The following is a 57,671-nucleotide window of genomic DNA, read 5'->3' on the forward strand; positions in this document are numbered from 1 at the left end:
GGGGCTGGACGCCAAGCTGGCCAGCCTGACCTTCGAGCGCGAGACCCTGCCGGCCGGCCAGGCCGCCCCCGCCGCGCGCTGACCTGACGAACCCGTCCCGGCCGCGAACTACGCCGGGACGGCCCTTCGGGAAGGCTTCGTTCGGGGCCTGTGAAAAGACACAGGTGCTTCGGCCGGCGGGGAAGGTCATGTGCGCTACGCCCGTCATGGATGAACCGGCCCGTGCGCTCAACAGCCTTTGCTAAACCGTTCGCGCGCTTGTGGTCGGCCGGCCAGACGGAGGCGGCGGCGCCCTCCGCGCCGACGGCGCCGCTGTATGACCTCGGCGGCCTTTGTTCGCGGCCTCGCGCCAGGAACGAAGCGGCGATCCGCGCTCTTTGCTCCAGCGTCAACCTTGGCGACGGCACGGCCCTGTGCCGCGCGCTTGGGCGCTACAAGATGTTTGTCGACGTCAACGACGCCGGCCTGTCGCCGCATCTCATGCTCGACGGCTATTGGGAGATGTGGCTGACCGAGGCCCTGGCGGCCACCTTGCGTCCAGGCATGGTCTTCGCCGACGTCGGCGCCAATCTCGGCTACTTCACCCTGCTGGCCGCCGATCTGGTCGGGTCGCAGGGGCGCGTGCACGCCTTCGAGCCCAATCCGCCGATCGCCGGCCGGCTGCGGCGCAGCGTTCAGGTCAACGGCTTCGCCGAGCGGGTGTCGCTGCATGAATGCGGGCTGTCTGACGTCGAGGGCGGCGAGGCGTTTCTGGCCGTTCCCGAGGGCGAGCCGAAGAACGCCCATATCACTCAGGCGGACGCGCCGACCGCTGTCCGGATTCCGACGCGCCGTTTCGACCGCATCGAGGGGTTGGAGCGGGCCGACGTGGTCAAGATCGACGCCGAGGGCGCCGAGGAGGCCATCTGGCGGGGCATGGAGGGCGTGCTGTCGGCGCGCCGGTCGATGACGGTATTCCTGGAGTTCGCCCCGGTCAGGTACGCCTCGCCGAGGGGGTTCCTCGACCTCATCGCCGCATTCGGCTTCTCGCTCAACCTGCTCGACCCGGAGCGGGGCGTTCGGCCGGCCGGCGTCAAGGACATCCTGGCCGCTCCGCCCCACGAGGACCGGATGCTGGTGCTGCGCCGATGAACCGGCGCGCGCGCCGGGCGGCCCTAGGCCGCGGCCCGCTGACGGGCGTGATGGACCTCGATGGCCTCGTCGACGGTGTCGTAGAAGGCGATGCGGCCGGCGTGCAGGACGGCGCCTCGTCGGCAATATTCGCGCAGGGTCTCGGCGCTGTGCGAGACCATGACCAGGGCGCCGGTGCGGCGCCGGTGGACCAGCGCCTCATGGCATCGGGCCCGGAACCGCTCGTCGCCGGCCCCGGTGACCTCGTCGACGAGATAGCAGTCGAAATCGACGGCCAGCGAGATGCCGAAGGCCAGCCGCGCGCGCATCCCGGCGGAATAGGTTTTCACCGGCTGGTGAAAGTATTCTTCGAGGCGGGCGAAATCCTCGACAAAGTCGAGCAGCGGCTGGGCCGGCCGGCGATAGATGCGCGCGATGAAGCGGGCGTTGTCGGCGCCGGTCAGGCTGGATTGGAAGCAACTCGTATAGCCGATCGGCCAGGACACGGTTCCGGCCCGGCGGACCCGGCCGCCGCTGGGATGTTCGACGCCGGCGATCAGCCGCAGCAGGGTGGACTTGCCCGCGCCATTGGCGCCGCACACGCCAAGGGCGTCGCCGGACGGCAGGGTGAAGCTGGTCGGCTCCAGGACCTGCTTCCGGAGTTGGCGGCCGTGATAGATCTTGCTGACTTCGTCAAATTTTATCATCGAGAAATTCCATCCGTGACGAATGAATTCTACGTTCGTGCAGAAGAATTGCAATATGAATTTGGATTTTCACTGCAATGTTGCTGAATTGTACATGAGGTATATTGTTTTCATATCCTGTCGTCTGGCGGCGGGGCGGCGGTGATGTCCGAGCGCACGGATGCGTCGAGCGTCGGACTCGACGGTTTCAACCTCGCCCTGCCGAAGGGCACCGGCGTCGCCACCTACGCCCGCACCCTGAGCCACGCCCTGAGAGGCATGGGGCGGTCGGTCGATGTGCTCTATGGCCTGAACGTGCCGAAACGTGCGCGGCCGGCCCTGCGCGAGACGCTGTTCTTCGCGGCGCTGGGCGAAGGGCGCACGGGCGGCGAGCCGCCGGACAAGAAGAGCCTCCTGCGCGAAGCCCTGTTGGCGCCATGGCCCCGCACCCTGTTGGAGGTGCCGATACGGGGGCAGGTGGTGACCGACGCCATGGCCGAGCGGTTGCCGGCCTATGACCGGCTGTTCACCCTGCCCAGCCTGTTCCATGTCGCCCGACGTTATTTCCGCCGCTATGGCGAGTTCATGACGGTGCGGGTTCCGCGGCCGCCGGCGATCATGCATTGGACCTATCCGCTGCCGCTGCGGCTGGCGGGCGCGCGCAACGTCTACACCCTGCACGACCTCGTTCCCTTGCGCCTGCCGTTCACCAGCCTGGACGACCGGCGCTACTACTATCGGCTGGTCCGGCGCTGCGTCGCCGAGGCCGACCACATCTGCACGGTGTCCGAGACCTCGCGGCGCGACATCCTGGCCACGCTGGGCGGCGATCCCGAGCGGATCACCAACACCTATCAGGCCGTCCGGCCGCCTGCGGACGCCGCGCCCGAGCCCAGGGTCCTGGCCAGCCGGCTGCGCGGCCTGTTCGGTCTCAAGCCCGGCCGCTACTTCCTGTTCTTCGGGGCGATCGAGCCCAAGAAGAACCTCGGCCGCCTGATCGAAGCCTATCTGGCCGCCGAACTGGCCGACCCGCTGGTGATCGCCGGGCCCCGGGCGTGGAAATCGGAGGAGGAGCTGCGGCTGCTCGGCGGCGCGCATGGCGAGAAGCTGCTGGAGCGCGGCCGCATCCGCCTGCTGGAATATGTGCCCGCCGCCCAGCTCGCCGCCCTGGTCCGCGGGGCCAAGGCGGTGCTGTTCCCGTCTCTGTACGAAGGCTTCGGCCTGCCCGCCGTCGAAGCCATGGCGCTCGGCGCGCCGGTGATGACTTCGACCGCCGGGGCCTCGCCGGAGATCGTCGGCGACGCTGCCCTGCTGGTCGACCCCTACAATGTGGGCGGCATGATCCAGGCCCTGCGCCGGCTGGATGACGACGAAGGGTTGCGGGCGGCTCTGGCCGCCGCCGGCCCGCGCCGGGCCGAGCGCTTCGGCATGGCCCCCTATCAGTCGCGGCTCGAAGCCCTGCACCGCCGCGTCCTGGACGCGCCTCGCCCCGTTCCCCGCCGTTCGCCACTGGAGCTGTCCCTTGAACCTGGCTGAGTCCTCCTATCGCCTGCAACGCTTTCAACGCCTGCGTCCGGCGGCCTGCGTCCTGGCCCTGGCGGCGCTGGGCGGCTGCGCCGCCTTGCCGTCCAGCGGCCCGACCGCCGCCGCCGTGACCGCGGCCGGGCGCGGCGCGCCTGGCGTTCCGGGCTTCCAGATCGTCGAACTGACGCCGGAGGCCGTCGCGCGCCTGCAGGTCGCGAGCGCCCCGGCCGCCGGGCTGTCCAGCCTGCCCAAGGCCGCGGCCGGCGCCGACGTCATCTTGCCGGGCGATACGCTGCAGGTGTCGATCTTCGAGGTCGGAGCGTCGCTGTTCTCGACGCGCCCGAGCCTGGCGTTCGAAGGGGCGGGCGCGCCCTCGGCGGCGGGGGCGTCGTTGCCGCCGGTCGCGGTCGGCCGCGACGGCGGGGTCAGCCTGCCCTATGTCGGCCGGATCGTGGCGGCGGGGCTGACGCCGGACGCGGTCGCGGCCAGGATCCAGGCCGCCCTGGTCGGCAAGTCCCAGGCGCCGCAGGTGATGGTGACGGTGCGGGAGAAGCTGTCCGCCGCCGTGGTCATGGGCGACGTCAGGAAGCCCGGGCGGGTGCCCCTGACCGTCGCCGGCGAGCGGGTCCTCGACGCCGTCGCCCTGGCGGGCGGGACGTTGAACCCGGCGCAGGACGAATGGGTGCACGTTCGGCGCGGCGGCGCGGAGGCGACGGCGTCGCTGGCGTCGCTCAGCGCCGGCTCGGACGACGACATCGTCCTGTCGCCCGACGACCGGGTCGAGCTGATCTATCGGCCGCGGACGTTCTCGGTGTTCGGCGCGGCAGGCAAGGTGTCGGAGTACCCGTTCCAGAGCCCGCGCCTCAGCCTGGCGGAGGCCGTGGCGCGCGCCGGCGGCCCGGCCGAGCAGCAGGCCGACCCCTCGGCGGTGTTCGTGTTCCGCTACGACCGCGTCGGTCCCGGTTTCGCGCCGGCCGCCGACGCCCGGCCGGTGGCCTATCGCCTCGACCTCACCCAGGCGCGCAGCTATTTCGTGGCCCAGTCCTTCGAGATGGCGCCGCGCGACGTGGTCTACGTGGCCAACGCCCAGTCGAACCAGCCGGCCAAGCTGCTGCAGATCCTCAACCTGTTCTTCCAGCCGTTCTATACGGTCAAGGTCTTGAGCCAGAACTGACCAGCCGCTCCGGGGTCGTTCGCGCCGGCGCGATCAGCGGCGCGAAGGTTCCGACGGGCTCGCGGTTGAAGGCGAGGCCGTCGAGGTCGCCGAGGGTCACCGCTTCGAGGAAGTCGGCGCGGGCGGCGGCGTCCTCCCGGCCGCACAGGAAGAACCCGGCCAGCCCGACGGCGATGGTCCGCATGTCGAGCCCCGCCGCGCCGTCGGCGAGGTCCTCGACGTCGTCGGAGGTCAGATGCGCGTGCAGGACCGGCTGGTCGTCGACCGCCGCCGGCGCGTCGATCGTCACCCACTTGAACTCGCCCGGGCCCAGGCGTCCCTCGACCACGGCGCCGGCGACCTCGAGCCGGTAGCGGCCGCTGCGTCCGGGCAGGCCGCGCAGCCGCCAGTAGGCGCGCAAGGGCGGATGGCGGGCCGGCAGTCCGATTTCCAGCAGGCCGCCCTGCGGCTTGGTCCAGCAACCCCAGTCCTCCGGTCCCCACCAGCCGTCGCCGACCCGGAAGCTTTCGGCCGAGCGCAGACCGGGCCAGAGCTTCGTCTCGACGTTGCGGACCATCGGGAAATAGGCGCCGAGCCGGGCCGCGGGCGGGAGGGGCGGGGCGGCGATGGCCGGCGAGGCGGCCCACCGCCGGGCATGGCCGGCGATCTGGCCGGCGATGTCGCGCCAGGCGCGGGGGGTGAAGCCGTCGGCGATCCTGCGTTCGCAGGCGGCCCGATGGTCGTGGTCGAAGATCAGGCCCTCGAGGGCCTCGGCCAGCCGGGACGGCGACCCGGCCTCGAAATAGACCGCGAACTCGCCGCCGGCCTCGGGCAGGGACGAGGCGTCGGAGATCACCGGGACCTTGCCGTGGCAGAGGGATTCGGTGACCGGCAGCCCCCAGCCCTCGTAGAGGCTGGGATAGAGCGTGAACAGGCAGTCGCGGTAGAGCCGGCCCAGTTCCGCGTCCGAAAGGCCCGACAGCATGACCACGTGGTCGCGCAGCGCGGCGTTGGCGGCCAGGCGGGCGTGGACGGCGTCGTTCAGCCAGCCCTGGGCCCCGACGCAGACCAGCCTGGGGACCCGCCTTGGGCCGTGCGCCTTGAGCAGCCGGGTCCAGGCGTCGAACGCGCAGACATGGTCCTTGCGCGATTCGATCGTCGAGACGAACAGCACGAACGGCGAGCGGCCCAGCCCCCAGCGCTCCGGGCCGGCCGACGCGGCGGCGGTCGCCGGCGTCCTGCGCGGTTCGGCGTCGAGACGGACCACGGCGATCTTCTCGTCGTCGACAGGGTGGTCGAGGAAGTCGGCGACGATCTTCAGGTCGCGGCGGGTGGCCTCGGAGTTCACCAGGAAGAAGTCGGCGTGCTCGAAGACCCCGATCGTCCAGGAGACGAAGTCCTGGGTCAGCTCGCGGGTGCAATGCTCCGGGGCCATCACCGGGATCAGGTCGTGCACGAACGGCGTGTAGCGGATGCCGAAGCGCCGCTTGGCTTGGCGGACCATCAGGAAATAGTTCCGCAGCCACCAGGAGGTGCCGAGATTGATGAGGAACGCGCCGGGCGGGAACGCCATCGGCTCGGCCAGGTCGAGCGCCAGCCGAAGCCGGGCCAGGCCGGCGAGCCAGTCCGGCGCGGCGCGGTCGCCGTCCGCAAGGCTGAGGCGGCACAGGCGCAGAAACAGGCTCGGGGCGATCTCCAGCCAGTCGTCGCGACGGTCCAGGAAGCAGCAGATCTTGACGGCGCGGCCGGCGCGCTCCTCCAGCGCGGCCGAGATGGTTTCGATCTGCACGCGCTGGATGCCGGTCGGCAGGCGGGCGTTCTGGAAATAGGCGATCAGGTCCGAGACGTCGAAGACCAGCGCCGGGTCGAGCGGATCGGCGGGGGCTTCGCGCTCGGCGGCCAGGCGTTCGATTTCGGAGAGGACGGCGTCGGCGGCGGCGAGCCGTTGGCGCGCGGCGGGCTCCAGCGGATCGCCGTCGTCGCGCAGCACCGCGACCAGCCGCCGGATGTCGGCCTGGATGCGCCGGGCCGCGACGGCCGCTTCGACTTCGGCGTCCGTTTCGGTCTCGACCGCGCCGACGGCCTCGGCGAGCAGGCGCAGGTCGGTCTCGCCGGAGCGGGCCGCCAATTGGCGCAGCTCGTCTGACGCGTCGCCGTGACCCGGTTGCAACTGCAAGGCCCGCAGATAGCTGCGGCCGGCGCCGGCCCGGTTTCCCTGAAGCTTTCGCAGGTGGCCGAGGTGGAGGTGCGGTTCCGCCGAGGCGGGGTCGAGCTCCTCGGCGCGCCGATAGGCCAGTTCCGCCTCGGTGAAGGCGCCGCTTTCCTTGAGCGCGTGGCCGAGCTGGATCCAGATGTGGACGAGGCCCGGATCGAGGGCGAGCGCCTGCCGATAGCAGACCGCCGCCGCCGCCCAGGCCCGGTCGTCGCGGGCGCGGTCGCCCTCGGTCAGATGGCGGCGCACGACGCCGGTCACCGGCACGCCGGCCGAACGTCGCAGCTTGAGCGGCGGGAACAGGGGCGGGCGTTCGCTCATGAGGCGTGCTCGCGGACGCCGGCCAGGATCAGCCAGCCGATGGCGTAGGCCAGGGCCAGGGCGAAGAACACCGTGGCGACGATCTTGAGGCGCTGGGGATAGAGGGCCTTGACCGGCAGGTTGGGTTCGACCACCCGCACCACGAACAGCTGCTGTTTGAGGGCCTCGGTGCGCGCCTGCTCCAGCCCGACGACGGCGGCCTCGTAGCGTTTGGCGGCGAGCTGCTGGCGGGTGCGCAGGCCCTCGAAGGCGCCGAGGTCGCCGGCGATCGCCCCGCGCGCGCCGGCCATGCGCGACTGGGCCGCCCCGACCTGGGCCTCCAGCGCCTTGACCTGCGCGGCCAGGGCCACGCGCTGGGGACTGTCGGGGGCGACCGAGGCGCTCATGCTCGACAGCTGGGCGCGGGCCTGGGCGAGCTGTTGCTGCAGGCTGGCGGTCAGGCCGATCTGCGCCGCGCCGTTGCGCTCGGGGTCGAGGTCGCGGCGGTCCTGGCGGAAATCGGTCAGCGTGCCCTGGGCCCTGGCCATGCCCGCCTCGGCCTCGCGCAGCTGGGCCTTGGCCACGCCCAGGGTGTTCTCCAGGGCGCGCTGGTTGAAGGTGTTGACCCGGGCCTCGCCCAGCTCCAGCAGCTTGGCGGCCATGTCGCGGGCGTCCTGCGGCCGGAAGGCCCGCACGCTGAGCGCGGCGATGCCGGTGTCGCTGCCGATCGTCACCTTGACCTGACGGCGATAGTATTTGAGCACGCTCTCGGGCGGCGGCCGGTCGCCGTGCAGGCGGCTGACGAGGTCGATCTCCGGGCGCTGGTAGACGGCGGTCAGGTCCATCGACCGGCCAAGGGCCGCCACGGCGTCGTGCGAGATCAGGTAGTCGGCGACGCTGCGGGTCTCCGACAGGTCCGAAGACGGCGCGCTGAGGCCCAGGGCCTGGCCCAGGCCGGAGACGCCGCCGCCGCCGGGGGCGTTGGTCTTGATGATGAAATGGGCTTCCGACTGGTACTGGTCGGTGGCGAACAGGCCATAATAGGCTCCGGTCAGGGCGGTGGGCAGGACCACCGCCAGCAGGAAGGGTCGCCACGGCGCCAGCCACCTCCGCCAGGCCGGCGGTGCGGCGGCCTGGTCGCGGCCGGCCGGGGCCTTTTCGAGCGCGGGCGTCTCGACGGGAAGGAAGCCGTCCATCATCGCATCTCCAGTCGGGCGGAACCGGTCATCGTCAGCTCAGGTGCACGTGGCGGCGCACGATGCGCAGCGACAACAGGCCGGCGAAGGTCAGGATCAGGCACCAGCCGGCGATGTAGAGCGGGTCGAAATAGGGGCTCTCGACGCTCTCGAACTGGCCGGTGCGCAGCATTTCGAACATCTGGGTCATCGGCGACCAGGCCAGCCAGCCGCGATAGGGCTCGGGTATCCACTTGAGCATGAAGAAGGCGCCCGACAGCGGCATCAGGATGTAGGTCACGGGGTGCACGAACTTGGCGACGGCCTTGCTGACATAGGTGGCCGCGCAGACCGGCATCGACACCGCGAACGAGAACCATCCCATGGCGGCGATCGCCCCCAGCATGGTCAGCGGCCGCGCCGGCGGCTCGGCCATGCCGGCGGCCCAGGCCCCGGCCAACAGGACGCACAGGGTCGCCGTGGACGCCGCGCATTCGAGCAGGGCCCGCGCCAGCAGCATGTCGAAGATGGTGACCGTGCGGTGGTAGAGCAGCGGCTGGTTGGCCTCCAGCGTCGATTCCGCCCGGCTGATGATCGAGCGGAAGATGATGAACACGCAATAGCCCGTCAGGGTGAAGGGGACGGGGTTGATCTCGCCGTGGCTGCGCTGGCCGAAGTGGATGAGGGTCACCGAACCGGCCAGCAGCATCGGTTCGACGATCATCCACAGATAGCCGATGTTCTCGCGGCCGTAGCGGGTGTGCAGCTCCCGCATGATCAGCGCGCCGACGACGTGACGCTGGACGTCGAGGCCCCTGAACAGGGCGGTCCACCCGTCCTGGCCGGCCGGCCGGCGATCGAGCAGGCTCATGCACAGACCTCGTCGATGAAATCGAGCGCGGCGGCCAGGTGGTCGTCCCAGGTGGGCGGCCGCCAGCGCGCGATCCGGGCCAGCTGGGCCTGGCGGCGCGCCGAGCCGGGCGTCGCGTAGTCGGCCGCCGCCGCCGCCCAGGCTGCGCCGTCCAGCGGGTCGAGATAGTCCGGCGCGCCGCCGCCGGTCTCGCGCAGGGCCGGCAGGTCGCTGGCGATGACCGGCGCGCCCAGGGCCAGGGCTTCGGCCACCGGCAGCCCGTAGCCCTCGGCGAACGAGGGCAGCAGCACCGCGCGCGCGCCCCGGATCAGCTCGCGCAGCCGGGTGTCGGGAATGCAGCCCAGCTCGTGCACCACGCCGCGCAGCGTCGGCGCGCGGTCGAGCAGGTCGAAGACCATTTCGCTCTCCCAGCCCCGGCGTCCGACCAGCATCAGGTCGGGCGTGCGTTCAGGCCCCAGCGTCAGGGCCATCCGTCGCCACAGATGCAGCAGCAGCAGGTGGTTCTTGCGCGGTTCGATGGTGCCCAGCGCCACGAAATAGGGGCGGGCGCAGAGCACGTTGGCGTTGCGGATCGGCGGCGAGGTCGGGACGCCAAGGGGGGCGACCCGCACCGGCGTCGCGCGGCCGGCCGCGGCCAGCGCGGGGGCCAGGGCCTCGGCGGTGGCTTGCGAATTCACCAGGACGCCCGACGCCAGGGCGCTGGCGGCGGCGATCTTGCGGGCGTAGTCCCGCGCGCCGCCCGGCCGGGCGTATTCGGGATGCTCTAGGGGAATGAGATCGTGAACGAACGGGATGAACCGGGCGTTCCGCCGCCTCAGGATCGCGGCGATGGCGCGATGGCGCTCCAGCCCCCGCGCCGAGAGGTGCAGGTAGGCTCGCGGCCGGCCGGTCGCGGCGCGCGACGGCGATATGGGGCGCGGCGCGAGGCTGAGGCAGGCCGCCGCCGCCCGCCGCCAGCGTTGCGTCCTGGGCTCCGTCCAGCCCTCGTCCGTCCAGCGGGCGGCGGTCAACGCCAGGAACTCGCTTACGAGGCCGGTCGGCAGGCGCCCGTGCAGGCCGCAGGGGTGAAAGGCCGTGAACTGCAAGCGTTCAGGGGCCAGCCGCAGCAACCCTTCGGCGTAGGCCATCTCCACGCGGTCGACCCCGGTCGGGGTGGGATGGAGAACGCGCGACAGCAGGCGCGACAGGTCCAACACGATCTGCGGCCCGTCGGCCGCCGCCCCGGCGTCGGCGACGGGGGCGGCCGCGTCGATGCAGGCGGTGGCGCTCATTCGGCCGCCGCCAGGACAGGCGCGTCGGCCGTCGGCGCCGTCCTCAGGCGACGGGCCGGCTGGACGAACGGCGCGCTGGCGGCGATGCGCCCGGCGGCGGCCGCGACGAGGCGGCCTTCGCGGTCTTCGGCGTAGAAGCCTCCGCGCAGCAGGCTGCGCTCGGCCAGGACCCGGCGAAAGGCCTCGTAAAGGCTCGCCTGCGGCGGCGTCGGCGCGCCCCAGAACCCGGCGAGCGAGCCCTGGTGGGTCAGGCCCGGCAGGTCGTAGATCGCCCGGCCCAGGGTGATCACCGGCACGCCGGCGGCCAGGGCCAGGGTTCCGGTGGTGCTGTTCACCGTCGCCACGCCGCGCGCGGCGCGCACCAGCGGGTCGATGTCCGCCGTCTCGACATAGCGCACGCGTTCGCCGACGCCGAGCGCGCGGGCGTAGTCGCCGACGCGGCGTCTCCAGTCGATCAGCCCGTTGTCGAGGGGGTGGGCCTTGACCACCAGGTGCGTGTCGGCCGGCGCGTGGGCGGCGAACGAGGCGACGATCTCGGCCAGGGCCGGCTGCATGCCGTTGAAGTCGGAATGGGCGCGGAGCTGGTAGTCGGAATCCAGTTGCAGGGGCGTCAGAAAGAAGCCTTCCGGGCGAAGCGAGGCCAGGGCCTGCGTCGAACACCGCGCCGCGCCGCCGCGTCGGCAAAGATGGGCCAGCCAGCCGAACGCCTCGACCAGGGGAGGCCAGGGCCTGTGGGTGCGGTAGTGGGGGAAGGCCGCGCCGAGCAGCAGCACGAAGACGTAGTAGGCCAGGGTGTCGCGCACGCGTCGCGGCAGGCTGGACGGCAAGGGCGGAGCGTCTCCGATCGGCGGCGCGGCGTCGGCGGCCCGCAGCCACCAGGCCGGGTCCGAGGGCAGGGCCGAGAAGCCGTTGACGCCGCCCCGCTCCAGGGTGATCCAGTCGGGGCGCAGATAGCCCTCCTCGAACACATGGACGGCCACCCCCAGTCCGGCCGCCGCGGCGCGGGCCGTCCGGTGCAGGGGCCGGCAGTCGCCGAACAGGACGATGTCGGTGATGCTCCGCTCACGGATCAATCGGGCGAGGCGGGCGGGCCAGGCCTGGGCCGAGCCGCGATAGTTGAGCGCCCCCGGGGCGGGCCAGTCCCACTGGTCGCCGCCGTTGAAGTTCACCCGGTGGACGCCGCAGCCCCGGGCGGCCATGGCTTCGCCCAGGTCGAAGAAGAACCGGCCGGGCAGGCCCTGGAGGAACAGGATCTGCCGCACGCCCCGCATGTCAGACCGCCTGGAGGACATGCGCGGCCGCGCGGACGGACAGTCCCTGCAGCCGCCGCAGCGAAGGCAACAGGGCGGCCGGGGCCCGCGCGGGCGGCGCGGCCAGGCGTTCGATCGCGGTCTCGGGCGAACAGGCCGCGCCCGTCTGGGGATCGAAATAGCGCGGATAGAGGATCAGCGCGGCGGCGGCCAGTTCGGTCGCCGTCAGCCGGCGGCCGCGCCGGGGCGGCGGGGCGAGGTCGCGCGTCAGGCCCCAGCCCGCGAAGAACGGCTGGCCGTGGCAGACGACTTCGCGGCCGCGCAGCAGGGCCTCGAAGCCGGTCAACGACGTGGCGACATGGACGGCGTCGACGCCGGCCAGCAGGCGGGGCAGGTCGTCTCCCCGGACGATGCGGTCGGCATGGCGCAGCGCGTCGGCGTCGCGGACGCCGCCCTTGCGCAGCCCCGCCTCGACGTCGGGGTGCGGCCGATAGAGCAGGAGCGCGTCGGGTTCCAGCGCGCGCGCGCGGCGCAGCAGGTCGAGATCGCCGGTCACCCCGGCGCCGCCGAGCCGCAGGGACAGATCGCCCGCCACCTGGCCGGGAATGAGGACCGTGCGGCGGCCGTCCGTCGTCGGCGGCGGGGCGGTCCCGGACAGATTGTACTTGGTCAGCCCGAGCGTCACGACGCGGCGGACCAGCCGTTCGGCCCTGGCGGTCAGGGTCGCGTCGAAGCGGGTCTCGCTCAGCAGCCGCTCGAGGTCGCTGGGGCGGCCGGGGTCGAAATGCAGGCCGCCGCGATCGACGGTGATGGACAGGGGCGGCCGGCACTCCGCGCCCAGTCCGCGCGAACGCAGAAAGCCGTCCTCGACGCGGATCAGCGGGAGACCGGCCGCGCGGGCCAGGCTGTGAAGAGCGGCGGGCTCGCGCGAGGCCCAGGTCGCGATCGCGCCGCCGCGCCGCCGCGCGACGTCGATGGCGCGCCGTGCCGAGCGGGGGAAGTCGGGCGGAGCCGCGCCCGCGGGGGTCAGCATGGCGGCGACGGCCGCGCGCTTCCAGCCCGCGACGCCGACGCAGGCGGCCGCTGGGGCGTCGTCGGTCGCCTCGCGCCCCGTCGCGGATATGGCGGCGTTCACGAACGCAGACGGACGAGGGCGGTTGGGCTGCATGGCGGCAGTTGCTGTGCCAGAAGCGCCGTTTCATCGGCCCTGTGGGAAGCCACAGGCCCGCGACACCTATGGTGAACGCGAAGGGCGGGGAGGTTCACGGCTCGAACGGCGCCGGCTGAGGCGACGGAAAATCGGGCGACCGGCGCGGGGCGGGCGGCGACGTCCTGATCCCCGGTTCAAGCCCGAAGCGACGCCGGTAGTTGCGGTGGAAGACGCCGTAGTGGCCGAAGCCGCACTGGATGGCCACCGCTTCCGGAGCCAAGCCGGGATTGTCGCGCAACAGCCGGTGGGCGGCGTCCAGCCGGACCGCGTGCAGCGCAGTGTAGAACGCCGCGCCCCGGACGATCAGGAAGGCGCGGTGAAGGTCGGCGATCCGGACGCCGATCATCTGGGCCAGGGCCTTCTCCGACAACCGCTTGGGCAGGGCGGCGAGAACCATGCGCTCGACCGTTTCGACCAGGTCCTGGTCGTTGGCCGCCTCGGAGGACTCAGACATGTCGCGGCGTTGCGGCGGTCTGACTTGCGGGGCAGGTCCTGGTCTGGGTCATCGCGCTCCCGTTTCCCGCTGTCGGCGCCGTTAGTCTCGACCTGTGCAAGTCGATGGCGCCGGTCCTTGATGTTTCGACGATCCCGCCGCCGTTCGTCGCGATCCCGGCCCAAGGCGAGAGATCGACGAAGAGACTGTTCGCGCCGTCGAATATTCGAAGAGCGCGGCGGCGTTCGGGGGGCCGCATCCGCGCTCCTTCGCGTGTCTTCCTGTCATTAGGACAAAAATGCGGCGGAGCTTGTGACACGCTGAAGTGTGAAGTTTTTAAGTCGTGGCGCGCAACCTCGGCGCGCGCGTCAGCCGGCGGTCTGGCCGACGAGGCCGAGATAGGCCGACGTCAGGCGCCGGCCATAGGCGGCCGGCGAAAACGTCGCCGCGCGCGTCCGGCCGGCCTCGCGCAGCCGGCCGCACAGGGCGTCGTCGCTCGCGAGGGCGGCGATGGCCGCCGCCATGGCGACGATGTCGTGGGGATCGACGGTCAAGGCCCCGTCGGCGGCGACCTCCGCCAAGGCGCCGCGATCGGAGGTCAGCAGGGGAACGCCCGCCGCCATGGCTTCGACGGCCGGCAGGCCGAACCCCTCGGCGAGCGAGGGAAACAGCGCCGCCCTGGCCTGACATATCAGCGCCGCCAGCGCGGGGCGGTCCAGCCAGGGCAGGCGCAGGACGCCCGGCGCGTCCAGGGCCCGGGCGAGGCCGCCGGCCCGCCAGCCGTCCGGGCCGGCGACGACGAGCGGGCGGCTCGCGCCGCTCAGCCGGTGGGCGGCCACCAGGCGTTCAAGGTTCTTGCGCGGCTCGACCGAGCCCCAGAACAGGAAGTAGCCGCCGGGGACCAGCCCCGACGGAAGCGGTCCCCCGACCGCCGCCGACGCCGCGGGGGGCTGGGGAGGGGCCTGGTAGGTGTTGATCACGAAATCGCCGGGGACGCCGAGCCGGCGCACCAGGGCCTCGCGGCTGTCTTCCGAGACGGTGAAGATGCGGTCGGCGGCCTCGGCCACGCGCGCCAGCAACCGCCGGTGGCGACCGCTGTCGACGCCGGTCAGCTCCGGCCGGTCGAGCGGAATGGCGTCGTGGATCGTGTAGACGTTGCGCGCGCCCAGCAGGCGCAGCGGCAACGGATAGCTCCAGTGCATCACGGCGGGGGGATCGTCGCAGCGCACGGGCAGCAGGCGGCCGTAAACGTTGAAATGGACCTGGGCCTCCCGGAACAGGTCCTCGCCGGTCCACAGCCGCCCGTCTGGCCCGGTCTCGTCTCGCAGCAGGCGCGGGGCGCGACGGCCGGCGGCGATCCATCGGGACGCCCGCCCTCGATCCGTTTCGGTGTCGCGCACCGGCTCGATCCGCGCGCCGAGCGTCCGCAGGGTCTCGGACAGGACCTGCGCGTAGACGGCCACGCCGGTGGCCCCGCCGGGCCGCCGCCGCCGGGCGTCGACGCCGATCCGCCAGCCGTTCAGCGGCGCGGCTCCAGGGGCGGGGAACCGGGTGGACATGAAAGGTTCTTGCTTCTCGCTGTCGCGGACGGCGCGGGTTGCTTGTCATTGTTGGACGAGATGAGCAATGGGCGGGCGACGCGGGTGAAGATCACGGTCTATCGCGAATGCGGAGCGCGCGCGTCCATGGGCGTCCGGTCACGGCCGGGCCTGCGGCCGTGAGCGCCGCGGCCGAGCGTCCGGCGTCGCCCGAGGTTTCGCCCGAGGCGGATCTGCGGACGCGGCTGGCCGCCGTCGCCCGCGCGCACGGGTTCGCCGGCGCGGTCTACATGCATGTGGGACACGTCCTGGACGGGGCGGCCGACCCGTCGTTCGCGCCGGCCCCCCGCCGGTTGGCGGCGACCGGCGGCTTCGACGGCGAACGCTATCTTCGCCGGGACTATCTGCGGCACGATCCGCTGGCGGCGCGGGCCGCGACCGAATTCACCCCGTTCGCCTGGACGCTTTCTTCCCTGGACCGGGGCTCGCCCGCCCGGGCGCGGGTGCTGGCCGCCTTCGCGGCGTGGGGCGTCGAGGCCGGGGTCGTGGCGCCGGTCCAGGACCACGCCCTGGGGCCGGCGTTCCTGAATCTGCACCGGCGCGAGGCCGACAGCGCCGCGCGAGCCGACGAGGGGGCGCTGCTGTTGGAGGCCGCGCGCCTTCACGCCGCCGTCCGCGCCGCGCCGGCCGCCTTCGGCGAGACCACCCGGCCCGACCGGCTCAGCGCCCGCGAGATGCAGGTGCTGCGCCTGGCCGCGATGGGCCGCACCGAACAGGAGACCGCCGCCGCCCTGGCGCTCAGCCGGCGCGGGGTGCAGTTCCATCTGGCCCGCGCCGTCGACAAGCTGGCCGCCGCCAACAAGACCGCAGCGGTGGCCAGGGCGGTCAGCGCCGGCCTCATCGCGATCTAGGCGGCGGTGAAGCCGGAAGGCTGGCTCCTGGTCGCTGCGGCCGGCGGTCTCGCCGGGCTGGCGGCGGCCCTGGCGGCCCGCAGGCTGTCGGAGGACGCCGCCGCGCCGCCGCTGTGGTGCGTCGCCGCGTTCGAGGCCGGGCTCGCCGTGTGGGCCGCGGCCGTGGCCGGGCCTTCGGACAGCGCCGTCTCGATCCTGCTCGCGACCGCCCTGCTGGCGCTGGCGCTGGTCGACGTGGCCGTCCTGCGGCTGCCCGACGTCGTCACCCTGCCGCTGGCGCTCGCCGGGATCGGTCTCGCCGTCCTGCGCGGGCGAGATGTCCTCGACCACGTCGCCGGCGCGGTCGCGGGATACGCCGCGCTGGCGGCGCTGGCGGCGGGGTTCCGCGCCGTGCGCGGGAAGGACGGCCTGGGGCTTGGCGACGCCAAGCTGCTGGCGGCGGCGGGCGGATGGCTGGGATGGCGGGCGCTGCCGATGACGGTGCTGCTGGCCTGCGTCGTCGCCTTCGCCTGGGCGGCGGTCCGCGCCCTGCGGCACGGGCGTCCGGCCTTCGACCGGCCCTTGCCCTTCGGCGCGCCGCTGGCGCTGGGTTTCTGGCTGATCTGGCTGTACGGGACGCCCTAACGGGACCTCAGTCCGTCGCCCGCACCCAGAACGGCCGATGCGCGTTCCCGGTCAGCTCGACCACCGCCGAGCGGTCGAGCGCGCCGCCGCCGGGCGCGCGGGCGGTCACATGCACGGTGACGACGCGCCCGACGTAGGACTCCGTCGCGGTGTCGAGCTTGGCGCGCTGTCCCGCCAGTTCGCGGGCCCTGATGATCGCGTCAGGGCCTTCGGCGCCGGTTTCGGTCATGGCGGCCAGGGCGAGGGGCGAGGCCGCCTGCGGCATGAAGGCGCCGTTGCCAGGAAACACGGTCAGGACCGGGGCGAGGCGATCGAGCAGGGCCGGGGTCATGCCCTTGACGGCGGCCAGTTCGCCGACCGTGACGAACAGGGCTCCGCGAGGCCGCACGTCGTCCGCGGCATAGTCGAGCAGGGTGGCGTTGTGGTCCCGGCTGAAGCCGTCCTGCCAGCTCAGCAGGCTGTCGGTGAGAGCGTCCAGCCGGGGGCCCGCGACGCCGGCGGCCTGCAACAGCCGGCGGGCCTGCGTCGGCTGCAGGCGGTTGAGGGGGACCTTCCCGCGCTCGTCCTCGATGACGATGGTCGTCTGCACGCCGTCGATCTCGACATCGCGAGGACGGCCGCCGATCGCCCAGCGGCGTGCATCCGACGCGCCCAGCCCGGCGATGGCGGTGGCGAGGGCGCCGTCGGCGGCGGCTTCGAGCCGCGCGCGCTGCATCTGCGCCTGGGCGCCGGCCGTCGCGCCCTGGTCGGCGGCGAGCACGGTGTAGGCCATCAGGGCGAACAGCAGCAGGGCGGTCAGGGCCGCCACTAGCGCGAACCCTCCGTCACGGGCGGCCGCTCCCCGGGTCATGGCTCGAACTTGGGGGCCTTGGGCGCGATCGAGCGGATCTTGCGCTTCAGCTCGTCGGTCACGGTCTCGGCCTCTTCCTGGTTGCGGACGACCTTGGGCGTGAGCAGGATCAGCAGCTCGGTGCGCTGGCGGCTGTTGTCGCGGTTGCCGGCCAGCGCTCCGAGCACGGGCACGGCGCTGAGGATCGGCACCCCACCGCGCATCTTGGTGTTGTTGTCGCTGATCAGGCCGCCCAGGGCGATGGTCTCGCCGTCGCGCGCGGCGATCGAGGTGGCGACCTTGCGCTTGGAGATCACCGGCGAATTGAGCGGGTTGTTGAGCGCGGCGCCGTTGACGTTGCTGACCTCCTGCGAGATGTCGAGCAGGACCAGCCCGCCGCCGTTGACGCGCGGCGTGACCTTGAGGATCACCCCGGTGTCGCGATAGTCGATCGAGCTGACGATCGGCGCGCCGCCGCCGGTGGTGCTGACCGCCGTGCCCGTCGAGATCGGCACCTGGTCGCCGACCTGCAGCGAGGCGGTCTGGTTGTTCAACACCAGCAGGTTGGGCGAGGACAGCACCTCCAGGTGGGTGACGCCGGACAGGGCGTTCAGGGTGGCGGCGATGCCGCCGGCGCTGTTGAAGATGGTGTAGTTGAAGCCTGGGAAAACCTGGGCGGGCGTCGGCGTCGGCCCCTTGCCCTGGATCAGGGAGACCTGGTCGCGGTGGTGCTGGAAGAACCACTGCACCCCGTACTGCAGCTTGTCGTTCAGGGTCACCTCGGTGATGGTCGCCTCGATGATCACCTGCAGGGGCGGGATGTCCAGCCGGCGCAGCGCGTCCTCGATCAGGGCGAATTCCCGGGGGGTGGCGTAGGCGACCACGGCGTTGTTGGTCTCGTCGCTGGTGATCACCAGCCCGTCGGCCGAGCCGCCGGCGCGCATGCCCTGGGGCGCGGGTGCGGGCGACTGGCCAGGCAGGGTCTGGCCGGACGGCGGCTGGGCGGCGGCCCCGAGCGGCTGCAGGCCGGTCGGACCGCGGTTGCCGGACGGCGTGTCCGCGAACGGCGGCTTCTGGTCGCTGTCCGCGCCGCCCGCCGCGCCGCCGAAGGCGCTGATCAGCACCTTGGCCAGGTCGCTCGATCGACCGTTCTGCACGCGATAGACATAGAGCCGCCGCTCGCTGGACTGGCCCTCGCGGTCGAGCACCTCGACCCAGCGGCGAACGTCGTCCAGGTACTGGGCGCGCTGCGATATGGCGATCACCCCGTTCAGCCGGTCCATGGCGATCAGGCGGACCAGGCCGGCGGCGGTGGAGCCGGGGGCGTTGATCAGCTTCTCCAGCTCCGGGGCGATCAGGCGGGCGTCGGTGTTCTTGGGAATGAACAGGGCGAAGCTCATGCCCTTCAGCCAGTCCATGTCGAACTGCTGGGCGATGTCTCGCGCCGAACGGCGCTGGCCGGCGGCGCCCGACAGCACCATCACGCCCGACGCCGGGTCGGCGGTGGCGACCACGCCAGGCAGGATCGGGTCGATCAGCTTCTTCAGCTCGACCGGATTGGCGTAGCGCAGCTTGAGCGTCTCGTTGCCGAAGCCGGGCTGGTCCGGCCCGACGGCCGGGGCCTGGGCGCGGGCCTGATCCAGGGGCGCCACCACATAGACGCCGTTGCGCAGCTGCAGCGCCAGTCCGGCCGTCTTCAGGGCATCCTCGGCCAGGGCCAGGACGTCGGCCTTGGCCACCGGCTGCGGCGTGACCAGGGTGACGGAGCCGTGCGCGGCCGGATCGACGGCGTAGGGCAGTCCGAGGATGGCGCCCAGCACGGCGGCGGCGAAATCCTTCACCTCGACGCCGGGGAAGTTGAGCGTCACCGGGCCGGGGCGCGGCCGGGGAGGCGACGCCGCTGGCGGCGGCGAGGGCCAGGTCTCGGCTCCCGGCAGGATGGTCGCCCCCGCGCGGCTGTCCGGGGCCATCGGGCCTGGGCGGCCGGCGTCGGCCGGCGGGGCCTGGGCGGCCGCCTGGACCGGAGCGAACAGGCCGCCGGCCAGCAGCGCGATCGGGAGCACGGCTCGATGGACGTCGCGTCGGCTCACGGCTGCGCCTCCGGATTCGGCTTGCCGGGGCTGGCGCCGGCGGGGGGAGAGGAGGTTCCGCCGACCGGAATGGCGACGCGGCCGCCCGGCCCGGCGAACACCGCCCCGCGGGGCGTGACCAGGACCAGCCGCCAGCCTTGCACGCTTTGACCGGGGCGAAGCACGTGGCTGGCCCCGGCGGGGTCGCGCACCACGGCGCTGGCCGAACGGCCGCCCACGGCCACGCCCAGGACCTGGACATGGGTGGCGAGCGTGGTCCCGGCGGCGCCGGAGGTCTCGCCCGGGGCCCGGTCGGGCGCGAAGATCGGCGTGCGCAGGATGGCCGGATACTCAGGCACGGGCGTGGCCACCGGCGCGCGGGAGCGCCGGGGCGCGACGGCGGAATCCGCCGGCAGCTCGGTGCGGCCCGGCAGGGCGAGCTGGGCGGCCAGGCCGCCCAGTAGGACGATCAGGGCGAGGATCGGCGGCCATTCGCCGCTACCGGGCCGGCGCAGGATGGAAGAGCGCAGAGACCTGAAGGCGGACATCCAGCGGCGCGGAGCGGCCGGACTGGAGGGCGCGGTCGGCTCCAAGCGAGACGTACTCGACGACGACATAGGGCGACTCGTTCTCCAGGCGCCGGATGCTCGCATCCAACTGGGTGAGGTTGATCTGGGCGTCGGCGCGGACGCTGATCCAGCCGGCCGGGATGTCGGTCTGGACCTGTTGGACGGCGCTGACCGCGCCGCCGGCCTCGGTCAGGCTGGCCGCCAGCCGGCGCTTGAGGGCGTCGGCGGCCAGCCCTTCGGACGGAGCGGTGATGCGGTAGACGGCGCTGGACTGACGCGCGGCCTGGGCCTCGGTCCGCAGGACCGGAATGGCGGCCAGCAGCCTCTGGCCGTTGCGATAGCGGGTCAGCAGCTGTTCGCGCCGCTCGGCGCGGGCCTTGAAGCCGCCGATCAGCGGGGCGGCCACGCCCAGCCACGCCGCCGCGACCGCGCCGATCAGCAGGCCCACGGCGACCAGCTTGCGCTCTCGCGGCGCCAGCGGCCTCATCGCGCCCGCCTCGCAGCGCGCGGAACGGCGGCGTCGGCCATGACGTCGAACGGCTCCTGTCCCGTCGCGGTCTTGGTCGGCATGTCCGACAGCAGCGAGCGCGCCTCGGCCAGGGCCGGCCCGCGCAGGGCGGCCGTCAGGTCGAAGCCCGGCTGCTTGAAGCCGACCAGGCGGACCGCCCGGCCGTTCCATTCCAGCCGCTGCACCCATTGGCCCGAAGGCAGGGCGCGGGTGACGGCGTCGAGGATGCGCAGCGGCTCGTGCGCCGAGCGTTTGGTCAGCAACGCCAGCCGCGCGGCGCGCTCGGCCTCGACGTCCTTGCGCAGCTTGGTCGCCAGGCCGACGGCCGGCTGCTGGGCGTCGACGAGGCGCTGCAACTGGCCGACGTCGTCGATGTCGCGGGCGACCAGCAGCCCCAGGTTGGCGGCGGCGAGCGCGCCGCAGGCTGCCCAGAGATAGGCGCGCCGCCGATCGACCGGCCCGCCGCCGTCCTCGTCGCGGATCGCGCGCATGAAGTCGAACCGCAGGTCCAGGCCGTCGACCCCGCCGCCGACCCCGATCCGCTCGACCTTCAGGCCGGCGGCGGAGGCCTGGGCCAGCAGCGCCCTGCAGCGTTCGCGGGCGATGACGCCGAGGCGGACGCGCTGACGGGGCCCCTCGGCGGGGCGATCCAGCGGCTGGATGTCGACATAGACCTGTTCGGCGGCGAAGGGGGTGTAGCGATCGACGTTCAGCGCCACCAGGCGGCGCAGATCGGGGGGCGACAGCCTGGGCAGGTCGAGGTCGTGGACCAGGGCCGCGCCGGGCGGAAGCAGGAGGTCGACCGGTCCGCCCGGCCGTCGCCCGCTTGCGGGCGCGGCTTCCGGCGCGCCGGCCCGCCATATCCGGATCGCGCCGTCCGCCTCCATTCGGGCCAGCCTTCGCGCCCCGCGCGGCGAGCGGCGCAGGGCCGGGGGAACGAGGTCGGCCAGCTCGCGGCCCCACCAGGCGAAGCCCAGGCGGATCCAGCGGGCGATGACGCCCAGGTCGGCGTTGAGGATCTGCTGCGGGGTCATCGGCCGCGACACCCGCCGGTTTCCGGCGACAACAGGCATTCGGTGTCGATGTCCGCCGCCGGGTGGACGAGCAGGTCGGGCCAGCGGCGACGGTCGCCCTCCGGGAGGGTCAGGCGGATGCGGATCAGCTGGGGCGTGGTGATCTGGCGGCTCCATTGCGGGCGCCAGGCCGGACGGCCGCCGTCCGTGGCGCCGTAATAGGCGAGGTCCAGGCTCTGGACGCCGCTCAGCAGCACCTCGCGGTCGGTGAAGCGCTTGCGGTCGACGGCCACGTCGCTGACCGATTCCAGGACGAGGTCGCCGCGGGCGTCGACGGACAGCCGGCGGCGGCGCAGCGGGCCGGGGCCCCGGCCCGGAGCCGGCGGGGACAGGAAGAACAGGCTCGTCGCCTGGCCGTCGAAGTCGGGCCGGGGCGGGCGGCTGTAAAGGGTCACCGGCGCGGCGCGGCGGACATAGTCGGCGAGCCTGGCCTGGGCCGCCTCGACCGCCTCGCCGCCGGCGGTGTCGCGGTCGATCCGACTCCAGGCCGCGCCCCGGCCGCCCAGGCCGGCGACGATCATCAGGCTGATGAGGCCAAGGATGGTCAGGCTGGCGAGAAGCTCGACCAGCGTGAAGCCGTCCTGCCGTCGGGGCACCCCTGCCTTCATGGTCAGACCGGCGGCGCGAGCCGGCGGCTCCTGAGCGTGACGAGGGGCGGTCCGCCCCTGGCGTCGCGCACCGAGACGGCGACGCAGTAGAGCGCGCCGAGGGCGCTGTCGCCGGCCTCCAGCGCGCAGGGCTGCATGTCGACCCGCCAGAGGTCGGGCCCGTCGCGGCCTTCGGCCGCGCCGGCGGTCAGCGGGATCGAGTAGCCGACGGCGGCCATCTGCGAGCGGGCGACCATCAGAGCGTAACGGCGGGCTTCGACCATTTGCCGCCGGTTGGCGCTGTCGGCGGTGACCTGGAAGCCGGCGGCGAGGATCATCGACACGATGGCGGCGGCGATCAGGGCCTCGATGAACACCGAGCCGCTCTGGCCGCTCATGACGTCGTCCTCGCCAGGCCGCTGGCCGGGTCCACCTCGAAGCGCGCGGTGAGCCGGCCGTTGGACAGGGACAGCCGTCCTCCTGAGGAGGACCCGTCCGGGTAGAAGCTGAGCGCCGCGCCGGTCGGGGCCATCGACAGGCCCGTGGTCAGGGCCCGCACCGGCCCAGGCGTCCAGCCGTAGTTGCGGCCCTGCGGCGAGACCACCAGCTGCACGCGGCGGCCGGTGACGAGCGCCTGGGCGCGGGCCATGCGCAGGTCGGCCCTGACGCCGACGGCGGCCTGGCCGAAGGCGGCGCTGGCCGCGCCTTGGCGCAGGACCGGGAAGGCGATGGCCCCGATGGCGGCCAGGATGGTCATGGTGACCAGCGCCTCGACGAGGGTGGTTCCGGCCTCTCGTCCGCCGTCGGGACGGGGCGGTTCACCAGTTGCCGACATCGCGGGCCTCGTTCGCGCCGCCCTCGGCCTTGTCCGAGCCGAGGGTGTAGACGTCGACGTCGCCGTGCTGGCCGGGGTTGCGGTAGAGGTAGGCTTGGCCCCAGGGGTCCTTCAGCGCGGCCGCCTTCTGCAGGTAGGGACCGTTCCAGCCGGCGTCGGCTGGGGCGGCCGCGACCAGGACGTTCAGGCCTTCCTCCTGGGTCGGATAGCGGCCGACGTCGAGGCGGTAGAGCTCCAGCGCGGCGGTGATGTTCTGGATCTGGACCTTGGCGGTCTGCGAGCGGGAGGAGCCGAGATACTTCAGCACCTGCGGGGCGACGATGGCCGCCAGCAGGCCCATGATCGCCAGCACCACCAGCAGCTCCAGCAGGGTGAACCCCGCCTCGCGGTCGCCGGGGCGGGCCGGCCGCCGCCGCGCGGCACGCCGGATCTGGAACATCGCCCGGACGGGCGGTCGTTGCGTGCGCTGGGTCATGACGGTGGGAGAGCCAGATCGTTGAAGCCGAGGATGGCGGACATGATCGAGGCGATGACGCCGGCCACGGCCGCGCCCATCACGATGGTGATCGCCGGGGTTAGGATGGAGATCAGCCGTTGCAGGACCGTGCGGACCTCGCGGTCGAGGACGTCGGCCAGCCGGCCCAGCATCAGGCCGAGCTGGGCGGTCTCTTCCCCCGTGCGCAGGAAGCTGATGGCCATGCCGGGGAACAGGCCGGTCGCCGCCAGCGGTCCGGCGAGGCCGCCGCCTTCCTTGAGGCCGACGGCGACGCGGCCGACGGCGGCGGCCATGTGGGTGTTGGCCAGCGAGCGCTGGGCGATGCCGAGGGCGGCGGGCAGCGGCACGCCGCCCTCGACCAGGCTGCCGAGCACCCGGGCGAAGCGCGCCGTTTCGGCCGCCTTGATCAGGCCGCCGACCTGCGGCGCCGACAGCAGGCGGCGGTCCAGCGCCTGACGCACGCCGGGGCGCTTGAACCAGCGCCAGAGCCCGACGCCGGCCACGACGGCGGCGAGCAGGCCGAAGACGCCGTATTCGCGCACCGCCCGGCTGGCGGCGAGCACCATGCGGGTGGCGAAGGGCAGCCTGGATTGCTGGTCGGAGAACAGGCCCTCGAACTGGGGCACCACGAACAGCATCATCATCAGGATCACCGCTGCGGCGAGCCCGATCAGCATGACGGGATAGACCATCGACGAGGCGATGGTCTGGCGCAGCGCCGCCGCCCGGTCGAGGGTTTCGGCCAGCCGCGCCAGCTGGACGTCCAGCCGGCCGTTGGCCTCGCCGGCCTCGGCCATGGCCGAGGCCATCGGCGGGAACAGCCCGCGCGCCTCGGCCACGGCGCGCGACAGGGGCGCGCCTTCCTTGACCCGCTTCAGGATTTCGCCGAGGGCGGCCTTGAGCGTCGGGTCGACGGTGTTGGCGGCGCAGGTCGACAGGGCGCGGTCGAGGGACAGGCCGGCGCCGAGCAGCACCGCCAACTCGCCGACGGCGTTGACCATGGCCCGCTGCACCGCGCCGCCGGACCGCGGCTTGGGCGCCGCCGCGGCGGCGGTCCTGGCGGTCTCCACCGGGATGAGGCCCAGGCGGCGCAGGCGCTCCAGCGCCTCGTCCTGGTCGGCGGCGTCGAGCACCCCCGAGCGCATTTCGCCCGAGGCAGTGGCGGCGCGGTAGGTGAAGCTGGGCACGCCTCAGTCCTCCCGGGTCACGCGCAGGACTTCGTCGAGCGTGGTCACGCCGGCGCGCGCCTTGGCCACGCCGTGCTGGAGCATGGTGCGCATGCCCTGGGCGACGGCGGCCCGCTCGATCTCGCGGGCCTCGGCGCGGGCGAGCATCAGGCGGCCGGCGTCCTCTCCCATCGGCAACAGTTCGACGATGGCGGCCCGGCCCTTGAAGCCCGTCCGTCCGCAGGCGGAACAGCCGACCGGGCGCCAGAACTCGACGATCTCGCCCGGCGCGGGCCGCAGGCCGGCCAGGGCCAGCTCGGTCGGCGCGGCCGGATGCGGCTCGCGGCATTCGGGACACAGGCGGCGGACCAGCCGCTGGGCCAGGACGGCGTTAAGCGTCGATGTCAGCAGGAACGGCTCCATGCCCATGTCCAGCAGGCGCGTCACCGCCGCCGCCGCGCTGTTGGTGTGCAGGGTGGACAGGATGGTGTGTCCGGTCAGGGCCGCCTGGACGGCGATCTGGGCGGTCTCCAGGTCGCGAATCTCGCCGACCATCATCACGTCGGGGTCCTGGCGCAGGAACGAGCGCAGGGCGGCGGCGAAGGTCAGGCCGATCTGGGGACTGACCTGGGTCTGGCTGACGCCGGGCAGGCGGTACTCGATGGGGTCCTCGACCGTCAGGATCTTGCGGTCGGCGGTGTTGAGCGCCGACAGCGCCGTATAAAGCGTGGTGGTCTTGCCGCTGCCGGTCGGGCCGGTGACCAGCACGATGCCGTGCGGGCGGTTCAGGATTTCCAGGAAGGCCGGAAGGATCGCGTCGTCGAAGCCCAGGGTGTCGAAGTCGAGCGACAGGTGCGAACGGTCGAGCAGGCGCAGGACCACGCTTTCGCCGTGGATGGTGGGCGAGGTCGCCACCCGTAGGTCGATTTCGTGGCCGCGCACGGCCAGCCGCATGCGCCCGTCTTGCGGCAGGCGGCGCTCGGCGATGTTGAGGTTGGCCAGCACCTTGATGCGCGAAACGAAGGCGGCCTTGAGGTGGGGCGACAGCAACTCCTGGTCCTTGAGGGCGCCGTCGACGCGGAAGCGGATCTTCAGGCCGTCCTCGGACGGCTCGACATGGATGTCTGAGGCGCGCTGTTCGGCGGCGCGGGCGATCAGGCCGTTCACCGCCCGCACCACCGGGGCGTCGCTGGCCAGGTCCTTCAGCCGCTCCAGGTCGCCCTCGTCGGCCTCGTCCTGGCCGTCGGGACCGGCCTCCGGCGCGGCGGCGCCGTAGAGCCGGTCGAGCGCGGCCTCGACGTCGCCGGCGCGGGCCGCCAGGGGAACGACCGGCGTCTCCAGGGCGTAGGCGAGGGCGGCGGCCGGGTAGGGGTCGAGCGGGTCGACGAAGGCGACCTCGACGCCGGTCTCGCCGGCGCGCAACGGTACCGCCTTGGCCTCGCGCAGGAAGCGCGGCGAGACGGCGGCCTCGAGCGGGGCGGCCGGATAGTCGTCGGGGCCGGCGAGGCGCAGGCCGGCGGCCTCGGCCAGGGTTTCGGCCAGGGCCTGTTCGGACACCAGGCCGAGGCGGGTGAGCACCGCGTCCAGCCTCTCGCCGCTCTCCTCCTGCACCACCACGGCGCGCGCCAGCGTCTCCGCGGCGACCAGCCCGCGTTCGACGATGACCTGCCGCAAGGAAAGACGATATGCGTACACGGATAATGCCCACACGTCCCGGAGGCGATGCTCAAAGCGTCGCCGAACAGGTGATAAGCACTCGGCGGTGAGGAAATATACGGGGTAATCCCCAGGTCGGGCGGATAAATTTCCAAAAGATCATGACCTCACAAGGTCGTGTTCTTTATTCGCGTTCATCATGTCAGTTTCATTTAAATACAGAGATGAAAATATTCTGTTGTCGACGGCCGGTCGATCGCCTCGCCGACGGCCGTGATCGCGTTCAAGGCGCTGATCGGAAAGGCGGACCCGGCCGCTCGGGCGGACGCGGCGGGCGAGGGCGGCGGCTGGGTATGTGACGATATGATGTAAACGATGTGAATATATCGAATTGTATTTGTTTAATCGGCCATTGTGCGTTCTTAATAGATATCGTCACACAGTTTATACACACGATATCGGCTCATATTTTGAACATATACTGAAGTTGACTCCATAAATGCTCCAAGCGTATGAGGCTCATCGTCGCGGTCGGCGGCCGAGTATTGGCTGACGTTCGGCGGCCGGAACGCTTTCTCTTCGAGAAAGCTTCTGATCGTGCGTGTTGAGATGAAATATTCGGACGGCCGCGCGCCGTCCTCGATCGACTGATCCTGATATTCACTCACAGCCATCGAAGGGGCTTCCCCAACATGTCCAGCCTTAAACTTCGCGCTCTCGCGGGCGCCTGCGCGCTCATGGGCGCTTCGGCCCTGGCCGTCGCCGCCAATGCTCAAACCACCGTCTACGGCGCCGGCTCCTCGCTGCTGGCCCCGTACTGGGCCCAAGGCGCCAACTGCTACGCCTCGTCCTCGGGCGCCTATCTGGTGAAGGGCACGCCGGCCGCGTCGGTCACGGCTCCGGCCAACCCGCACGTCACCTGCTCGCCGAACACGACCCAGGCGATCAAGTTCGACGCCACGGGCTCGGGCGCCGGCGTCAGCGCCGTCTACGCGCACTCCACCGCGGTTCCGCTGCTCGGCTCGACCGACGCGGCCGGCACCACCCCGGTCTATCCGTCGATCCAATACGGCCTGTCGGACAACCCCCTGACCGCCGCCAACGTCTCGGTCTACAACAACGGCGGCACCATCGGCAGCGGCGCGACCGCCGTCACCCTGCAGGCCCCGGGCGTCGCCGTGACCACCCCCTGCACGGCCACCAACATCTCGGGCTGCCAGTTCCCCAACCCGGTCTCGCTGTACGGCGCCCTGGTGCAGTTCCCGGTGTCGGTCGACCCGGTGGCGATCACCTATAACGTCGCCGGCTCGACCAGCTCGATCAAGCTGGACACGGCCGCCTACTGCAAGATCTTCAACGGCCAGATCACCGACTGGAACGACGCGGCCATCACCGCCCTGAACGGCGGCTCGGTCACCGGCGGCTCCAGCCTGCCGATCAAGCTGGTCGGCCGTTCGGACAGCTCGGGCACCACCTCGATCTTCACCCGCCACCTGGCCGCGGTCTGCGGCGGCCTGGTCACCACCAACAACTACTCGGCCGGCACCACCACCCTGCCGGCGAGCATCATCAGCTCCTTCACCCTGGCCAGCGGCAGCAGCGGCGTCGCCACCCTGGTGAACTCCACGGCCGGCGCCATCGCCTATATCGGCCCGGACTATGTCAAGCCGGCGGTGAGCAACACCGGCGCCAACAGCTACAACCTGCCGGCCGCCACGTTGCAGAACGCCAATGGCGACTGGACCTCGCCGACGGCCGCCGCCGCCGCCATCTCCTTCGCCTCCATCGCTCCGCCGCAAAGCGACGCCAGCGGCAACTACGCCTCGGGCACCACCGCCAACGGCCTGCGCACCAACCCGCAGGACTGGGTGCAATCGACGGCGGCCACCGCCCCGATCGCCAAGCCCACGGCTGCGAACGCCTATCCGATCGTCGGCACCACCAACTTCGTCGGCTACACCTGCTACAGCACGCAGGGCTCGGTCAACGTTCTGAAGGGTTTCCTGAACTTCGGCGGCGGCAGTCAGGCCAACACCATCCTGTCGGATGCGGCCCTTGCGCAGCTCCCTTCGAACTGGCTGAACGCGATCAACAACACCTTCGTGCTCAACAACGGCGATGCGGCTTCGCTGAAGCTCTACTTCGCCCGCGCGGGCGCGGCGAACACCGCCTGCAGCTCGGTCAGCACCGGCGCCTGATCCGCTATCGACTTTCGCGCTTTGCGAGGCCCCGGCGTTCGCCGGGGCCTTTTCTTTGGAAGGAAGCGGAATTTCATGATGCTCAAACTATATCCCCGCCGTCTGGCGAGCGCCTGCCTTTTCATGGGTGTTTCGCTCTTGGCCGTCGCCGCCAAGGCCCAGAATACCGTCTACGGCGCTGGTTCCTCGATGGTCGCGCAGGTCTGGGGGCAATTGTCCAACTGCTACGCCTTGCCTTCAGGCGCCTATCTGGTGAAGGGCGCGCCGGCCGCGTCGGTCACGCCTCTCGCCAATCCGCACATCACATGCTCGCCGATCGCCACCCAGGCGATCGAGTTCGACGCCACGGGTTCGGGGGCCGGCGTCAACGCCGTCTACGCCCACTCTCCGGCGATCCCGTTGCTGGGCTCGACCGACGCGGCTGGAGCTACCCCAGTCTATCCGTCGATCCAGTACGCCCTCTCGGAAATTCCCCTGACCATGGCCAGCGTCTCCATCTACAATAGCGGAGGCTTGATCGGCGGCGGTCCGATCGGCGGCGGCGCGACCGCCATGATGGTGACGCCGCCGGGCGTCGCCCCGACCAACCCGTGCACGATCGCCAATGTCTCCGACTGTCAGATTCCCAATCCTGGCGAGCGATATGGCGCCCTGGTGCAGTTTCCGGTCGCAATCGTGCCGATCGCGATCACCTACAACGTTCCCGGTTCGACCAACTCGATCAAGCTGGACACGGCCGCCTACTGCAAGATCTTCAACGGCCAGATCACCGACTGGAACGACGCGGCCATCACCGCCCTGAACGGCGGCTCGGTCACCGGCGGCTCCAGCCTGCCGATCAAGCTGGTCGGCCGTGTTGACAGTTCGGGCGCGACCTCGATCTTCACCCGCCACCTGGCCGCGGTCTGCGGCGGCCTGGTCACCACCAACAACTACTCGGCCGGCACCGCCACCCTGCCGGCCAGCATCGTCAGCTCGTTCACCCTGGGCAACGGCGACAGCCGCGTCGCCACCGTGGTCAATGCGACGCCGGGGGCGATTGCCTATATCAGCTTTTCCTATGTGTTGCCGGCGGTGAACAACACCGGGGCAAACACTTACAACCTGCCGACTGCTACGTTGCAGAACGCCAATGGCGATTGGACCTTGCCGATAGCGCAGGCCGCCTCGATCTCCTTCGCTTCCATCGCTCCACCGCAAAGCGACGCTAGCGGCAACTACGCCCCTGGAGCGACCGTCAACGGCCTGCGCACCAACCCGCAGGACTGGGTTCAGTCATCAGCGGCTACCGCCGCGATCGCCAAGCCCACGGCTGCGAACGCCTATCCGATCGTCGGGACCACCAACTTCGTCGGCTATACCTGCTACAACACGCAGCGCTCGGTCAACGTTCTGAAAGGTTTCCTGACCTTCGGCGGCGGTAGCCAGGCCAACACCATCCTGTCGGATGCGGCCCTCGCGCAGCTCCCTTCGAACTGGCTGAACGCGATCAACAACACCTTCCTTCTCAACAATGGTGACGCAGCTTTGCTGAAGCTGTATTTCGCCAAAGCTGGCGTCACTGGCACCGGCTGCGCTTCGCTTAGCTCCGGCGCCGGCGCCTAACTCGAAATCAACTTCGCGCTTTGCGAGGCCCCGGCGTTCGCCGGGGTTTCTGTTCGAAGGCGGTGGCGTGTCGTGTTCGGGTTGCAGCGAGTTCGTCGGAATAGATTCCGTACGCCTCGTCCCTGCATGATCTGCTGAATGGGTTGTTGCAGCTGGAGGCTGTGCTTCTGCACAGCGGGTTCGGTCTTGACATCTGGCAGAGTCGCGCTTCGGCCCAAGTGGAGGGAACTATGGCTCAGACTGCTCAAGACGTGCTTAACGCAATAAATGGTGTCACGTTTGAAGCGGGCGCTCTGGGAACCACGTACTTGGCGGCTGGATTAAATCCAGCGCACGGAAGGACTGATGTCGATACCGCCGTTACTAACGCTTCTACCGGGAACATTTCAGTCGCATATGTAACAAATGTGTCAAATTCTTCAGTAAAAGTTTCAAGTATTTCTTATTCATTCAATTCTGGTGATGCGACGCACTTTCCAACATTTGGAACTATAACGCTTTCTGGCGGCGGGATTGGTGGGTATAATATAAGAACGTACTATGTTCATGGATTTTCTAGTAACGGACTTTTGCTTAGTGGAAGCTCTTCTCTAAGTTTGGATAACGTAAATGGAATATCGAGAGGGGCAAAGGGTGATTTTTTTGAGATTTTAAGCTTCCATAATATGGGTGCTGGGCCGTCTTCACCGGCGTTTCCGACAAGTTTTTCCTTGACGGGGGCGAATGGTTCTCGAGGATCGCGTCCAAGTTATTACTATCTGATATATTCGGGACAAGGATCTTATACTGATAGAATAGGTATTGCGCATACTTTAAAATACTCAAAATATGTTAACTATGGTTACGATGAACTTAAGGCGCATGCCGGTCATCCAACATATTCGCATGCGGTAGGGACGACGAATAATTTAGTTTGGAACAACAATCCCCACCCCCCGACCTTCCCTCTAAACTTCAGCAAGGACGCCTCAACCTTCAACATCGCGGCGGTGCCGTGTTTCGTCGAGGGGACGCGCGTCCTGACCGCGCGGGGCGAGGTCGCCGTCGAGGATCTGGTCGAGGGCGATGAGGCGGTGCTGGCCGGCGGCGGCGCCCGCACGGTGATCTGGATCGGCGACCGGCGGGTCAGGGCGGCCAGCCATCCGCGCCCAGCCGAGGTCAACCCCGTCCGTGTCTGCGCCGGCGCCTTCGGCGAGGGCGCGCCGCGCCGCGACCTTCGGCTGTCGCCCGGCCACGCCGTCTGGATGGACGGCGTGCTGATCCCGGTCGGCCGGCTGGTCAACGGCGCCACCATCATCCAGGAACAGGTTGAAACCGTTCGATATTTCCACGTCGAACTCGACGCCCACGACGTGCTGCTGGCCGAGGGGCTGGCCTGCGAGAGCTATCTGGACGACGGCAACCGCGAGATCTTCGCCAATTCGCCCGAGCATGTGGCGCTGTTCGGTCCGCTCGATCCGCTGGACCGCGAGCACGCCTGCGCGCCCGTGGTCGAGAACGGGCCGGCTCTGGAGGCGGCGAGGGCGGTGCTGCTGCGGCTGGCCGGCCGCCTGGGCTGGACGCTCGGCCATGAACCCGACCTCGCGCTGTCGATCGACGGCCGGTCGGTCTCGCCGGCGCACGTGGCCGAAGGGCGTATCTGGCTGGTCGCGCCGGCCGGCGCGGGCGAACTGGTCCTGGCGTCGCGGGCTGGACGCCCGGCCGAGGTTTCGCCCGCCGGCGCCGACCCGCGCCGCCTGGGCGTGGCTGTGGCCGAGGTCCGCGTCGACGGCCGCCCGCTCGACCTGGCCGACCCGGCGTTCGGGCGCGGTTTCCACGAGCTGGAGCGTCTGGGCGAGGCGGCGTGGCGGTGGACCGACGGCGAGGCGCGGATCGACCTGACGGCGGCGGTCGGTTCGGCTGGCCCCGCCATGGTCGAGATCGCCATCTCGATGACGGCCGAGCATTGGGTCCGGCGGCCTGTCCCGTCCGCCCTGCGGCTGGTCGCCGCCGGCTAAGTCCCGGCGGGCCGCCGCCTGTGCGTTTCCACAGTGGCGCGGGCGGCGGCGAGGGGAACACCCTCGCGCGCCTCCGGCCGCGCCCGCGCAGCTTGGCCCCATTCGTTGAAGCGAGCCGTCGCGACCCATGACCGACCTCCTCGAAGCCGAACGCCCCGTCGCCGTCGATCCGGAACGGGAGCCCTGTCCTTGCGGGTCGGGATTGCGGGCGGTCCGCTGTTGCCGCCTCAACCTGGCGCGCACGCCGCGGACCCCGGCCGACGGGCCCTACGCCGAGCGCCTGGCGCGGATGAGCCAGGCCTATGAGGACGGCGAGCTCAAGCTGGCCGAAACCTTGGCGCTGGAGATCCTCGACGAGGCGCCAGGCCAGCGCGAAGCCCTGGGCGCGCTCTACAACGTCTGCAAGGACCAGGGGCGGATGCAGGCCGCCGAGGTCCTGGTGCGGCGGGTCGCCGTCCTCTATCCCAACGATCCGGTCTGCCAGATGATCGCCGCCCAGTTCTTCCTGGCGCGCGGGGCGCCGGGCGAGGCCCACCCGCACGCCCGCATGATGGTGCGGTTGGCGCCCGAGGCCGTGCAGTCGCACATGGTGATGGGCCGCGTATTCAACGCCATGAACGCGCCTCGCGCCGCCGAGCACCATTTCCGCCGCGCGCTGGAGACGACCAAAGCCCCCGACCGCGAGATCGACCTGGGGCTGGCCGGCGCCCTGCGTGGTCGTGGCCTGTTCGACGAAGCCCGGGCGATCTTCGCCCGCGTGCTGGAGCAGGGCGAGGACCTCGGCGTCCTGCTGGCCTGGGCGTCGATGGAGGAGGCCGACCGCAAGTTCGAGGCCGCCTCGAGCCTGCTGGACCGCGCCGCCGCCGTGGCGCCGCAAGGCCCGCGCGTGGCGCTCGGCCGCGTGGCGTTGCTTCGTCGCGCCAAGGCCTTCGACATGGCCCTGACCGAACTACAGGCTTTGGAAGCCCGGGTGGAGGAGGGCGAGCTGGGCTCGGCGGCCCTGGCCGAGAAGGGACAGGTTCTGGACGCCCTGGGCCGCTACGACGAGGCGTTCGAGGCTTTCACCGCGTTCAAGGCCTGGATGCGCGAGGCGACCGGGCGGACCTACGCCGCCGACGAAGCCGCCGATCAGGTCGCCCGCCTGAAGGATTTCTTCACGCCGGGGCGCAGCCGCCTGCTGCCCAGGGCCCAGGTCCGCACCGACATCGCCCAGCCGATCTTCGTGGTCGGCTTCCCGCGTTCGGGGACAACCCTGGTCGAGCAGACCTTGGCCTCGCACCCGGCGATCTCAGCCGGCGACGAGCTTCACATCATCCATAACCTGACCGAGCGCCTGCAACCCCTGCTCGGCAGCCCGGGGCCGTATCCGACGGCCCTGTCGGAGCTGTGGCTGGGCGATCGCACCGGCCAGATCGACACCCTGCGCGACCTCTATCTCAACGAGGCCGAGCGGGTCGGAGCCATGGAGCCGGGCAAGCGGTGGTTCACCGACAAGATGCCGCTGAACGAGACCCATCTCGGCCTGATCGGCCTGCTGTTCCCCGCCGCGCCGGTGATCCATCTGGTGCGGCACCCGCTGGACGTGGTGCTGTCGGCGTTCTCCAACGGCCTGACCCACGGCTTCAACTGCGCGGCGGAGCTGGAGACGACGGCGCGCCACTATGCGCTGATCTTCGACCTGATGGAGACCTACCTGGCCGCCATGCCGATCCGCTACAAGGCGGTCCGCTACGAGGCGCTGGTCGAGGACCAGGAAGCCGAGGTGCGGGCGCTGTTCGACTTCATCGGCGAACCGTTCGACCCGGGCGTCCTCGACTTCCACGAGAACACCCGGCCGGCGCGCACCGCCAGCTACGCCCAGGTGGCCGAGAAGCTGTACGACCGCTCGCGCTATCGCTACCGCAACTATCTCCGCCACCTGGAGCCGGTGATCCCGATCCTGGAGCCGGCGATCCGCAGCCTGGGCTACACGATCGAGACCTGAGGCGTCGCGCCGTCAACGGGCGGCTTTCGGCGGCGCGGCGGAGGCCAGCACCGCCTCGATCGCCCGTCGTCGGGTCTCGAAGGCCGCCAGGCGCGCGGGCGACGGGGCGGGGGCGGGCGGCGCGGCGCCCGCCGGATCTACGGCCTCGCCGTTCTTGAGCACTTCGAAATGCAGGTGCGGGCCGCTGGCCAGGCCCGACTCGCCCGTCCAGCCGATCACCTGTCCCTGGCGGACATGGGCCCCCACCGTCAGGCCGGGCGCCCAGGCTGACAGATGCGCGTATACGGTTTCGTAGCCGCCGGCGTGCCGCAGCCTGACCCGGCGGCCGTAGCCGCCCGCCCAGCCGGCGGCCGCCACCACGCCGTCGCCGGCCGCCAGGACCGCGGCGCCGACCGGCGCGCCGAAGTCGACGCCCCTATGCATGCGGGTGTAGCCCAGCAGCGGATGGAAGCGCATGCCGAAGGCCGAGGTCAGCCGCGGGTGGAGGATCGGCGTGCGCAACAGCAGTCGGCGGACGCTGGCGCCGGTCTCGTCGGCGAAGGCGTCGGCCTCGTCCCCCGTCTCCTCGACCCGATAGAACCGCGCCGCGCCGCGCGCGCCTTCGACCTCGGCGTAGTCGAGGACCGGCGCGCCGTCGGCCGATTTGCGCCACGCCAGCCGGACACGGTCGCCGAGCGCCAGGTCGCGGGTGAGGTCGAGCCGGTGGGCGAACAGCTTCAAGGCCGTGGCGACGATCGGCGAGGCCGCGCCCGAACCGCCGTAGAGCACCGTCTCCATCGGCCCGGAGGCGACCTCGGCGCCGGCCTCGTCCGTGACCGCCGCCGCCGGATACTCCTCCGCGGCGCCGACAGGCAGGGGCGTATCCTCGGCGACGGCGCGGGCGAGCGCCGCCTTGGCGGCGTCATGGTCGGGCGGCGGCGGCCGGACCCTGACCTGGGAGGCGGCGACGACAGGGTCGGGACCGCGCCGCAGCGCGTCGGCCAGGGCCGCGCCGGCGACCGCCACCGCGCCGGCGAGACAGCAGGTGAGGGCGGCCGATCCATTCATGTCGCGGCCCTCATGTCATGCTCCTGGGCGGCTAGTTGGCGGGACACCCTTTCGCTCCGGGTTCGGCGCAGGCCTGGTCCCCGAAGCCCAGCACCTCGACGGTGATGATCGAGCGGTCGTTGGCGTTGCGCGACCGGCCCAACGCCTGCTGGGCCGCTTGCATGGCCGAGGCCGAGGTGGCGCTGCTCTGGCTGGAGACGCTGACGGTGGTGTTGGTGGGGGGCAGGCCGATGGCCACGCCGCCGACCTGGAAGTTGTCGGCGTTGGCGACGTGCAGAGCGGCGACGAAGATGTTGCCCGCCACCCGGATGCCGGCGGCCCCGGCGTCGACCGTGCCGCGCGGCGCGATGGTGTAGACGTCGGGCGGCCGGATCCCCGGCGCCGGCTTCAGGCCGGCGATGCCGGCGCCGGTGACGGCGCTGGCCTGGTCGAGTTCGCTGAAGCCGTCGTCGTCGATCTTGACCACGGCCGGCGGGAAGTTCGACGAGGTCTTCGGCCCCTGGCCGGCGTTGAGGTCGCCGTTGGACGACCACATGATGATGTCGCCGCCCTGCTCGGTGAACAAGCGGCTCTGATTCAGCACGAAGTCGCCGTCGGTGAAGGTGGAGACGGTTCCGCCACGCAGGGTGAGCACGCCTTCGTATCCGGCCGGAATGGCGTCGATGGCGTTCACGGCGACCACGCTGCTCCCGCCTGTGCCCAGGACGAAACCGGAACTTGTCGGCGGATTGCCCCGGAACAGCAGCGGTGCCGCCGAGTTGCGGCGCGCCGCCTGCTGGGCGGTGGCCACGGTCGAGCCCGCCAGCACCCTGCCGCCCGGACCGAGGATGGCGATGTCGCCGCCGCGCTTGGTCTCGATGGCGGCCAGGCGCAGGTCGAGGTCGCCGGTCTTCATCTGGGCGTTGGCGCCGTTGCCGCCGCCTTCGAGATTGTTGGCGGTGTAGCCCAGGGCGGCGGGGAACAGCAGGTTCACGGCGGTATAGCCGCGCGCATACTGTTTCAGGGTCGGTCCCGGTGTCGCGGTCAGCGACAGCTCGCTGAAATAGACCTGCAACAGGAACGGCCTCTGGTCCAGCGCCGACAGGCGGCTGAAGGCGCTGTAGGCTTGGTCGTAGGTCACGTCCGTGGAGCCGAAGGCGGCGACCAGGGCGGCGGCCTGGCTGGCCTTCATGTAGGCGACGAGCTTCGGCGCGTAGATCGGCTGGGTTTTGTCGGGGACGTAGACGTTGTTGGCGTTCAGGTTCTCGACATAGAGGTAGTCTGGCCGCGCGGCGGCGTTGGCCGGGTCCAGGTAATAGCTGCGCAGGGCGTCGAAGTTCTGGCCCTTGGCCACGCCGAAGGAGACGTCGATGCTGGCGCCCTGCGGTCCCAGATAGGGGTTCCATTCGTTGCCGACACTGATGACGCCGCCGCCGAACATTTCGCGCGTCGAGGCGTCGCCCGGGCGGGCGGTGACGATCGCCGAGTTCAGGAACGGGCCGAGGTCGCGTCCCGCCTCCAGCATCAGCGAGCCGGGCCCGCCCAGGATGAAGGTGTTGCCCTGCAGGGTCGGCTGAGGCGGCCCATAGGTCGCTTGGCCGGCTGAGTTTAGGGAGACCACCGCCTGCTGCAACTGGGTGCTGGCGGTGATGTCGCGACCGGCGACGACGCGGGTGATGTCGCCGGGGTTCAGGTTCTGGCCGAAGAACATCATGTCGACGATGTCGCGTCCGGCGCCGATCCGCGTCTGCTTGGGAACCGACAGCACCACCTGATTGATGTTTTCGCCGGCGTAGAGGCGGTTAGGGGTCGGATCGCCGCGATGCGGCACGCCGGCGGCGTGCTGCTGGAGAAGCCGCGTATAGGGCGTGTCCGGCAACACGGCCGGGAAAGCGAACGGCAGGCCGAGGACGCCGAGCGAGCCGGGCGAGATGTTGGCGTTGTCGGTGACGAACTGCGAGAACAGGCCCGGCGTCAGGCCGGGATCGTTGTCCAACATGGCCAGGCTGACTGGCTTGATGTCGCCGCCCGCCGCCAGGGTGAGCGTGCCGGCGGCCGACGGCGCCAGCAGCACCAAGTCCGCGCCGCCCTTCAGGCTGAGATCGCCGGCCAGCGACGCCGCCTGGAACGAGCCGGGCAGCACCGCTGTATAGAGGAGGCCTGTCGCGAGGCTGGGAACGCTGCCGTCGTGGGAATTGGCGAGCGTCACGCCGCCGTCGCTGATCACGGAAAAGCCGGCTCGGCCGGAATAGAAGCCCAGGGAATCGGCGTTGTTGACGATGTCCGCTCCGGACGTGAAGTTGGTGGTCTGGACGCCTAGCGCCGAGACGCCGTGGAGGGCGACGTCGCCGTGCGCCTTGAGGTCGACGGTCGTGTCGGTGAGGCGGACGTTGAGCAGGCCGTCATCGGTGCGATTGACCAGTTTCAGGGTGCCGGCGCCGCGAACGCCGCCGCCGACAGAGAGATCGGCCGCGCCCGAGGCGACGTCGAGCCGGCCGCCGATCAGGTCGCCGCCGGCGATCAGGTGGATGTCGCCGCCGCCGAAGGTCATCAGGGCGAGGCTCGATTGTCCGGCCGCCGTCCCGGGGCCCGATACGCGGGCGGTGGTCAGGCTGGTGTCGGCGACCATGGTCAGGTCGGATACGTCGCCGCCGGCCGAGACGCGCAGGTCGCCGCCGCCCAGGGCGCCCGCGCCGTCGGAGAACATCTGCGGATTGATCCGGACATTGGTGGCCATGCCCACGGTCCCGGTCCGCCAGGGCTGGTCAGGGCCTCCGACGAAACTCGTGCTCGCGGCCTGGGCCCTGGCGCCGACCAGGGCGTCGCGACGGCCGATGATGTCGCCGCCGGCCTTGAGCGAGACGTCGCCGCCGCCGGTGGCGTAGACCGGGTTGGCGGCGAGCACGCCCGGCGTCGCGTAGTTGTAGTTGAGCGCGTTGAGGTCGACGGGGACGGAGGCGTAGCCCGTGGGGTCGAGGGTCAGGCTGAGGCCGGTAGCCTGATCGGTTGTCGCCGTCAGCGTCGGGACCACCAGTCGCCCGGCGGTGTAGACCGCCGCGCCGCCCTGTTGGAAGCCGGAGGCCGACGGCCTGCCGGTGACCGGGTCGAGCAGCGCGGGCGGCGCCCCTCCTGTCAGGTCGATGTCGCCGGCCGCCGCCAGCGATATGGAGCCGGTTCCCGTCCGCACCAGGTTGGAGGCGGTGACGGTCGTGCTCGGCGGAATGGTTGAGTTGGGCGGGTTGAAGTTGGTCTTGAGCGTCGGCCACGCCGTGGCGACCTGTTGCAGGAAGGCGGCGGCCAGCGACAGGGTGGTCGACACCCCGGTGGGGGCGCCGGCCGGCCCGGTGAAGGTGAACTGGCCCGGATAGGCGGCGAAGAAGCTGGCCGCCATGGCCGCCAGCGTCGACTGGGCGCCGGCCGGCGCCGAGGTAAAGCTGAACCGGGTCAGCGAGTTGTTGTTCAGCGTCGGGTTGCTTCCCAGTTGAGCCCCCAGCCACTGATCGGCCGTCACCGACCTGCCGGCGACGTTGAACAGCAGGGTGTCCGACAGGCTGGCGACGGCCCTGACGCCGCCGTAGCTGTAGCTGCGCTGGCCTTGCACGATCAGGCCGCCGGCCGCGCTGTCGGATTGCACGCGCGCGGGGTTGGCGCTGCCGGCCGCCGCGCCGCCGACCAGCTGATAGGACCAGGAATCGACGGCTCGCGTCCCCGATCCGGCCTGGATCAGCGGGAACAGCTGGGCGCTGGCGATCGGATCGCCGCCCAGGGCGCCCGGCGCGTTGGCGGCGGCGTTGTAGGGGGCGGGGTTGGCCAGCGGCGCCTGGACGGTTCCCAAAGCCCCGGCGCCCGGGAAGTTGACGCCCACGGCCGCGCCGGAATTGGTCGGGCTGTAGGCCCCGACGGCGGCGCAGGCCGCGGTGCAGTTGGTGGTCAGCAGGCCGTTGAACAGCTTGGTTCCGGCCCCGAGCACGGTGTTCAGATAGCGCGAGTCGGTCTGGTCGCCGAAGGTGAAGAAGCCGTCGGTGATCGAGCCGGCCAGGGTCAGCTGGCCGCTGGCGCGCACCGACAGCTCGCCGGGCTCGCCCAGCACGCCGCCGCCGACGCGGTAGGTCATCTTGGTGTAGCCGGCCAGCACGGCGGCCTCGGCCCCCGGCTTGACGGCGTAGGCACCGGCGATCGCCTGCGACGGGGTCATCAGTCCGGCCGCCACCGCGCCGGCGATATCGACCACGCCCGCGCCCAGGTTCCAGTTCGAGGCCAGCGTCACGGCCCCGGCATAGTCGAGCTGCACGCCCGGCCGGGCGTGGAAGTTGGCCGCCGACGCCAGGCCGCCCAGGTTGGCGTAGCTGCTGGAGACGTCGAAGGTCTGGATGAAGTTGACCAGGGTTCCGGGCGCGTTGTCGGCCAGGAAGTTGGGCTGGCCGGCGGCGTTGACGTCGAGCGTGGCGACGCCGCCGATGATCTTGACGCCGCTGAACTGGCCGCCGGCGGCGACCGCGCCCAGATCGAAGGCCTTGTAGCCCTCGAGCACCACGCTGCGGGCGCCGGTCACCGAGCCGGCCACGGCGACCTTGACGCTTTGCGCGCCGTTCGCGCCGCTCACCGGCGCCCGGAACGACACCACGCCGCCGACGTCGCCGGGAACGTAGCTGTAGTAGGTCACGCCGTTCAGCGTCATCGGGACCGCGCGGGCGGCGGTGTTGGCGGCCGAAACGTCGATGACCGCCCCCTGGGCCAGGGTGATCGCTCCGTCGCCGGAGACGCCGAGCTGGACCTCGCCGCCCTTGGCCTGCCGGGTGTCGCCCGCGCCGTAGCCGCTGGCCCGGGCCAGGATGGCGGACCCGTTCTCCAGGGTCACGCCGCGTGCGCCGAATAAGCCGATGAGGCCGCCGTTGACCCCTGACGCGTCGATGGTCCCGGCGATGTCGACCAGGCCGCCGTCGGCGGTCAGCGAGACGGTCGTGGCCTTCAGGGTCAGTCCGCTGGACAGGCTGAGGTCGCCGGCGCCGGTTTCGATGGCGATGACGCCGTTGAACGCCCCGGCGGTCGAGCGGGCGAAGCCCGCCAGGTCGAAGGCTCCGGCTTCGTTAAGCAGGAAGCCGCCGCCGCCCGCCGGCGCGGACGCGTCCAGCCGGCCGCCGAAGTTCACGGTTCCCTTGCCGGCGTTCAGGGTCAGCCGGCCGGCCGCGCCGGTTCCGCCGCCGACCGAAAGCACTGAGCCGGGCGCGAGGTTGATGTCGCTGGACGCGGCGTTCAGGGTGAGCAGGCCGCCCGGCGCCGAGATCGTATAGGGGTCGGCGGCGTCGCCGAAGCGACGGGAATAGCCGGGCGTCTCCAGGATCGCCCCGGGGCCGGCCGAAACCCCCTTGGCGGCGTTCAGGGTCAGCACGCCGGCGGTGGCCCGTACGTCGGCGCCGGTCACCGACAACTGGTTTCCGGTCAGGATCAGGGTCGCGCCGGGCAGGCCGGCGGCGGCCGGCGCGGCGGCGGCGGTCGGGTTGGCGACGGTGAGGTCGCCGGTGGTGGCGAGCGTCAGGCTGGGCACGCTGGCCGCGACGCCGATCTTGGCGTCGGGCGCGGCCCGGTCGCCCAGGAACGGGGTCTGGAGCAGCAGGGGCGCGGCGCCGACCTCGAGGCCGCCGCGTCCCTGGAAGAACATCCCCTGGGCCGCGCTCAGGGTCACGCCCTGGGCGGCGCCGTAGATATGCATCGCACCATCGCCGAAGGTCAGGCTCTGGGTCGAAAGCGCGAACTGGCCGCCGCCGCAGAGGGTCGCGCCGGCCGCGCCGCAGGCCCCGGCGTCGGCGGCGGTGTTCTGCAACTGGACGGCCTGGGCGTTGACCGAGACGGCGCCGGCGCCGCCCGACACGCCGAGACCGGGCGTGTCGAGCCGCAGGTCGCCGAAGCCGTAGGCGCCGGCGGCGAAGGTGATGACGTTGGCGGAACGCAGGGTCAGGGACTGGGCCCTGGCGAGAGCCGGCGACAGGTCGGGCGTGATCACCAGGCCCGACAGGCCCTGCGCGCTCGGCGCGAAGGCGATCAACGTCGAATCCAGGCTGAGCGCGCCCGCTTGCAGGTTCGCGGCCGTGGACAGGCCGAAGCCGTTGGTGGAGCCCAGCATCACCGACGCGCCGGACAGCGTCGCCGCGCCGACGGTCAACCCGCCGGCCGTCGTCGCGGTGTTGACGTTCTTGCGCGTCACCAGCCGCTGCGGACCGGCCGAGACGCGGATCAACGCCCCCTGGCCCGTCATGCCGGGCGTCGCGCCGTCGACGACATAGGCGCCGGTCTGACCGGTGACGTCGGCGCCGCTCGCGGTGATCGCCGCGCCGTCCTTGACCGTGATGGCGGCCCCCTGGCCGTCGACCGCCAGCACCAGGTCGGGCGCGGACAGCGGATGGGCGGCGTTGTTGGCGACGACGATCTGCTTGGCGGTGACCTGCAGCGTGGTCGAACCGTCGGCGTTGTCGGAACGCAATCCGCCGATCAGCAGGCTGTCGGCGTTCAGCGCGGTGAGCTGGTCGGCCGACAACTGGATCACGCCGGGCGTGGCGTCGGCGGGCTGGGAGACGATCTGGATCGACGGCGCGGTGATGTCGGCCTGGGCGCCGCGCCCCTTGGCCCCCGGCGCAGTCAGGAAGGTCCCGCTGAGGTCGAGGGCCGCGCCGGGATTGATGACCAGCCGGCCCGCGTCGATCGGCAGCCGGGGGGCGTTCAGGCCGTTCTTCGCCGCCTTGGCCTGGAAGTATGCGTCGGCCGAGGTCAAGGCGAGGTTGGAATAGGAGCGGATGACCGCCTGGCTCTTGACGTCGAACACCCGGGACGTCGAGTCCGCCGCGCCGCCGAGGCCGCCGTAGCGTCCGCTCATGGCGACGACACCGTCCGGCAGGGTCAGGCTGGCGCCGACCGACACGGTCCGGGCGCCGGTGTCCTCGACCACCTCCATGCCGCCGGGCAGCATGGCGTACTGCGCCGGCAACAGGGTGTACCAGCCTGCGGCGACGCCGTTCCCGCCGTCGAGATAGACGCGGCGCCCCGCCTGGGCCGGCCCGTAGAGATCGGCGTAGTTGGCCGAATAGATCGGGTCGCTGGCCGCCGCCGGCGCCTGGGAGAGACCGGGCACGATGGCGTAGACCTGACGACGGTCGGGGAACTGATAGCCGTTGTTGCCGCTGTAGGCGTCGGGATTGTACTGGCTGAGCACGTCGCGCGAGCCGCCCGAGCCGGGGATGAATTCATAGGCGTAGACGTCGCCGCCGCCTTTGAGGTTGATCGTCGCGCCCGCGGCGGTGGTGACGGTGCGGCCGGCGAGGGTCAGCACGGCGGCGGGCGGCGCGGTCAGCGGGTTGGCGTTCGTCGGGCTGAAATAATATTCCGACTGGTCGGTGGTGACGCCGTAGGGGATCGACAGGCCGTCGGCCGAGACCGAGGTCAGGCTGCCGGCGCCCAGCGTCAGCGAGGTGGTGGCCGGCGCGAACACGGTGTTCGCCCCGCTGGCGCCGAGGATCAACGGCGCCGCGCCGCCTAGGGTCAAGGCGCCGATCGGCGCGCGCACCACGCCGTTCTGGACGATGTTGGCCGCCTGGATCAGCAGGCTGCTGCCGGCGGAATAGGGCGTCGCCGGCGTGGGGCCGTTCGGTGCGATGGTGATCACGCCGGCCGCTGCGGCCGAGGTGACGTCGTAGCTGCCGCCGGTGGCGGCGTAGACCTGGGCGGCGGTCAGGTTGAGGGCGCCGTTGACGGCGAGCTGGCCGAACAGGCTGGGCGTGAAAGCCTGGCCGGGGATTTGCAGCGCCTGCACGCCGACGAAGCGGATGTCGCCCTGGGAGGTCAGGTCGACCCTGGCGACATTGCGGTCGAACAGCACCGCGCCGGTGACGTCGAGCATCTGGGCGGAGAAGGAGACCTGGCCCGACCCCGGGGTTCCGACGGCCGGATTGCTGAGCTTCTGGAAGGCGCCCTGCAGGGCGACATAGGGGGCCTTGATCCGCAGCGAGCCGGCGACGCTGATGGTCGGGGCCAGGGCCTGCATGTCGGACAGGCTGGCCGGGCTGAAGAACGGGTTCAGGGTCGAGGGCAGGCTGGTCAGGAAGAAGGCCTGGCCGAGGGTCAGGTCGACCGGGGCCGCGCCGGTGGTGGCCAGGTCGCCCTGGACCGCCAGCACGCCGAACCCGGCGCTCTGGATCTGCTTGACGGAATAGGTGTTGAGCGCGCCGCCGGCCGCATCGTCGGCGGCCAGCGACACCGCGCCGGCTCCGCTGGTCGAAAGGGCGAGCACGCCGCCGGCCGCCGTGGGGGCGCCGCCGTGGGCGTCGATGGTCGCGCCGGTGAGCACGCCGCCGGCGCCGATGCTCAGGGCGCCGGCCGAGCTCCATTGCGGGATGGCGACGAACTGGCCGCTGGCGGTCAACTGGTCGAAGGTGTCGGAGGCGCCGGCCAGATTGAGCGTCGCGCCCGGCGCGGCGGCCAGCGACAGCCCCGAGCGTATGGTGTGCGGGTTGGAGCCGGACGCCACATAGGCGAGGTTGGTCTCGAAGTTCGCGATCGGGAACAGCTGGCCGCTGGAAGCAACCAGGTTGGCGACGGCGGAGCCGACCGCGCCGCCGGCGACCACGCGGCCGGTGACCACCTGGCGGCCTTGGGTGACGCCGACGGCGTAAGGATCGCGCAGGCTGACGCCGGAGAGGTCGGTGACGCTGCCCGCCGCCATGTTCAGCCCGACCCCGGCCGGTAGATCGCCGGTCAGGTAGATCGTGCGCGTGGCGGCCAGCCGGCCGTTGGTGACGGTCGGGTCGACGAGCGAGGGGGCGTTCTCGTCGATGAGCCCGTCCGCGCGGGTGCTGAAAATTTGCGACAGGCTGGGCGCCGAGACCACGCCCTGGAAGTAGGGCGTTCCAGCCACGACCGAGGACTTGTCGTAGTTCGCTGGCAGCACCTGGACCTGGTTCAGCGCGCCGCCAGGCAGGCGGATGACGCCCATGTTGTTGACCTGGGCGACGGAGAGCTGGGCGCCGGCCGCGCCGGTGACCTTGCCGCCGGCTGCGACCTCCAGTTCGATCAGGCCGCCCAGGTTCAGGGCGATGGGCCGCTGGTCGAAGGCTGACGGCTCGACCGTGGGGGGCAGGATGTCGGACACCCGCCCGCCGGTGGCCAGGTCGCGCAGGCTGGCGATCTGGTCGCCGGTCAGCCGGCGCGTGTAGCCGCTCTGGGTCAGGTCCAGGACCTGGCCGTTCCCGACCTTGACGATCTGGGTGGCGAGGACGGCGTTGTAGCCGCCATAGCCGTTGCTGAAGGTGTTGGGCAGCAGGGCGGTGGCGTAGGAAGTGACGTTGTAGGTTCCGAAGCCGGCCTTGGAGAAGAAGTCGAGCGGCAGGTTCGTGCCTGTGTCGGCGATGCCGCTGGAGAGCGAGAAGGCGGGCGTGATCAGGTTGAAGGTCCCGCCGCCGCCGAAGCCATGCCCGCGCACGACCCCGTCGCCGAGCGCCACCTTGGCGGCGATCGCGTTCGGATTGACCGGCAGGACGTCGATCCCTGCCTGTGGGGTGTTCGGCGCGCTGTTTATCCCGTTGACGCGGAAGCCGGGCATCGCGCCGGATTGCCGGGCCGAGGTGAGGCCGTTCTGATAGGCGAGGGCGAATGGAAAATAGGCCGTGGCCGCTGTCAGCGACAGATCGCCGCCCTTGGCGGCCAGGGCCAGGGTCCCGTCGGGCGCGACATAACCGCCGGAAGAGACGTCGAGCAGAGAGCGGGGGCCGGCGGCCAGCACGCTGCCGCTGATGTCGACGGTGCTGGTCGGGCGCTGGCCCGACGTCGTCTGCGTCACGGTGGCGATATCGCCCTTGCCGGAGTCGCTGGTGAGGCCGAGGAGATTCTGGCGCGGCGCGGCCGACAGCCGGATCGCGCCGCCGTTGACATAGGCCGCGCCCAGTGCGCCGGTCGGACCGGGGCGGCTGTCGTTGACCCACAGGCCGGCGGCGGAGAGCTGGCCGTTGACCCGGATGTCGAAGCTGCCGGCGACCGCAGGGGCCGGGGCGAAGATCGAGCCCTGATCCGATTGGACCGTCGCCAGGTCGATCAGGCCGGCGGGCGCGGTGACGCGCCCGTCGAGGGTGATGGCGCGGCCGGTGACGGCGGTGAAGGCTCCCCCGGGAGCAAGCTTCAGGTCGGCGTCGGAGGCCACGGTCAGGGCGCCGGAGGTGTCGAACGACAGCTGGCCCAGCCCCCACGAGGACAAGGTGTCGGCCGAGAGGGTCAGCTTGCCGCGCGCCGCCGGCGGGATGGCCGCCTCGGGCGGCCGCACCGGGGCGACGAGGTTTCCGTTGGCGTCGATCGATGCGGCCTGGCCGAAGGTCAGGTTGTCGGCGAGGTTTTGGACCGGGCCGCCGACGATGGCGACGTCGCCGCCGGAAAGCAGTGGCGCGGCCGAATAGTCGGTCTGCTGGAACAGCAGCATCCCGTTGACCGGCATCTGCGAGCCGACGGCCTGGACCCGTCGCTGGTCGCCATAGACGGTCGATTTGCCGGTGCCGAGCTGACCGGCCTGGATCTGGGCCGTCCCCGGAAAGGCGTCCGCGCGGACCGTACCCTCCAGCAGCGGCTGCGAGGAGCGGATGGTCAGCGATCCCGCGTCGCCGCCCTGGCTGTAGGCGTCCTCGTAGTGAGCGCCGGCCAGCAGGGGGTTGGCGTAGGAACGGGCGATGCCGAAGCGTTGTTGAACGGTGGTGAAGCCGTTGTAGACCCCGACATAGACGTCGTCCGGATCGGCGTGGCCGATGTCGACGATCCGCCCGGCGGCGTCGAGCAACTGGGTGGTCTGGACCCAGCCGCCGGCGAAGTTCAGCCATCCGCCCGAGACGTCGATGATCGCCCCGCGCTTGACGATGACGTCGGGGGCCGCGCCCGATGCATTGGGACCGCCGGCCGCGCCCAGCACGACGTTGCCGCCCTTGGTCATCAATTGCGAGGCTGTGACCCCGGCCTGCTGGGCGTAGGCGCCGGCGGGGATCAGCGGCGAGCCGACCCACGACACGCCGTCCGAGCGCACGCCCGACAGCCGCGGGTCGATGGTCACCGTCGCGTGGTTGAGCACGTTGCGGCCGGCCGGGGTGTCGGCGGTGTCGTTGGAGGTCACCGGGCTGATGGTGATCTGCCGGGTCGAGCTGGGGGCGGCGACATTTTTTAGGCCGGCGACGTCGATCACCACGCCGGAATCGACGAAGACCCGACCGCCGGCGGCCCCGCCGGTGTCGGCTCCGGGGCGCGCGCCGACATAGACGTTGGCGGCGGGGGCGTAGATCAGCCCGCCCGAGGCCAGGTCGATGACCGAGCCGGCGATGAGCTGGTTGAAACTGGCGTCGGTCGGGATCATGTCGGCCGCGCCGATCGAAATCAGCGACGGCTTGAAGTTCTTGAGAGAGTTGGGGTCCTGCGGCGTCGCGACGGCGTCCTCGGGCGTGACGGCCAGGACGCTGGTGGAGGCCAGTTCGACGCGCGGCGCGTTGAGCTGGATGAAGCCGTTCCGCGACACGCTGGTCGTGGCGGCGATGACGCCGGCGTTGATGTCCGCCCCCAGGGTGGTCATCGAGGCGTAGCCTTCCGGCGAGCGGATGACGCCCCCGGCTGCGTTGACCGCGTAGTCGCCTGTCGTGCCCGCCAGGGCGCCGATCAGCAGGCCGCGGACGTTGGGCTCGACGCCGCTGGCCGCGCCGGTCGAGGGAATGAGCGAAAAGCCGCTGGCGCCGATCAGGCTGACCTGGCCCTGGGCGGCGGTGAGCACGCCGGCGTTGGTCACCTTGGGCGCGGCCAGGATGATGAAGCCGCCCTGGCCGCCAGTGATCGACGCGCCCGCCGCCACGCTGATCGCGCCTTGCGGCATGGCGTCCTGGAGTATCGTGACATCGATCGGCGCGCCCGAGGCGTCGGTCTTGATCGTCGTGGTCGTCTGACCGGAGAAGGTCGACGGCTGCGCCTTGGTGGTCGGGTCGGGCGGCAGCAGCAGCCCGGTCGTCAGAAAGGCGTTGTCGCGGTCGGCCAGGGTGGTGCTGATTTGCGCCTGCGAACCCCGGATGGAGAACAGCGCCGGCTTGTTCGCCGCGCCGATCTCGGCGGTGGCCGCCACCAGCGAGTTGGTGTTGATCTGCGCGCCGGCGCCGAACAGGACGCCGTTCTGGTTGATGACCAGCACCGTTCCCTGGGCCTTGATCGCGCCCAGGATCTGGCTGGGGGCGGGGGCCTGGCTCGGGTCGCGCAGGCCGGTGCGCGGGTCGAGCTGGCCGACCACCCGGTTGAGGGCCACCCAGTCGCGCTGGGCGACGCCGTTCTGGCTCTGGTCGAAATTGAGGGTGGTGGCGGCCCCGACGTTGAAGGTCTTCCAGTCGAGGATGGCGCGGGCCGCGGTCTGCCGGATGTCGACCGTCACGCCGCCGTCGGCGCCCACGGTCTGGGTCGGCAGGTTGGCGCCCTGCCAGGTGTTGAGGCCGGTCGGGTCGTTGGCGGCCAGGGTCGGCGTCAGGACCGGAACTAGCCCGCCGGGCGCCAGGCCGTTCGGCACGCCGCCGGGCAGGGCCGCCGCCGCCTGCCGCGCGGCGGCCTGGGCTTGCAGGCCGATATTGACGGCCTGCTGCGCGCGCATGGCGTTCTGCAGCGACTGGGCGGCGGCGGTGGTCGCCGCCGGCGTCTGGGTGGCGAGGCCGGGAACCACGGGGGCGGCGACGCCCGGCGCGCCGGTGGCGTTGACCGCGACGTGCCCCGCGCCCTGCAGGACGGCGAGCTGGGCGTGGGCCGATCCGGCCAGGGCGGCGGCGAAGGCGGCGACGCTGGCGCCTTGCAGCAGGCGGCGGCGGGGGGAGGGGAGGCGGCGCTTGGTCGGGATGGTCATGGTGCGCTCTCAAACCTTTGCCGGACGGGCGCTGGGCCCCGCCCCGCTCAATGCTGCGACGGCTTGTCGGCGACCTGCGCCGAGGGGCGGGGGCGGACGTCGAGACGCCCGTTGTGGATGCGGTCGCCGTAGTCCTGGGCGGCCTGTTCGAACTGGACCCGCTTCAGGCCGGTCAGCGGCTCCCTGCGGGCGAGCACGTCGGCGACGGTGACGCCGCGATAGGCGGCCAGCAGCGCCTTGGCCGTGTCGATCAACTCGGCGTTCTTGGCGCGGCAGACGCCCAGGTCGGTCTCGCGCGCGGCCAGGGCGGCGGCGGACTGGTCGCGGGCCGCGCCGTCGCGGGCGGCGTCCTCGCCGGCGCGGCGGAGGTCGGCCTGGGCGGCGGCGAGGCGGGTCTTGAGGTCCGCGTCGGCGGCGGCCATCTGGTCGAACTCGGCCTTGAGGCGCTGGTATTCGGGCGAGGCCGCCGGTTCGCTGCGGCGGGGCCGTTGCGCTGTCGCCAGCTTGGCCTTGAGCGCGTCGCGCTCCTTCTCAGCCGCCGCCTTCTGGGCCGAAAGCTCGGCCTGGCTGGACTGGGCGGCGCGCAGCTGCGAAGTGACCGAGACCAGCTGGCTTCGCAGCCGGTCCTCGAGGCTCTGGGCCCTGGCAGGACCGGCGAGGCAGAGGGCGGCGGCGGGAAGCGTGACGGCCAGCAGGCGGATGGGCGTGCGCATGGTCAGAACCTCACGTTCAGCTCGATCTGGCCGACGTCGATCGACAGCGGCGGCCCGAACAGTTCGTTGGCGCTGAACCAGCGCGCCTGGAGGTTGGCCCCGGCCATCAGGCCGAGGGTTCCGGTCAGGAAATAGCCCTCGGCGTTGGTCCCGCCGAGGTGGAAGTCGGAGTCGTTGTAGGCGTCGGGCATCGAGTCCGGGGCGATGTGCTTGTAGCCGGCGGTGATGTTCCAGCGGCCGAAGGCGTAGGCGTCCGGATCGCCGTAGCTGGCCTTGAGCATCCAGGCGTTGGGGCCGCTCTTGAACCGCGAGGTGGTGCCGGGGGCGCAGATGTTGGTGTCGGCCAGATTGGGGGCGATGACGTTGGTCACCGGCAGGCCCGCCGAACCGAAGCGGCAGGAGTCCGAATGCTTGTAGGCGAGGTTGCGGGCGTAGTCGCCGACCAGGACCAGATGCTTGTCGCTGACCTTCAGGTCGAAGGCGGTGTTGAGGTTCAGCACGTTGTAGTCGAACAGCAGCCCGGCGAACTGCGGCGCCGCCGCCGCGCCGATCGGCAGGCCGGGATCGGGGATGATGTTGCGGATCAGGAAGAGCGTGTTGCCCTTCTGCATGAAGGCCGGGCGGGTGGCGTCGGTCGAGCATTGGGTGACGCCGGCGTAGACGGCGCAGGGGCTGGACAACAGGCCGCGGCTGGACTGGTACTGGTAGAGGGCGGCGCTGGTCTTCCAGTCGAAACGGTCGGTGCGCCAGTCGGCCGCGCCCTGGATGGCGACCATCCACTTGGTGCGCTCGTTGGCCTTGTCGGCGCCGTTGGCGCCGGTGCTCGGGAAGTTGAGGTCCTGGTAGTCGGTCACGAAGACGCCGCCGACCGCCGACAGGCGCAGCCCCTGCATGAACGGCGCATCCATGGCCCCGCGCGCGGCGACGCCGTCGAAATTGAGATCCTCGTCGAAGACGAGGTCGGTCGACATGAAGGGATTGGGCATCCGGCCCAGGGTCGCCCCGATCCAGGGGCGGGGGTGCAGGTCGATATAGGCCCGGTCGAGCCAGATCGACTTCTTGCTCAGGCCGCCGCCCAGCAACTGGCTGGTCGAGACCGGCGAATTGGTCTGGCCGCTGGCCAGGCGCACCGCGGCCGTCACCCAGGGCGAGGGATCGGCGCGCACCTCCAGGCGGGTGCGGATCTCCAACAGGTTGTCGCGGTCCTTGGTGGTGTTGAGGATCGGCACGCCGGTCTTGTTGGTGGCCGGGTTGATGTCGACCGGGCCGTTGGCGTTGATGGCGGCGTAGTTGATCAGGTCGTTCTGGTTGCCGCTGGAATAGAGGTTGAAGGCGTCGCGCACGCGCACGTCGCCGCTGATCTGGACGTGCTTGACCCACTCGGGCAGGGCGTTGGGCTGGGCCCAGTTCTCGGCCTTGGCCTGTTCGATGACTTCGCGGCGCACCTCGTCGCGGATCTGGTTCTTGACGATCTCGGGGACGTAGGGAATGCGCGTCGATCCGGGCGCGACCGGCGGCAGGCGGTGCTCGACCGGCGCGTCGCCGGCGCCGGCGCCGGCGGCCCGCGCCTCGGCGGTCTCGCGCTGGGCCTGCGCCATCAGCTGGTCGGCGGCGTCCTGGGTGATGACCCCCTGCTTGACCAGCAGGCGCATCAGGTTGACCGTCAGGTTCTCCGACGGCTCGGCCAGGGCGTGGGTCGGCAACGCGCCGCCCGCCAGACCGACGGCGCCGGCCAGGGCCGCGCCCGCCAGCCGGCGAGCCCGGTCATGGATCGTGATCGTCATCTAAATCCCCTCGACGGAATGCGGCCCGCGGCCGGGCTCGGGCGCGTCATGTCCGGCGTCCCTTGAGCGCCACGCGGGCTGGAAATCTGAGTTGCGCCGGCGGCTGCTCCAGCCGTCCGACCTGTTCGAGCGCGCTGACCAGGGCGCGATCCGTGTGCGGATCGCCGCTGGACCGGGCTATGGCGACGCGGGTGACGCGGCCGTCGGGTCCGATCCAGATCTGCACCTGGGCGGCGAAGTAGAGGCGGTTGACCCGGTCGTCGGACTGTACGGCCTGCTGCAGGACGCTGTTGAGGTAGCGGGTGTAGCCGGCCGCGCCGAAGTCGCCGCCGCCGGGGCCGTCGCCGCCGTTCGGGTCGCCGCCGACCGAGAGGCCGCCGCCGGCGCCGGCGGCCATGCCGAACGCGTCCGCCCCGGCCTGCGGCGGCCCGTTGATGGTCATCTGCTTGGGCGCGTCGGTTTTGGCGGCGGCCTCGGGCTTGGGCTGGGGCGAGGGGACCGGCGTCGGCGTCTCCTGCGGCTTGGGCGGCTCGGGCGGCTTCTCCTTGGGCGGCGGCGGAGGCGGCGGCGGGGTCAGGGCCACCACAGCCGTCTGCGGGGCCTCCCGTCGTTCGCCGGCGGTGTCGGAGGCCAGCCGCCAGATCCCGACGGCGATCAGCACGAGCACGACCGCCGGGACGCCGAACTTGGCGATCGAGGCGATGCGGTCGCGGTTGTCCGGCGAGATCATCGCGGCCATCCCGGCGTCAGGACTTGTCGGCCCTGCCGGTCACCAGCCCGACCTGGTTCAGGTCGAGGCGGCGCAGCAGGTCGAGCACGTCCATGACGCGCTGGTACTGGACGACGGAGTCGCCCTTCACCACGATCGGGAAGTCGGGCTCGGCGGCCTTGGCCGTGCGCAGCTGGGTCTCCAGCTCGGCCAGGGTCACCGGATAGGCGTCCAGGAACAGGTCGCCCTTGTCGTTGACGGTGATGGCCTTGGTCTTGGGCTTGGCCAGCGAGGCGGCCGAACTGGCCTTGGGCAGGTCGACCTTGATCCCCTGCACCGAGGCGGTGGTCATGATGATGAAGATGACGAGCAGCACATACGCCAGGTCGAGCATCGGCGTGATGTTGATGTCGTCGTAGGGCTTGTCGTCGTCCTGCAGCTGCATGGCCGTTCTCCCGCGCGCCGCCGGCTATTCGGCGGCCCGGGCGTAGCCCTGGTCGCTGTATTTCTCGGAGACGCGGGTGACGAACTCGTCGACGAACACTTGCATGTTCGCCTGGACGGCCTTGTTGCGGGTGAGGATGTAGTTGTAGCCGAACAGGGCCGGGATCGCGACGCCGAGGCCGGCGACGGTGGCCAGCAGGGCCGCCGAGATGCCGGGAGCGATGGCGTTGACGTTGACGTCGCCGGCGGCGGCGATGGCGGCGAAGGTGATCATCACCCCGACCACGGTGCCCAGCAGGCCCAGGAACGGCCCGCCCGAGATGGCGATGGTCAGCAGCACCATGCCCTTGGCCAGGCGCTGGTTCTCGCGCACCAGGGTGGCGTCCATCAGGGCGCGGATGACCTCGATGGACTCGGCCCTCAGGGTGAGGTGGCCGCCCGGCCGGGTGCGGCGGCCGATGTCGTCGGCCCCCGCCCGGTAGATGCGGTGCAGCGACGACAGGTCGAAGCGGCGCAGGTCGGCGGCCTCGACGCCTTCGCGACGGGCCAGGGCCAGCGGCTCGTCCCCGTGCGCGCGGAACAGCTCGATGAAGCGGTCGTTGGCCCGGTCGACCGCGTTGACGTAGGCGGCCTTGGTCCACATCACGTACCAGGAGGCGACCGCCATCACGCCGAGGATGGTGATGACCACCCAGGCGTCCACCGTCACCGATTTCACGATGACGCCGAAGTAGCCGAACCCGAAGCCGGACTGCTTTTCGTCGGCCCCGAAGGCGACCAGCCGCGATTCCGCGCCTTGCGAGGCGGCGTCCATCTGGATGAGGACCGGCGGGCGGGCGACCTTGGAGATCCGAACCTCGTCGAGACCGCCCTGGAACCCGGCCAGGGCGCCGCCGGGGGCGTCGCCGCCGATGGCGGTCGGGGTGTTGAGCGCGGGCAGGGCTCCCACGCCGGTCCCCGCCGGCTTGCCGTCGACATAGAGGATGAAGCTGCGGCCATCGGCGACGAGGGCCAGATGCGTCCAGCGGCCGGGAACCAGGGCCGCGGCGGCGTTGAAGCGCTGGCCGTTCACCTCGGCGAAGGGCGCGCCCTGGTCGGCGCCGACCACCAGCGAGCCGCCGCCGTCGCGGCGGGCGTAGATGGCCGCGTTGGGCTGGGCGGCGTCCATGCGCACCCAGGCGCTGAAGGTGAACGGCGCGCCGGGCTTGACCGCCAGCGACGGGCTGGCCGGCAGCAGCATCGGGCCCGCGCCGGTGAACCGCCCGGCCTTGCCGACCACGCCGGTGTCGTCGATGGCCGGCGGCGCGGTCTGCGGGGTGTTGCCGTAGGCGGTCTTGTCCTTGGGCGGCGCGCCGGCGGCGGCGTCGAAGTGATAGACCGCCACGTAGTCCGGATCGAACGAGCCGGAGGCGTCGGCGGCGGGCGCGGCCTTCTTGGCGCCGTAGTACATCCAGATCGGCTTGGTCGAATCCACCGGGAACTGCGGGATGTCGACCCACACCGTGGCCACGCCCAGCAGCGGGTCGAAGCTCTCGACATGGTGGGCCAGCGGGGTCTTGTCGTCGCCGGCGACGAAGCGCAGGTCGACGCCGCCTTCCTGGGAGTCGTCGAACTTGAAGTTGCCGCTGTGCAGGCGGATCAGCAGCGGCGCGCGGCCGACCGGCTGGCGCAGCGCCAGCCCCTTGGCCGAGGCGTCGATGGTGATCTGCTTGCGGTACGGCCAGTCCTTGTTCCACCAGGCGCGGGCCTCGCCCGGCATGGCCGCGCCGACCAGCATGGCCAGCAGAATCAGCAGCAGGGCGGGCGGCGAGGCCGGGCGGCGGGCGCGGGTCGACCCTCGGGGTGAGGCGGTCATCTAGAACTCCGCTTTCAGGCTGAAGGAGGTGTAGGGGCGGCCGCTGACGCGGGTCGGGCCGTCGGTGAGCGGAACGGCCGTGACCACGTCGCCGGTCAGCCGGTCGAGAAGCTGGAAACGCGCGCCGAGGCCGACGCTGTAGAGCGAGAAGGCGTTCTTCTGCTCGGCCTGGGGATCGAGCACCCAGGCGCCGGCGCCGTCGACGAAGGTCACGACCCGGAAGTCGCTGAGGATGTTCGAGAACCGGCGCAGCAGCCGGGGCGAGCGCAGCTCCAGCGACCCGAACAGGCCGTTGTCGCCCACCGCCTCGGCCTCCATGTAGCCGCGCACCGACGAGCGGCCGCCGATCGAGAACTGCTCGCTGGAGACCAGGGCGCCGCTGGCGATCTGGCCGCTGAGGCGCGCGTCGCCCTGGAAGCCGGCCCACAGCGGCTGGAGGTGCTCGAACTCGACGTTGAGGTGCACGAAGTTGGCGCGCCCGTCGGCCCGCTTGGTCTGGAAGCCGCGGTCGTCGCTGCCCAGCCCGCGCAGGTTGGCGGTAAGGGCGAGGCTGGCGGTGGTCACCGCCTGGGCCTGGCGGCGGAAGGTATAGTTCGCGGCCAGCGGCCAATAGGTGACGGCGCCGGCGCTGACCTGGCCGCCCGACAGGCGGGCGAATTCCTGGAAGTGCTTGTAGTCGATCCCGAACGACAGGCTCTGGTTGATCGAGCCGACCGGCTTGTACTGGTAGATGGCGCGCGCGCCGACGGCGTAGCCCTTGCCGAGCACGTCGACCCCGCCGATCGTCGCCAGGTCGCTGTCGGAGTTGAAGCCGAACACCATCACGCTGAAGGGGGTGTTCCAGATCGGCGCGACATAGGAGCCGGCGTAGACCTGACCGTCGGTCGTGCGCTCGGGCGCGACCTGATAGGTGGCCGAAACGCTGTGGCCGAGCTGCCAGAGGTTGTCGTAGCGCAGGTTGGCCGACAGCCGCAGCGGCTTGGTGTAGGGGCTGTTCTGGTTGTTGAGCTCCAGGCTGCCGTGCAGCGGCTCCTGGTCGGAGACCTTGAGGTCGATGTCGACCGTGCCCGGCGCGGCGCCGGCGCGGATCAGCGGCGTGACCTGCCGGTCGGGCAGGCGGTTGACCTCGTTCAGCTCGGCCTGGGCCTGCTTGAAGTCGGCGACCTTGCCTTCGGTCAGCGACGGGATGGCCGCCTCGATCTCGGACAGCGAATGGTACTTCGAGCCGACCACCCGCAGCCGGCCGACCGGCGCCTCGACCACGTGCAGCTTGACGACGCCGTCGGCCACGGTCTGGCGCGGGACCTCGACCACCACCGACTGGTAGCCCTTGGCGTGGTAGACCTCTTCCAGGGCGGCCTGGGCCGCGCCGACGTCGGCGCGGGTGCGCCCCGGCCCCAGGTGGGGATAGATGGCGGTCTCAAGCTCGGCCTGGTTGAGCAGGGTGTTGCCGTCGACGTCCATGGCGTTGATGTCGAAGGTCGGTTCGGGCGCGGCGTGGGCGTGAGCGGCCGAAAACGCCGCCGCCGCCCCGGCGAGGCGGGCGGCGCGGGTCAGCAGCCGCCTGGGGCGCGACGCCCGATAGCGCTCCGTCTTGTCCACGAACCCCAAGTCCCCCGTACGCAGCCGTCGCGTCCGGGCGGCCCCTTGGTTGAGCCCGCCGCCGCGACGCCGGAGACGCGCCGACAGCGCGCATCCCCATGACCATCCCGCCTCCGACCCCGTTTCACGACTTTCGAACCGCCTGGAAAAGCAGCAGGCGGACGGTATTCGCGATCGGACGTCAGTCTTGATTGCGGCAAGCCAAGTTCAGCGCCGGTGGAGACGTCGCCTCAGCCTTGGTTTGTCCTGTCTGTAGGGGTGACAATCCGTTTCCGGACCGGCGACAAAACATCGTGTGAATTTTTTGCGTCGGCGCGCCGGCGCGCCGGCGCGCGGAGCGCTAGGTCAGGACGACGACGCCGCCTGGGAGGTGCGAGGCGCGCGCGCCCGTCAGGCTTTGGATCTGTTCGACGGCGTGCCCGATGCGGCGGGTCTGGAAGACGCCGTAGACCGGGCGACGGGCCAGGGCCTCGTTTACCAGGATGATGCGGCCGGCGCGGTATCGGTTGAGTTCGCCGACCACCTGCTCCAGCGGCGCGTCGCGGAAGATCAGCAGGCCCTTGCGCCAGGCCGCGGCCACCGTCAGGTCGGACTCGGCCGCCGGGCCCATCCGCTCGGCGGTGTAGAGGACCTGACGGCCGCTCTCCAGGCGGACCTGATCGCGGTCGCGGAGCACATGCGCCGTCCCGGCCAGGCAGGTGACGCAGGCCGAGGTCCCGTCCAGGCGAACGTTGACGGCGCCGTCGGCGACGAGCACGCGGCCGGCGCCGGCGGTCACGACGAACGGGGTCGCTGCGGCGCGCCTGGAGGTCACCGCCACCTCGCCCGAGACCAGCCGCATGCCGGCGCCGTCACGGGCGGCGCTGGTGCGCGTGTTCAGCTCGATCGACACCCCGTCGCCGAGGGCGACGGCGCGGCGCTCGCCGGGCTCGGTGCGGTAGTCGGAGGTCAGTTCGGACAGAGAGGGCCACAGCCGGCCCGGAGGATTGACCGCCAGATAGCCGGCCCCCGACGCGGCCAGGCCGCCGGCCAGCAGGGCCCGGCGGGTGCGCCGCCCGTCCGCCGCCCGCTTGGCGCGGTGGTCGGCGGAACGGGGCGAGGCGGCGGACCGGCGCGTCTCCAGGATGACGCCGCGGACCAGCCGGCGCAGGCGGACGGCGTCGACGAACGCACGCTCGTGGGCGGGGCTGGCGGCCCGCCACGAACGGAGCGCCGCGGCGTCCTCGCCCGTCATCGCGCCCGAGAGCAGCCGATTGACCCAGGCGAGGCCCTCGTCCCGCAGCATCTCGTCGCGTGCGTCTTGATCGATACCCGTCATCACCCGCATCGGTTGGTATGGGCGAGGCTTGCGCCGAACCGATCCCTCGATTCGTCCTCTATCTATTCTGATGACCATTCTGGAGGCGATACGCGACGCGATGGCGCACCATTTTCTTTGCACCAACGCCTGACGTATTTGGTCGCCTCGTCCAGTTCGCGCTGGATTGTCCTCAGATGTACTCCGTAGCGCCTCGCCAACTCGGCGTGAGGCGTCTCGTCGACCCAGGACGCCTCGAAGATCTCGCGCCGCCGTTGCGGCAGCTGGGCGAGGGCCAGGCGGACCTGCGCGGCCTCCGACCGGGCCTCGGCGATGCGGGCGGGATCGGGCCCCTCGTCGGGGATCTCCATCAGGATATCGATCTCGGAGGCCCCGAGGTGGCGCCGTTCCTTGACCTCGCGGTTCTTGGCGATGTTGATCGCCGTCCGGAAGATGTAGCCGTCGGGATTGCGGATCGGCTCGATGTCGCCCACCCGTTGCAGGCGCAGATAGGTTTCGTGGACGACTTCCCGCGCGGCGTCGGCCGAGCCCAGCCGCCGGCTCAGCCGCCGCACGAACTCGTCGTACCGGCCAAGCAGTCGATGGCGCAGGGCGGCCCAAGTCGTCTCGGACATGCGGATCGGCTCGACAGAGGTTGCGGCGGGACGAAGGGCGGCGTGAGCGGGAAGGCCGGCGCGCCGCATCCGACGAGGCGGAATAATCAACCTATAGTAGAATCATGCTTCCTTTGATTGCAACACCTTACGACCTCGACATCGGTCCGTTGAATTCGACGGGCAGCTGGACCGACAGGTCGTCGGGCAGGGCGCCGGGGATCGGCGGCAGCGGCGCGGCGCGGCGCACGGTATCCACGGCGGCGGCGTCGAGGACGGGCGATCCGGAACTGTGGGCGACCCACACGCCGAGCAGGCGCCCGCGCCGGTCCAGTTCGAAGACGAGCTGGACCACGCCGCGCACGCCGGTGCGTTCGGCTTCGTCGGGATAGCGCTTGAAGGGCTGGATATGGGCGAGCAGCCGCCGCTGGTAGTCCGAGCTGATCGTCGAGACGCCCGCCAGCGGCGTGCTGGCGGCGGCCTCGGGCGCGGCCGGCGCGGCCGCCTGCCCTGGGGCCTCCTCGCCGGGGCGGCGGCCGTCCTGGCCGACCGGCTTGGCCGCGGTCGCCTCCTGTCCCTCGGCCGGCGCGGCGATGGCGGACGAGGTCGCCGGGCTGCTCGGCGCCTGGCCGCGCTCGAAACCCGCCCTGACCAGTTGGACCGACACGGCGCGCGGTTCGCCGTCGCCCGCCGCCGCGCGCGGCGGCGCCGTCGAGGCCGGCGGCAGGTGCAGGACATAGGCCGCGACCCCGCCGTGAACGGCCAGCGAGACCATGACGCTCAGGGCTTGGCGCCGTCCCGAAGGCTGACGCGCAAAGACCGGCAACGAAAACATCGTTGGAACTATCCGCGTTTTCGAGACGTGCCGCCGGAGGTCGAAATCGCGATCTCCACAGGCTCGAGTTTAGCC

At 71.4% G+C, this 57,671-nt stretch carries 41 protein-coding genes; 9 read left to right on the forward strand and 32 right to left on the reverse strand.

The window, feature by feature from the left end; genetic code table 11:
- Positions 1 to 190: hypothetical protein (locus C5708_RS00005; RefSeq protein WP_242916491.1), on the reverse strand; the 190-nt coding region annotated here is incomplete at its 3' end.
- 248 nt (positions 191 to 438) lie between these two features.
- Between C5708_RS00005 and C5708_RS00010 the strand changes: the two genes are divergently transcribed.
- The gene (locus C5708_RS00010; protein ID WP_242916493.1) at positions 439 to 1,131 is read left to right on the forward strand and encodes an FkbM family methyltransferase; all 693 of its coding nucleotides are present in this window, start codon (positions 439 to 441) and stop codon (positions 1,129 to 1,131) included.
- 23 nt (positions 1,132 to 1,154) lie between these two features.
- Here the strand turns inward: C5708_RS00010 and C5708_RS00015 are convergent, their stop codons facing one another.
- Complete coding sequence (locus C5708_RS00015) at positions 1,155 to 1,817, reverse strand: ABC transporter ATP-binding protein (RefSeq protein WP_242916495.1); 663 nt, start codon at positions 1,815 to 1,817, stop codon at positions 1,155 to 1,157.
- Positions 1,818 to 1,961: 144 nt separating this feature from the next.
- On the opposite strand from C5708_RS00015, the gene C5708_RS00020 reads away from it, so the two are divergent.
- Positions 1,962 to 3,332, forward strand: a complete 1,371-nt coding sequence (locus tag C5708_RS00020; protein ID WP_242916497.1) for a glycosyltransferase family 1 protein — start codon at positions 1,962 to 1,964, stop codon at positions 3,330 to 3,332.
- A complete protein-coding gene (locus tag C5708_RS00025; RefSeq protein ID WP_242916499.1) occupies positions 3,319 to 4,494 on the forward strand; it encodes a polysaccharide biosynthesis/export family protein in 1,176 nt (391 codons plus the stop codon). The genes C5708_RS00020 and C5708_RS00025 overlap by 14 nt, the downstream gene beginning before the upstream one ends.
- On the opposite strand, the gene C5708_RS00030 is transcribed toward C5708_RS00025, so the two are convergent.
- From C5708_RS00030 to C5708_RS00065, 8 genes are all read right to left on the reverse strand, one after another.
- The gene (locus tag C5708_RS00030; RefSeq protein WP_242916500.1) at positions 4,472 to 7,006 is read right to left on the reverse strand and encodes a glycosyltransferase family 1 protein; all 2,535 of its coding nucleotides are present in this window, start codon (positions 7,004 to 7,006) and stop codon (positions 4,472 to 4,474) included. The genes C5708_RS00025 and C5708_RS00030 overlap by 23 nt on opposite strands.
- Positions 7,003 to 8,181 carry a capsule biosynthesis protein gene (locus C5708_RS00035; protein ID WP_242916502.1) on the reverse strand — a complete coding sequence of 393 codons (1,179 nt, stop codon included), beginning with the start codon at positions 8,179 to 8,181 and terminating at the stop codon, positions 7,003 to 7,005. The genes C5708_RS00030 and C5708_RS00035 overlap by 4 nt, the downstream gene beginning before the upstream one ends.
- Before the next feature lie 34 nt (positions 8,182 to 8,215).
- Positions 8,216 to 9,031, reverse strand: coding sequence for an ABC transporter permease (locus C5708_RS00040; RefSeq protein WP_242916503.1), 816 nt, complete (start codon positions 9,029 to 9,031; stop codon positions 8,216 to 8,218).
- On the reverse strand, positions 9,028 to 10,302 hold the full coding sequence (locus C5708_RS00045; RefSeq protein WP_242916505.1) for a glycosyltransferase family 1 protein: 1,275 nt from the start codon (positions 10,300 to 10,302) through the stop codon (positions 9,028 to 9,030). The genes C5708_RS00040 and C5708_RS00045 overlap by 4 nt, the downstream gene beginning before the upstream one ends.
- Positions 10,299 to 11,573 (reverse strand): capsular biosynthesis protein, encoded by a 1,275-nt coding sequence (locus C5708_RS00050; RefSeq protein WP_242916507.1) that lies wholly within the window; start codon positions 11,571 to 11,573, stop codon positions 10,299 to 10,301. Before C5708_RS00050 ends, C5708_RS00045 begins: the two co-directional genes overlap by 4 nt.
- A 1-nt stretch (position 11,574) precedes the next feature.
- Positions 11,575 to 12,687: a hypothetical protein gene (locus C5708_RS00055; RefSeq protein WP_242916509.1), complete on the reverse strand. Its 1,113-nt coding sequence runs from the start codon at positions 12,685 to 12,687 to the stop codon at positions 11,575 to 11,577.
- A 127-nt stretch (positions 12,688 to 12,814) separates the two neighbouring features.
- The gene (locus C5708_RS00060) at positions 12,815 to 13,216 is read right to left on the reverse strand and encodes a helix-turn-helix domain-containing protein (RefSeq protein WP_242916511.1); all 402 of its coding nucleotides are present in this window, start codon (positions 13,214 to 13,216) and stop codon (positions 12,815 to 12,817) included.
- A 347-nt stretch (positions 13,217 to 13,563) separates the two neighbouring features.
- Positions 13,564 to 14,754, reverse strand: a complete 1,191-nt coding sequence (locus C5708_RS00065) for a glycosyltransferase family 1 protein (RefSeq protein ID WP_242916513.1) — start codon at positions 14,752 to 14,754, stop codon at positions 13,564 to 13,566.
- Positions 14,755 to 14,912: 158 nt separating this feature from the next.
- Between C5708_RS00065 and C5708_RS00070 the strand changes: the two genes are divergently transcribed.
- Both C5708_RS00070 and C5708_RS00075 read left to right on the forward strand, forming a co-directional pair.
- The gene (locus C5708_RS00070) at positions 14,913 to 15,644 is read left to right on the forward strand and encodes a LuxR family transcriptional regulator (protein ID WP_242916515.1); all 732 of its coding nucleotides are present in this window, start codon (positions 14,913 to 14,915) and stop codon (positions 15,642 to 15,644) included.
- 6 nt (positions 15,645 to 15,650) lie between these two features.
- Positions 15,651 to 16,268 carry an A24 family peptidase gene (locus C5708_RS00075; protein WP_242916517.1) on the forward strand — a complete coding sequence of 206 codons (618 nt, stop codon included), beginning with the start codon at positions 15,651 to 15,653 and terminating at the stop codon, positions 16,266 to 16,268.
- 7 nt (positions 16,269 to 16,275) lie between these two features.
- On the opposite strand, the gene C5708_RS00080 is transcribed toward C5708_RS00075, so the two are convergent.
- From C5708_RS00080 to C5708_RS00130, 11 genes are read right to left on the reverse strand one after another with little or no spacing between them, the layout of a single operon-like run.
- Positions 16,276 to 17,076: a type II secretion system protein GspK gene (locus C5708_RS00080; protein WP_242916519.1), complete on the reverse strand. Its 801-nt coding sequence runs from the start codon at positions 17,074 to 17,076 to the stop codon at positions 16,276 to 16,278.
- 38 nt (positions 17,077 to 17,114) lie between these two features.
- The gene (gene gspD / locus C5708_RS00085; protein ID WP_242916521.1) at positions 17,115 to 19,187 is read right to left on the reverse strand and encodes a type II secretion system secretin GspD; all 2,073 of its coding nucleotides are present in this window, start codon (positions 19,185 to 19,187) and stop codon (positions 17,115 to 17,117) included.
- Entirely contained in the window at positions 19,184 to 19,714 is a 531-nt protein-coding gene (locus C5708_RS00090; protein ID WP_242916523.1) for a hypothetical protein, read from the reverse strand. Before C5708_RS00090 ends, gspD begins: the two co-directional genes overlap by 4 nt.
- The gene (gene gspM, locus C5708_RS00095) at positions 19,665 to 20,222 is read right to left on the reverse strand and encodes a type II secretion system protein GspM (protein ID WP_242916525.1); all 558 of its coding nucleotides are present in this window, start codon (positions 20,220 to 20,222) and stop codon (positions 19,665 to 19,667) included. The genes C5708_RS00090 and gspM overlap by 50 nt, the downstream gene beginning before the upstream one ends.
- Positions 20,219 to 21,289, reverse strand: a complete 1,071-nt coding sequence (locus C5708_RS00100; RefSeq protein WP_242916527.1) for a hypothetical protein — start codon at positions 21,287 to 21,289, stop codon at positions 20,219 to 20,221. The genes gspM and C5708_RS00100 overlap by 4 nt, the downstream gene beginning before the upstream one ends.
- Entirely contained in the window at positions 21,274 to 21,912 is a 639-nt protein-coding gene (locus tag C5708_RS00105) for a prepilin-type N-terminal cleavage/methylation domain-containing protein (RefSeq protein WP_242916529.1), read from the reverse strand. Before C5708_RS00105 ends, C5708_RS00100 begins: the two co-directional genes overlap by 16 nt.
- 14 nt (positions 21,913 to 21,926) lie before the next feature.
- The gene (locus C5708_RS00110; RefSeq protein WP_242916531.1) at positions 21,927 to 22,301 is read right to left on the reverse strand and encodes a hypothetical protein; all 375 of its coding nucleotides are present in this window, start codon (positions 22,299 to 22,301) and stop codon (positions 21,927 to 21,929) included.
- Positions 22,298 to 22,738 (reverse strand): GspH/FimT family pseudopilin, encoded by a 441-nt coding sequence (locus C5708_RS00115; protein WP_242916533.1) that lies wholly within the window; start codon positions 22,736 to 22,738, stop codon positions 22,298 to 22,300. Before C5708_RS00115 ends, C5708_RS00110 begins: the two co-directional genes overlap by 4 nt.
- The gene (gene gspG, locus C5708_RS00120; RefSeq protein WP_242916535.1) at positions 22,722 to 23,213 is read right to left on the reverse strand and encodes a type II secretion system major pseudopilin GspG; all 492 of its coding nucleotides are present in this window, start codon (positions 23,211 to 23,213) and stop codon (positions 22,722 to 22,724) included. Before gspG ends, C5708_RS00115 begins: the two co-directional genes overlap by 17 nt.
- Entirely contained in the window at positions 23,210 to 24,421 is a 1,212-nt protein-coding gene (locus tag C5708_RS00125) for a type II secretion system F family protein (RefSeq protein WP_242916537.1), read from the reverse strand. Before C5708_RS00125 ends, gspG begins: the two co-directional genes overlap by 4 nt.
- A 3-nt stretch (positions 24,422 to 24,424) precedes the next feature.
- Positions 24,425 to 26,095, reverse strand: a complete 1,671-nt coding sequence (locus C5708_RS00130; protein ID WP_242916539.1) for an ATPase, T2SS/T4P/T4SS family — start codon at positions 26,093 to 26,095, stop codon at positions 24,425 to 24,427.
- A gap of 698 nt (positions 26,096 to 26,793) precedes the next feature.
- Between C5708_RS00130 and C5708_RS00135 the strand changes: the two genes are divergently transcribed.
- The 4 genes from C5708_RS00135 (at position 26,794) to C5708_RS00150 (ending at position 33,840) form a co-directional block, all read left to right on the forward strand.
- Positions 26,794 to 28,254 (forward strand): substrate-binding domain-containing protein, encoded by a 1,461-nt coding sequence (locus C5708_RS00135; protein WP_242916541.1) that lies wholly within the window; start codon positions 26,794 to 26,796, stop codon positions 28,252 to 28,254.
- Positions 28,255 to 28,329: 75 nt separating this feature from the next.
- Positions 28,330 to 29,859, forward strand: a complete 1,530-nt coding sequence (locus C5708_RS00140; protein WP_242916543.1) for a substrate-binding domain-containing protein — start codon at positions 28,330 to 28,332, stop codon at positions 29,857 to 29,859.
- A 989-nt stretch (positions 29,860 to 30,848) separates the two neighbouring features.
- Entirely contained in the window at positions 30,849 to 31,856 is a 1,008-nt protein-coding gene (locus C5708_RS00145; protein WP_242916545.1) for a Hint domain-containing protein, read from the forward strand.
- 127 nt (positions 31,857 to 31,983) lie between these two features.
- Positions 31,984 to 33,840 (forward strand): sulfotransferase, encoded by a 1,857-nt coding sequence (locus tag C5708_RS00150; protein ID WP_242916547.1) that lies wholly within the window; start codon positions 31,984 to 31,986, stop codon positions 33,838 to 33,840.
- A gap of 12 nt (positions 33,841 to 33,852) precedes the next feature.
- Here the strand turns inward: C5708_RS00150 and C5708_RS00155 are convergent, their stop codons facing one another.
- From C5708_RS00155 to C5708_RS00210, 11 genes are all read right to left on the reverse strand, one after another.
- Complete coding sequence (locus tag C5708_RS00155; protein WP_242916549.1) at positions 33,853 to 34,887, reverse strand: M23 family metallopeptidase; 1,035 nt, start codon at positions 34,885 to 34,887, stop codon at positions 33,853 to 33,855.
- Between the two features lie 31 nt (positions 34,888 to 34,918).
- The gene (locus tag C5708_RS00160) at positions 34,919 to 47,743 is read right to left on the reverse strand and encodes a filamentous haemagglutinin family protein (RefSeq protein WP_242916559.1); all 12,825 of its coding nucleotides are present in this window, start codon (positions 47,741 to 47,743) and stop codon (positions 34,919 to 34,921) included.
- A gap of 47 nt (positions 47,744 to 47,790) precedes the next feature.
- Positions 47,791 to 48,456, reverse strand: coding sequence for a hypothetical protein (locus C5708_RS00165; RefSeq protein ID WP_242916561.1), 666 nt, complete (start codon positions 48,454 to 48,456; stop codon positions 47,791 to 47,793).
- 2 nt (positions 48,457 to 48,458) lie between these two features.
- The gene (locus C5708_RS00170; RefSeq protein ID WP_242916563.1) at positions 48,459 to 50,240 is read right to left on the reverse strand and encodes a putative porin; all 1,782 of its coding nucleotides are present in this window, start codon (positions 50,238 to 50,240) and stop codon (positions 48,459 to 48,461) included.
- Positions 50,241 to 50,286: 46 nt separating this feature from the next.
- Complete coding sequence (locus tag C5708_RS19395; protein ID WP_278253680.1) at positions 50,287 to 50,970, reverse strand: TonB family protein; 684 nt, start codon at positions 50,968 to 50,970, stop codon at positions 50,287 to 50,289.
- Positions 50,971 to 50,986: 16 nt separating this feature from the next.
- Complete coding sequence (locus tag C5708_RS00185; RefSeq protein WP_242916565.1) at positions 50,987 to 51,394, reverse strand: biopolymer transporter ExbD; 408 nt, start codon at positions 51,392 to 51,394, stop codon at positions 50,987 to 50,989.
- 24 nt (positions 51,395 to 51,418) lie between these two features.
- Positions 51,419 to 53,248, reverse strand: a complete 1,830-nt coding sequence (locus tag C5708_RS00190) for a MotA/TolQ/ExbB proton channel family protein (protein WP_242916567.1) — start codon at positions 53,246 to 53,248, stop codon at positions 51,419 to 51,421.
- Positions 53,249 to 54,850, reverse strand: a complete 1,602-nt coding sequence (locus C5708_RS00195; protein ID WP_242916569.1) for a ShlB/FhaC/HecB family hemolysin secretion/activation protein — start codon at positions 54,848 to 54,850, stop codon at positions 53,249 to 53,251.
- Positions 54,851 to 55,190: 340 nt separating this feature from the next.
- A complete protein-coding gene (locus tag C5708_RS00200; protein WP_242916571.1) occupies positions 55,191 to 56,168 on the reverse strand; it encodes a FecR domain-containing protein in 978 nt (325 codons plus the stop codon).
- 62 nt (positions 56,169 to 56,230) lie between these two features.
- Positions 56,231 to 56,782, reverse strand: a complete 552-nt coding sequence (locus C5708_RS00205) for a sigma-70 family RNA polymerase sigma factor (protein ID WP_242916573.1) — start codon at positions 56,780 to 56,782, stop codon at positions 56,231 to 56,233.
- A 127-nt stretch (positions 56,783 to 56,909) separates the two neighbouring features.
- Complete coding sequence (locus C5708_RS00210) at positions 56,910 to 57,536, reverse strand: energy transducer TonB (protein WP_242916575.1); 627 nt, start codon at positions 57,534 to 57,536, stop codon at positions 56,910 to 56,912.
- Between the last annotated feature and the right edge of the window lie 135 nt (positions 57,537 to 57,671).

Origin of the sequence: Caulobacter sp. CCUG 60055, assembly GCF_022750545.1 — a bacterium.
In the GTDB taxonomy this organism is placed as follows: Bacteria; Pseudomonadota; Alphaproteobacteria; order Caulobacterales; family Caulobacteraceae; genus PUIC01.

Excerpts from the sequence above, each read along its gene's own strand:
- C5708_RS00140 (WP_242916543.1), top strand. The coding sequence starts at position 28,330 with ATGATGCTCAAACTATATCCCCGCCGTCTGGCGAGCGCCTGCCTTTTC.
- C5708_RS00150 (WP_242916547.1), top strand. The coding sequence starts at position 31,984 with ATGACCGACCTCCTCGAAGCCGAACGCCCCGTCGCCGTCGATCCGGAA.
- C5708_RS00210 (WP_242916575.1), bottom strand. The coding sequence starts at position 57,536 with ATGGTCTCGCTGGCCGTTCACGGCGGGGTCGCGGCCTATGTCCTGCAC.
- C5708_RS00060 (WP_242916511.1), bottom strand. The coding sequence starts at position 13,216 with ATGTCTGAGTCCTCCGAGGCGGCCAACGACCAGGACCTGGTCGAAACG.
- C5708_RS00135 (WP_242916541.1), top strand. The coding sequence starts at position 26,794 with ATGGGCGCTTCGGCCCTGGCCGTCGCCGCCAATGCTCAAACCACCGTC.
- C5708_RS00015 (WP_242916495.1), bottom strand. The coding sequence starts at position 1,817 with ATGATAAAATTTGACGAAGTCAGCAAGATCTATCACGGCCGCCAACTC.
- C5708_RS00030 (WP_242916500.1), bottom strand. The coding sequence starts at position 7,006 with ATGAGCGAACGCCCGCCCCTGTTCCCGCCGCTCAAGCTGCGACGTTCG.
- C5708_RS00160 (WP_242916559.1), bottom strand. The coding sequence starts at position 47,743 with ATGACCATCCCGACCAAGCGCCGCCTCCCCTCCCCCCGCCGCCGCCTG.
- C5708_RS00045 (WP_242916505.1), bottom strand. The coding sequence starts at position 10,302 with ATGAGCGCCACCGCCTGCATCGACGCGGCCGCCCCCGTCGCCGACGCC.
- C5708_RS00155 (WP_242916549.1), bottom strand. The coding sequence starts at position 34,887 with ATGAATGGATCGGCCGCCCTCACCTGCTGTCTCGCCGGCGCGGTGGCG.
- C5708_RS00185 (WP_242916565.1), bottom strand. The coding sequence starts at position 51,394 with ATGCAGCTGCAGGACGACGACAAGCCCTACGACGACATCAACATCACG.
- C5708_RS00035 (WP_242916502.1), bottom strand. The coding sequence starts at position 8,181 with ATGGACGGCTTCCTTCCCGTCGAGACGCCCGCGCTCGAAAAGGCCCCG.
- gspG (WP_242916535.1), bottom strand. The coding sequence starts at position 23,213 with ATGACCCAGCGCACGCAACGACCGCCCGTCCGGGCGATGTTCCAGATC.
- C5708_RS00115 (WP_242916533.1), bottom strand. The coding sequence starts at position 22,738 with ATGTCGGCAACTGGTGAACCGCCCCGTCCCGACGGCGGACGAGAGGCC.
- C5708_RS00065 (WP_242916513.1), bottom strand. The coding sequence starts at position 14,754 with ATGTCCACCCGGTTCCCCGCCCCTGGAGCCGCGCCGCTGAACGGCTGG.
- C5708_RS00170 (WP_242916563.1), bottom strand. The coding sequence starts at position 50,240 with ATGACGATCACGATCCATGACCGGGCTCGCCGGCTGGCGGGCGCGGCC.
- C5708_RS19395 (WP_278253680.1), bottom strand. The coding sequence starts at position 50,970 with ATGATCTCGCCGGACAACCGCGACCGCATCGCCTCGATCGCCAAGTTC.
- C5708_RS00110 (WP_242916531.1), bottom strand. The coding sequence starts at position 22,301 with ATGAGCGGCCAGAGCGGCTCGGTGTTCATCGAGGCCCTGATCGCCGCC.
- gspM (WP_242916525.1), bottom strand. The coding sequence starts at position 20,222 with ATGAGGCCGCTGGCGCCGCGAGAGCGCAAGCTGGTCGCCGTGGGCCTG.
- C5708_RS00010 (WP_242916493.1), top strand. The coding sequence starts at position 439 with ATGTTTGTCGACGTCAACGACGCCGGCCTGTCGCCGCATCTCATGCTC.
- C5708_RS00205 (WP_242916573.1), bottom strand. The coding sequence starts at position 56,782 with ATGTCCGAGACGACTTGGGCCGCCCTGCGCCATCGACTGCTTGGCCGG.
- C5708_RS00050 (WP_242916507.1), bottom strand. The coding sequence starts at position 11,573 with ATGCGGGGCGTGCGGCAGATCCTGTTCCTCCAGGGCCTGCCCGGCCGG.
- C5708_RS00200 (WP_242916571.1), bottom strand. The coding sequence starts at position 56,168 with ATGACGGGTATCGATCAAGACGCACGCGACGAGATGCTGCGGGACGAG.
- C5708_RS00090 (WP_242916523.1), bottom strand. The coding sequence starts at position 19,714 with ATGTCCGCCTTCAGGTCTCTGCGCTCTTCCATCCTGCGCCGGCCCGGT.
- C5708_RS00190 (WP_242916567.1), bottom strand. The coding sequence starts at position 53,248 with ATGACCGCCTCACCCCGAGGGTCGACCCGCGCCCGCCGCCCGGCCTCG.
- C5708_RS00040 (WP_242916503.1), bottom strand. The coding sequence starts at position 9,031 with ATGAGCCTGCTCGATCGCCGGCCGGCCGGCCAGGACGGGTGGACCGCC.
- C5708_RS00020 (WP_242916497.1), top strand. The coding sequence starts at position 1,962 with ATGTCCGAGCGCACGGATGCGTCGAGCGTCGGACTCGACGGTTTCAAC.
- C5708_RS00165 (WP_242916561.1), bottom strand. The coding sequence starts at position 48,456 with ATGCGCACGCCCATCCGCCTGCTGGCCGTCACGCTTCCCGCCGCCGCC.